At 67.7% G+C, this 57,078-nt stretch carries 51 protein-coding genes (2 of these 51 cut by a window edge); 42 read left to right on the top strand and 9 right to left on the bottom strand.

From position 1 onward, the window contains the following. From IGS68_RS18875 to IGS68_RS18835, 9 genes are all read left to right on the top strand, one after another. Positions 1-9 carry the 3' end of a hypothetical protein gene (locus IGS68_RS18875; protein WP_201072565.1) on the top strand. The gene continues 354 nt to the left of window position 1, outside the view, so only the last 9 of its 363 coding nucleotides appear in the window; the start codon falls outside the window, past its left edge; it ends in the stop codon at positions 7-9. 295 nt (positions 10-304) lie between these two features. Next, positions 305-1,783, top strand: coding sequence for a hypothetical protein (locus tag IGS68_RS18870; RefSeq protein WP_201072564.1), 1,479 nt, complete (start codon positions 305-307; stop codon positions 1,781-1,783). Positions 1,784-1,884: 101 nt separating this feature from the next. Then, the gene (locus IGS68_RS18865) at positions 1,885-3,267 is read left to right on the top strand and encodes a methyl-accepting chemotaxis protein (RefSeq protein WP_247880971.1); all 1,383 of its coding nucleotides are present in this window, start codon (positions 1,885-1,887) and stop codon (positions 3,265-3,267) included. Between the two features lie 218 nt (positions 3,268-3,485). Beyond that, entirely contained in the window at positions 3,486-4,136 is a 651-nt protein-coding gene (locus IGS68_RS18860; protein WP_201072560.1) for a helix-turn-helix domain-containing protein, read from the top strand. 167 nt (positions 4,137-4,303) lie between these two features. Next, positions 4,304-5,227 (top strand): YqaJ viral recombinase family protein, encoded by a 924-nt coding sequence (locus IGS68_RS18855; RefSeq protein ID WP_201072559.1) that lies wholly within the window; start codon positions 4,304-4,306, stop codon positions 5,225-5,227. 19 nt (positions 5,228-5,246) lie between these two features. Next, complete coding sequence (locus IGS68_RS18850; RefSeq protein ID WP_247880970.1) at positions 5,247-6,017, top strand: hypothetical protein; 771 nt, start codon at positions 5,247-5,249, stop codon at positions 6,015-6,017. Positions 6,018-6,049: 32 nt separating this feature from the next. Then, the gene (gene ssb / locus IGS68_RS18845; protein WP_201072556.1) at positions 6,050-6,451 is read left to right on the top strand and encodes a single-stranded DNA-binding protein; all 402 of its coding nucleotides are present in this window, start codon (positions 6,050-6,052) and stop codon (positions 6,449-6,451) included. Positions 6,452-6,550: 99 nt separating this feature from the next. After that, positions 6,551-6,889, top strand: a complete 339-nt coding sequence (locus IGS68_RS35630) for a hypothetical protein (protein ID WP_247880969.1) — start codon at positions 6,551-6,553, stop codon at positions 6,887-6,889. 19 nt (positions 6,890-6,908) lie between these two features. Next, entirely contained in the window at positions 6,909-7,220 is a 312-nt protein-coding gene (locus tag IGS68_RS18835; RefSeq protein ID WP_201072554.1) for a hypothetical protein, read from the top strand. Here IGS68_RS18835 and IGS68_RS18830 read toward each other — a convergent pair. Continuing rightward, positions 7,199-7,519, bottom strand: coding sequence for a hypothetical protein (locus tag IGS68_RS18830; protein WP_201072552.1), 321 nt, complete (start codon positions 7,517-7,519; stop codon positions 7,199-7,201). The two genes, IGS68_RS18835 and IGS68_RS18830, sit on opposite strands and share 22 nt — an antisense overlap. Before the next feature lie 245 nt (positions 7,520-7,764). Between IGS68_RS18830 and IGS68_RS18825 the strand changes: the two genes are divergently transcribed. From IGS68_RS18825 to IGS68_RS18815, 3 genes are read left to right on the top strand one after another with little or no spacing between them, the layout of a single operon-like run. Next, positions 7,765-8,064: a hypothetical protein gene (locus tag IGS68_RS18825; RefSeq protein ID WP_201072550.1), complete on the top strand. Its 300-nt coding sequence runs from the start codon at positions 7,765-7,767 to the stop codon at positions 8,062-8,064. A 36-nt stretch (positions 8,065-8,100) separates the two neighbouring features. Beyond that, the gene (recD2, locus tag IGS68_RS18820) at positions 8,101-10,320 is read left to right on the top strand and encodes an SF1B family DNA helicase RecD2 (RefSeq protein ID WP_201081494.1); all 2,220 of its coding nucleotides are present in this window, start codon (positions 8,101-8,103) and stop codon (positions 10,318-10,320) included. Positions 10,321-10,377: 57 nt separating this feature from the next. Then, the gene (locus tag IGS68_RS18815) at positions 10,378-11,427 is read left to right on the top strand and encodes a HEAT repeat domain-containing protein (protein ID WP_201072548.1); all 1,050 of its coding nucleotides are present in this window, start codon (positions 10,378-10,380) and stop codon (positions 11,425-11,427) included. A 283-nt stretch (positions 11,428-11,710) separates the two neighbouring features. Here the strand turns inward: IGS68_RS18815 and IGS68_RS18810 are convergent, their stop codons facing one another. Next, positions 11,711-12,577, bottom strand: coding sequence for a cell wall hydrolase (locus tag IGS68_RS18810; RefSeq protein ID WP_201072546.1), 867 nt, complete (start codon positions 12,575-12,577; stop codon positions 11,711-11,713). Between the two features lie 724 nt (positions 12,578-13,301). On the opposite strand from IGS68_RS18810, the gene IGS68_RS18805 reads away from it, so the two are divergent. The 3 genes from IGS68_RS18805 to IGS68_RS18795 all read left to right on the top strand — a co-directional run bounded on the left by IGS68_RS18805 (position 13,302) and on the right by IGS68_RS18795 (position 17,092). Next, positions 13,302-13,982 carry a LuxR C-terminal-related transcriptional regulator gene (locus IGS68_RS18805; protein ID WP_201072544.1) on the top strand — a complete coding sequence of 227 codons (681 nt, stop codon included), beginning with the start codon at positions 13,302-13,304 and terminating at the stop codon, positions 13,980-13,982. Positions 13,983-14,166: 184 nt separating this feature from the next. Beyond that, the gene (locus tag IGS68_RS18800; RefSeq protein ID WP_201072542.1) at positions 14,167-16,689 is read left to right on the top strand and encodes a mechanosensitive ion channel domain-containing protein; all 2,523 of its coding nucleotides are present in this window, start codon (positions 14,167-14,169) and stop codon (positions 16,687-16,689) included. 106 nt (positions 16,690-16,795) lie between these two features. Continuing rightward, positions 16,796-17,092, top strand: a complete 297-nt coding sequence (locus IGS68_RS18795; RefSeq protein WP_201072540.1) for a hypothetical protein — start codon at positions 16,796-16,798, stop codon at positions 17,090-17,092. An 18-nt stretch (positions 17,093-17,110) separates the two neighbouring features. On the opposite strand, the gene IGS68_RS18790 is transcribed toward IGS68_RS18795, so the two are convergent. After that, complete coding sequence (locus tag IGS68_RS18790; protein ID WP_201072538.1) at positions 17,111-18,163, bottom strand: tartrate dehydrogenase; 1,053 nt, start codon at positions 18,161-18,163, stop codon at positions 17,111-17,113. Between the two features lie 149 nt (positions 18,164-18,312). Between IGS68_RS18790 and IGS68_RS18785 the strand changes: the two genes are divergently transcribed. From IGS68_RS18785 to nadC, 5 genes are all read left to right on the top strand, one after another. After that, on the top strand, positions 18,313-19,335 hold the full coding sequence (locus IGS68_RS18785; RefSeq protein ID WP_201072536.1) for an NUDIX hydrolase: 1,023 nt from the start codon (positions 18,313-18,315) through the stop codon (positions 19,333-19,335). A gap of 136 nt (positions 19,336-19,471) precedes the next feature. Then, positions 19,472-20,236, top strand: a complete 765-nt coding sequence (locus IGS68_RS18780) for a hypothetical protein (RefSeq protein WP_201072534.1) — start codon at positions 19,472-19,474, stop codon at positions 20,234-20,236. A gap of 159 nt (positions 20,237-20,395) precedes the next feature. After that, positions 20,396-21,403: a quinolinate synthase NadA gene (gene nadA, locus IGS68_RS18775; RefSeq protein WP_201072532.1), complete on the top strand. Its 1,008-nt coding sequence runs from the start codon at positions 20,396-20,398 to the stop codon at positions 21,401-21,403. A 16-nt stretch (positions 21,404-21,419) separates the two neighbouring features. Continuing rightward, complete coding sequence (locus IGS68_RS18770) at positions 21,420-23,072, top strand: L-aspartate oxidase (protein WP_201072530.1); 1,653 nt, start codon at positions 21,420-21,422, stop codon at positions 23,070-23,072. Further along, complete coding sequence (nadC, locus tag IGS68_RS18765) at positions 23,050-23,886, top strand: carboxylating nicotinate-nucleotide diphosphorylase (RefSeq protein ID WP_201072528.1); 837 nt, start codon at positions 23,050-23,052, stop codon at positions 23,884-23,886. The genes IGS68_RS18770 and nadC overlap by 23 nt, the downstream gene beginning before the upstream one ends. Before the next feature lie 64 nt (positions 23,887-23,950). On the opposite strand, the gene IGS68_RS18760 is transcribed toward nadC, so the two are convergent. Continuing rightward, positions 23,951-26,386 (bottom strand): Tex family protein, encoded by a 2,436-nt coding sequence (locus IGS68_RS18760; protein ID WP_201072526.1) that lies wholly within the window; start codon positions 26,384-26,386, stop codon positions 23,951-23,953. A 508-nt stretch (positions 26,387-26,894) separates the two neighbouring features. Between IGS68_RS18760 and hyfB the strand changes: the two genes are divergently transcribed. From hyfB to IGS68_RS18730, 6 genes are read left to right on the top strand one after another with little or no spacing between them, the layout of a single operon-like run. Then, positions 26,895-28,904 (top strand): hydrogenase 4 subunit B, encoded by a 2,010-nt coding sequence (gene hyfB / locus IGS68_RS18755; protein WP_247880968.1) that lies wholly within the window; start codon positions 26,895-26,897, stop codon positions 28,902-28,904. Next, entirely contained in the window at positions 28,901-29,866 is a 966-nt protein-coding gene (locus IGS68_RS18750; protein ID WP_201072524.1) for a respiratory chain complex I subunit 1 family protein, read from the top strand. The genes hyfB and IGS68_RS18750 overlap by 4 nt, the downstream gene beginning before the upstream one ends. A gap of 9 nt (positions 29,867-29,875) precedes the next feature. Continuing rightward, positions 29,876-30,538: a hydrogenase-4 component E gene (locus tag IGS68_RS18745; RefSeq protein WP_201072522.1), complete on the top strand. Its 663-nt coding sequence runs from the start codon at positions 29,876-29,878 to the stop codon at positions 30,536-30,538. Then, positions 30,535-31,983 (top strand): hydrogenase 4 subunit F, encoded by a 1,449-nt coding sequence (locus tag IGS68_RS18740; RefSeq protein WP_247880967.1) that lies wholly within the window; start codon positions 30,535-30,537, stop codon positions 31,981-31,983. The genes IGS68_RS18745 and IGS68_RS18740 overlap by 4 nt, the downstream gene beginning before the upstream one ends. Positions 31,984-31,999: 16 nt before the next feature. Next, complete coding sequence (locus IGS68_RS18735; protein WP_201072521.1) at positions 32,000-33,508, top strand: hydrogenase large subunit; 1,509 nt, start codon at positions 32,000-32,002, stop codon at positions 33,506-33,508. 9 nt (positions 33,509-33,517) lie between these two features. Beyond that, positions 33,518-34,033: an NADH-quinone oxidoreductase subunit B family protein gene (locus IGS68_RS18730; RefSeq protein WP_201072519.1), complete on the top strand. Its 516-nt coding sequence runs from the start codon at positions 33,518-33,520 to the stop codon at positions 34,031-34,033. Between the two features lie 2 nt (positions 34,034-34,035). On the opposite strand, the gene IGS68_RS18725 is transcribed toward IGS68_RS18730, so the two are convergent. Then, entirely contained in the window at positions 34,036-34,569 is a 534-nt protein-coding gene (locus IGS68_RS18725) for a hypothetical protein (protein WP_201072517.1), read from the bottom strand. Between the two features lie 5 nt (positions 34,570-34,574). Continuing rightward, complete coding sequence (locus IGS68_RS18720; protein WP_201072516.1) at positions 34,575-36,995, bottom strand: ankyrin repeat domain-containing protein; 2,421 nt, start codon at positions 36,993-36,995, stop codon at positions 34,575-34,577. Between the two features lie 402 nt (positions 36,996-37,397). Between IGS68_RS18720 and IGS68_RS18715 the strand changes: the two genes are divergently transcribed. The 7 genes from IGS68_RS18715 to IGS68_RS18685 all read left to right on the top strand — a co-directional run bounded on the left by IGS68_RS18715 (position 37,398) and on the right by IGS68_RS18685 (position 45,566). Next, on the top strand, positions 37,398-38,543 hold the full coding sequence (locus IGS68_RS18715; RefSeq protein WP_201072514.1) for an ABC transporter ATP-binding protein: 1,146 nt from the start codon (positions 37,398-37,400) through the stop codon (positions 38,541-38,543). Between the two features lie 39 nt (positions 38,544-38,582). Beyond that, the gene (murJ, locus tag IGS68_RS18710) at positions 38,583-40,133 is read left to right on the top strand and encodes a murein biosynthesis integral membrane protein MurJ (protein ID WP_201072512.1); all 1,551 of its coding nucleotides are present in this window, start codon (positions 38,583-38,585) and stop codon (positions 40,131-40,133) included. A 99-nt stretch (positions 40,134-40,232) separates the two neighbouring features. Further along, a complete protein-coding gene (locus tag IGS68_RS18705) occupies positions 40,233-41,276 on the top strand; it encodes an ABC transporter substrate-binding protein (protein WP_371821793.1) in 1,044 nt (347 codons plus the stop codon). Then, positions 41,273-42,523 carry an ABC transporter permease gene (locus IGS68_RS18700; RefSeq protein ID WP_247880966.1) on the top strand — a complete coding sequence of 417 codons (1,251 nt, stop codon included), beginning with the start codon at positions 41,273-41,275 and terminating at the stop codon, positions 42,521-42,523. The genes IGS68_RS18705 and IGS68_RS18700 overlap by 4 nt, the downstream gene beginning before the upstream one ends. A gap of 7 nt (positions 42,524-42,530) precedes the next feature. Next, positions 42,531-43,367, top strand: a complete 837-nt coding sequence (locus IGS68_RS18695) for an ABC transporter permease (protein WP_201072510.1) — start codon at positions 42,531-42,533, stop codon at positions 43,365-43,367. 94 nt (positions 43,368-43,461) lie between these two features. Then, positions 43,462-44,940, top strand: coding sequence for an ethanolamine permease (eat, locus tag IGS68_RS18690; RefSeq protein WP_201072508.1), 1,479 nt, complete (start codon positions 43,462-43,464; stop codon positions 44,938-44,940). A 53-nt stretch (positions 44,941-44,993) separates the two neighbouring features. Next, on the top strand, positions 44,994-45,566 hold the full coding sequence (locus tag IGS68_RS18685; protein WP_201072506.1) for a histidine phosphatase family protein: 573 nt from the start codon (positions 44,994-44,996) through the stop codon (positions 45,564-45,566). A 309-nt stretch (positions 45,567-45,875) separates the two neighbouring features. Here the strand turns inward: IGS68_RS18685 and IGS68_RS18680 are convergent, their stop codons facing one another. Both IGS68_RS18680 and IGS68_RS18675 read right to left on the bottom strand, forming a co-directional pair. Further along, positions 45,876-46,067, bottom strand: coding sequence for a hypothetical protein (locus IGS68_RS18680; RefSeq protein WP_201072504.1), 192 nt, complete (start codon positions 46,065-46,067; stop codon positions 45,876-45,878). A 68-nt stretch (positions 46,068-46,135) separates the two neighbouring features. Then, positions 46,136-46,471, bottom strand: a complete 336-nt coding sequence (locus IGS68_RS18675) for a hypothetical protein (protein ID WP_201072501.1) — start codon at positions 46,469-46,471, stop codon at positions 46,136-46,138. Positions 46,472-46,647: 176 nt separating this feature from the next. On the opposite strand from IGS68_RS18675, the gene IGS68_RS18670 reads away from it, so the two are divergent. From IGS68_RS18670 to IGS68_RS18635, 8 genes are all read left to right on the top strand, one after another. Continuing rightward, positions 46,648-47,475 (top strand): NAD-dependent epimerase/dehydratase family protein, encoded by an 828-nt coding sequence (locus IGS68_RS18670; RefSeq protein WP_201072499.1) that lies wholly within the window; start codon positions 46,648-46,650, stop codon positions 47,473-47,475. A 232-nt stretch (positions 47,476-47,707) separates the two neighbouring features. Next, positions 47,708-48,949: an outer membrane beta-barrel protein gene (locus IGS68_RS18665; protein ID WP_201072497.1), complete on the top strand. Its 1,242-nt coding sequence runs from the start codon at positions 47,708-47,710 to the stop codon at positions 48,947-48,949. 361 nt (positions 48,950-49,310) lie between these two features. Next, positions 49,311-49,883, top strand: coding sequence for a polysaccharide biosynthesis/export family protein (locus tag IGS68_RS18660; protein WP_201072495.1), 573 nt, complete (start codon positions 49,311-49,313; stop codon positions 49,881-49,883). Positions 49,884-49,894: 11 nt separating this feature from the next. Next, positions 49,895-50,446, top strand: a complete 552-nt coding sequence (gene rfbC / locus IGS68_RS18655) for a dTDP-4-dehydrorhamnose 3,5-epimerase (RefSeq protein WP_201072493.1) — start codon at positions 49,895-49,897, stop codon at positions 50,444-50,446. Positions 50,447-50,764: 318 nt separating this feature from the next. Continuing rightward, on the top strand, positions 50,765-51,832 hold the full coding sequence (locus tag IGS68_RS18650) for an NAD-dependent epimerase/dehydratase family protein (RefSeq protein ID WP_201072491.1): 1,068 nt from the start codon (positions 50,765-50,767) through the stop codon (positions 51,830-51,832). Continuing rightward, positions 51,829-52,743 carry a glucose-1-phosphate thymidylyltransferase RfbA gene (gene rfbA, locus IGS68_RS18645; RefSeq protein ID WP_201072489.1) on the top strand — a complete coding sequence of 305 codons (915 nt, stop codon included), beginning with the start codon at positions 51,829-51,831 and terminating at the stop codon, positions 52,741-52,743. Before IGS68_RS18650 ends, rfbA begins: the two co-directional genes overlap by 4 nt. A gap of 46 nt (positions 52,744-52,789) precedes the next feature. Further along, a complete protein-coding gene (locus IGS68_RS18640; protein ID WP_201072487.1) occupies positions 52,790-53,986 on the top strand; it encodes a hypothetical protein in 1,197 nt (398 codons plus the stop codon). Between the two features lie 222 nt (positions 53,987-54,208). Next, positions 54,209-55,699 (top strand): AAA family ATPase, encoded by a 1,491-nt coding sequence (locus tag IGS68_RS18635; protein WP_247880965.1) that lies wholly within the window; start codon positions 54,209-54,211, stop codon positions 55,697-55,699. 304 nt (positions 55,700-56,003) lie between these two features. On the opposite strand, the gene IGS68_RS18630 is transcribed toward IGS68_RS18635, so the two are convergent. Continuing rightward, positions 56,004-56,180: a hypothetical protein gene (locus tag IGS68_RS18630; RefSeq protein ID WP_201072485.1), complete on the bottom strand. Its 177-nt coding sequence runs from the start codon at positions 56,178-56,180 to the stop codon at positions 56,004-56,006. Between the two features lie 751 nt (positions 56,181-56,931). On the opposite strand from IGS68_RS18630, the gene IGS68_RS18625 reads away from it, so the two are divergent. Then, positions 56,932-57,078: the beginning of a LuxR C-terminal-related transcriptional regulator gene (locus IGS68_RS18625; protein WP_158044510.1), read on the top strand. The gene runs 534 nt beyond the window's last position; only the first 147 of its 681 coding nucleotides appear in the window; its start codon is at positions 56,932-56,934; its stop codon lies beyond the right edge, outside the window.

Raw genomic sequence — 57,078 nt, 5'->3', positions numbered from 1 at the left:
AAGCAGTAGCGGGGATCGCCGGCTGCGGCCCACTGTCACGTCCCATGCCCGCGAAGTCGTTTCACCCGATCCCTTCGCTCGATCGACCTATACGGAAGATTCGCATCGAAAGCCGAGGCCATGCAGGAGTATTCATCCTTGAATACTCCTGCATCCATTCCAAGAATGACATCCATAACCCTCCCGGGTTACAAGAATTTTACGCAGTTTGATCATCGGGACCGACTGGGTATATGTGACTCCCGTCGGCTTTGACCGATTTGACCCTATGGATACTTTGATCGGATCGTCATTCGGGGTTTGGATGTCGATTTTCTCTTCCCTATCCCATATCCGGCTGCCGCGTCCTCCCGGACCTTTCCGGTTCCGGCGGCTGGGAACGGCTCGGCCCGACGGCGGCGACGAAGTCCCGGAAACCGGTTCCGTCGATCCGCTCCAGGTCGGCCGGGGCGAGATCTTCCACGAAGCGGGCGAGTTCGGCGGCGATGTGCTGGAGGCGCTGATCGCCGAGGCCGGCGGCGGCGGCGGTGGTGGTGGGGATCTGGAGTTCGACAGGGACATCCGCGGGCAGGGTGCCGGTGCCGAGACCGGCCCGCGCGACTGGGGTCCGGACTACGGCGCCGCCGGTTCGGCCGTCTCCGGGCTGGATGCCAGGACGCTCGCCATCCGGATGACGATGGCGTTCGGCGTGGCCGACGGCGATTTCGGCGGCGGCGACGCGTTCTTCGATGCGGACGGCGCCGACGGCTGGTCCGATCTCCTCCAGGGGGACGGCGCCCCGGCCGGCGGAGCGCGGTTCGGCGGCGGCGGCACGGGCATCGAGGCTGCGGAGCAGTCCGGCCTGCCGCACTCCGCCGGCCGGGGTGCGTTGCCGACGTTGCCCGGGCGCGGATGCCTTCCGGACCTGGGCGACGCGCTGGCGGCGAACCCGGGGCTGCGCGACCGTGCCGCCGCCTTCTCGGCCTCCGGGACGGCCGGCGCCGACGCCCGCCTGCTCACCGCGCTGGAGCACGAGGTCACCGGGGTGCTGTACGGCTGGGCCGGGCTGGACGCCGTTCCCGGCGACGGTCGGGAGGCTGCCTTCCTGGAGAAGTATTTCGGTGCCCACGCCGCCGGCGGGATCGCCGAGGCGCTGTCGCCCGACGCGATCTCGGAAGTCTTCGGGCAGGTCCGCGATGCCGCGATCCTCAAGCTGACCGGGCAGGGCTGCCTGTCCGGCCTGTTCCGCGACCTCGCCTACGACCCGAAGGCCGACCGGCTGACCGGCAGCGCCGTCATCGACCATGACGGGCTGGCGGCCTTCGGCGGCAGCGCGGCGGCCCTGGGTCCCGAAGGGGAGGCCGGCGCCTGGCAGGCCCTTGCGGCCCTGGCCCGCGGTTTCGAGGACGCCCTGGGAGAGGCGGACTCGCTGACGTCCCTGATGGCCGCGGTCCTCGACCGCGGGGCCGACCTGGCCGGCCGCGTCGGGCAGGGGCTCCGGACGCTCGGCATCGACGTCGACAGCGTCAGGCTGAAGCTTCCCGGCGGCGGCGAGGAGGAGACCGCCGAGACTTCGTCCGAGGAGTCGGGGGGCGGACCCTTGGAGGCCGCCGAAATTACCGGCACCGCCGAATCCCTGGACTGGAGCCGCCACGATGCGTGCCGGGACTGGTCCGAACTCGGCGCCGCGCATTCCGGCGAGCGGCACGACGCCGCCTTCGGGTTCCAGCCCGCCTTGCCCGACATGTTCGCCTTCGCCGGCATGCCGATCTTCGACTGCCTCTTCCAGCCCCAGGTCGCCTGAGCGATTAAGCCTCGTTTAATAAAATGCGCCGAAGATTTCGAAATGGATATATTGCTGCCTGGAACAATCAAGAAATACGGGCTCGCCGGCTGATGGACACCATGATGAGCGAAAAGTCGTTCCTGATCGGCGCGGTCGCGCAGGAGGCGGGAACGCTTGGCATCGAGATCGCCGATGTGGCCGGCAGCGTGGAGGACGTCAGCTCGCGCATGACCAAGAAGGCGGCGGTCTTCGTGGATCTGCGCGACGCCGCGGCCGGCATGTCCGAAAGCAGCGCCCGCATCCAGTCCGCGGCAAAGGCCACCCGCTCCGTCGCCCGGGACGCCCTTTCCGAGGTCGAGGGATCGCGCGGCCGGCTGCGGGAATCCCTGGACGACATCGGCGCGCTGGTGGAGGGCGTCACCGGCATGGAGCGCCAGCTCGGCGGGCTGCGCGAGGCCCTGATCCGGATCGGCAAGGTGGCGCAGGAGATCAGCGCCATCGCCAAGCAGACCAACCTGCTGGCGCTGAACGCGACGATCGAGGCGGCGCGCGCGGGAGAGGCCGGCCGGGGCTTCGCCGTGGTCGCCGGGGAGGTCAAGGCGCTCGCGTCCAAGACGGGCGAGGCCACCGCCGACATCGACGCCACCCTGCGGTTCCTCAACGAACAGGCCCGCCTGCTGCTCGCCGAGAGTTCCGAGAGCATGGAGAAGGCGAAAGCCGTGGGTGCGGGCACCAAGGCGCTCGGCTCCATGATCGAAACCGTCGGTTCCGCGATGGTCCAGGTCGACCGCGAGACAACCCGGATCGACGACGCCGCCACCGGAATCCGCGAAAGCTCCCGCCGGGTCGAGGAGCAGATCGCAGACATGGCGGGCGACGTGGAGCTGTCGAGCGGTGACCTGAACGCGACCCGCGACCGGGTGATCCGGCTGCTGGGTGTCAGCGAGCGGCTGATCGGCATCACCGCCGAACTGGACGTGGAGACGGTCGACACCCCCTTCATCCGCCACGCGCGGAACGCCGCGGCGCGCATTTCGACGCTGTTCGAGGACGCCGTCCGCTCCGGGCGCCTGACCACCGACGACCTGTTCGACGAGAATTACCAGCCGATCCCGGGCACCAATCCCCAGCAGGTCCGAACCCGCTTCACGGACTTCACCGACCTCGTCCTGCCCGGGATCCAGGAGGCGATGCTGACCGCCGATCCCCGCATCGTGTTCTGCGTGACGGTCGACCGCAACGGCTACCTGCCGACCCACAATGCCAAGTTCTCCAAGCCGCACGGCTCCGATATCGCCTGGAACACCGCCAACGGCCGCAACCGGCGCATGTTCAACGACCGCGTCGGCCTCGCCGCCGGCCGCAACACGCGGCCTTTCCTGCTCCAGACCTACCGCCGGGACATGGGCGGCGGGCAGTATTGCCTGATGAAGGATGTCTCCGCTCCGGTCACCGTCCTGGGCCGGCACTGGGGCGGCTTGCGGCTGGCCTACACGGTCTGAGGCGGCCGGCACGGTGATTCGTCCGCGCCGGGCTCGCAAAGCACTGGAATCTAGGCTAGATTTCCTTTAGCTCTGGTCCTTGGTCCTATAACTGCCGCTGTATCATGCGAAAACGCAGGAATATACGCTGATTTCTTCCTCTTTCCAGGCGTCTCCTTGCGAATTTGCATGATTGTCATCATGGTGCCGCGGTTTTTCGCAGTCGGGGAAGTCGGCCAATGCAGCAGATCAGGGAGTCGCTCCACCGCTGGCTTCGGTCCGTGATGGATGAGCGGGGCTGGACGGCTGCCACCTGGGCCAAGCGCGCAGACGTGACCGCGACCAACCTGACCCGCTTCCTCAAGGATCCCGAGGGCGCCAGCCTGCCCAGCGCCGAGACCATCGGTCGGCTCGCCTTCGCCGCCGGGTCGGAGCCGCGCTTCCTGTCCAGCAACCAGCCCTCGACCTCCTCCTGCCGGGTACCCGTGCTCAGCCACGAGCAGATCCGGACCGTCATGGACCTGTCGCGCGCCGGGGCGGCGGAGTACTTGGCCGACGCCCTGCACCGGGGTGCTCCCTGCGTCCTGATGGACCGGCCGACCTCCCCCCGTGCCTTCGGGCTCCAGATCACCTCGCTGCACATGAACGCGGGCGGACTGCTTCCCCAGGACCAGATCGTGATCGAACCGGTCGACCATGTCCCGCCGCGCAAGGGCGACATGGTGATCACGATCGACGGCACGTCGCTGTGCGCCTACCGCTATTACCACCCCCAGCTCGTCCCGATCAGCACCGATCCCCATTGCTGCCCGATGGTCATCGACGGCGCCGAGATGGTCGGCGTCGCGATCCTGGTGGTACGCCCCCTGAGGGTCGAACTGATGAGTTGACCGGGCGCCGCCGGCCCCCCTGAGACCCTCCCTCGGGCCTGCGAGATTCCTCCCCGTAGTTCTCATTTTGTTCTTTGTTAAATGCGAAATCGCAGTTAACATTGGCGGAGCTATGCCCATATAGGGATGACCTAAATGCGAAGCTGCAGCGGGTCAGGGATCGATAGATGGCTTTGTCCAAGGATCAGGTAGAATTCCGGGCCCGCCGCCTGGGCTCCAGCGACGCGGTCCGCGTGATGGCGGGCCACTGGGTGGAGCTGTGGCGCGAGAAGACCGGCCGGGCAGCTCCGCCCCGGCTGGACTTCGTGCCCGCCGTCCAGATCGGGATCGCGACCGAGCCGCTGCACGCCCGCTTCTACACCTACCGCACCGGGATCGGGGCCTATCCGGCCGGCCACCGCACCCACGTGCATCCCGACCACGACCATATCGTCGCCAACCTGGACTTCCTGACCTGGAGCGTTCCGCCGGCCGATCCGACCATCGCTCCGGATACGATCCTGGAGGCCAAGTTCCATTCCGGCTTCAAGACCGACGAGGACCTGGCGGAACAGTATTACTGGCAGATGCAGCACCAGATGATGGTATCGGGCCTGGCCCGGTGCGTCCTCTCCGTCCTCCGTCCGTCCGGCTATTCCTTCCTGACGGTCGACCGGAACGAAGCGGACGCAGCCCTGCTGATGGAGACCATCCAGGCTTTCTGGTGGCACGTCGAGCACGACCTGGAGCCGGCCGACCCGATGCCGGTGGAAGCACCCGATTTCGACGACATGGGCGTGCTCGACATGTCCATGCACAACCGGTTCGTCGCGGTCGGCGACGTCCTGGTCAGCAACCACGACGGCGTCCAGGCCTACCGCGCGGCCGAGGCCGAGCTGAAGGCCCTGATGCCCGAGCAGGCCAAGGTCGCCTATGTCCCGGCCGCCGCCGAAGCCCGGGGCATCGTGATCAGCCGCTCGCGGGACGGCAGGCTGTCGATCCGTATCGGCGAGCTGCCGAGGAAGTACCGGGCCCGGGCGCGGACATGGCTGCCGGACCATGCGCCCGATTTCCTGCCCGATCTCATGAACGCCCGACTTGATGAACGATGAGCGTTGGAGAAACCGACCCATGCCACGAGCAAGGAGGCCGGCCGACGGGCCGGAGACGGAGACCATGACCGCCGAGACGCCGCGCGACGACATCATGCGCGACAACCTTGAATTCTGGAACGCGCTGAAGCGCACGGACCCCAAGGCGACCAAGCCTTTCCAGCGCGCCGGCGGCTTCCGCGGCACCCAGATCGACCCGGCCTGGCGGCTCCAGATGATGACCGAGGTGTTCGGCCCGGTCGGCAAGGGCTGGGGCTACGAGCAGCTGGAATGGACCATCGCCGAGCGTATGGTCTTCATCTGCTGCCGCGTCTGGTATGTCGACCCGGAGACGGGCGAGAAGCACTTCACCGGCCCGCAATGGGGCGGCACCGAGATGGTCCGGCGCAACCGCGACGGGACGGAGCGCCCGGACGACGAGTGCTTCAAGATGTCGATGACCGACGCCATCGGCAAATGCATGCTCCAGATCGGCTTGGCCGCGGACATCTATCTCGGCCAGTTCGACGACAGCAAGTACCGCGAGGAGTCCGAGACCATCTATGCCGTCAAGGCCAACCCGGACCTACAGCCCGCCGGCATCGCCAAGCTCGAGGCGGAGATCCGGGACAAGCTGGCGGAGGTCGAGGACCTCGAGTCCCTGGACGACCTGTGGCGCAGCGGGATCAATGCCCGCATCCGCGAGATCGGCGCGGTCGACAAGGCGGCGCAGAACCGCATGATCACCTGCTTCTCGCAGAAGAAGAACGAAATCCTGAAACGAGAGGAGAGCGACCGCGAGGCGGCGTGACGCCGCGCTCCCGGTCCCCGGAGAGGCAAGCCATGTATCAACGTTTCATCGCCGTCGGCCGCCTGGGCCGCGATCCCGAGATCACCACGACGGCCGGCGGCGCCCGCATGGCGAGCTTCAGCCTGGCCACCAGCGAGGTCGCCAAGGGCGAGGAGCGGGCGGAGTGGCACCGCTGCGTCGTCTGGGACGAGAAGCTGGTCGACGTGATCGCCCGGCGCGCCCGCAAGGGCACCCTGGTGGCCCTGGAAGGCCAAGTCCGGACCCGCCGCTGGAACAGCAAGGACGGACGCGAGAACCATACGACCGAGGTCGTGCTGGACCGCTTCACCAGCCGGTTCCAGATCCTGTCCGGCGCCAAGCCGCAGGACGACGTGGTCGAGGCGAACCAGCCGGTGTTCGACAAGAGATTCGCCTTCGATGAGTTGCCATTTTGATGACTGCGATATCGCAATTTTCGGCGGCGACACCATCTATAATCGGCTGCGCAAGCGCAGTTCCCCGCTAGGGGAAGCCGCACCGGAGTATCCTCCGCCATGACGATGATAGCTTCTTCCAACAAGATCGACTCCACCCCCGGCGAGCTGTTCCGCTCCCCCAGCGGGCTGCTGACCCGCACCGCCTGGGAAGACGAGCTGGAAAGCACGTTCGACCAGATGCCGCGCTGGTACCGTTCCGCTGCGGAGCGGGACCGCCGGTTCGCGCGCTGGGTCCATGCCGAGGCAAAGGGCCTCGCCTGCCATCTCGACCGCCTGCTGCGCCCGGACACCAAGCCCGCGCTGGCGCGCCATCTCAGGGCGGTCTCCGATGCCCTGTGGGCCGATGCCGAATGGGCGCGCCACAGGATCGACGGCAGCATGGACGAGGCGGCGTAAGATGCGAAGGAAGTCTGAAATGACCATCGAGCAATTGCAGAAGCGCCTGCGCGAGGCCCATGCCCGCATCGGCTTCGAGGGCCGCTTCGCCTTCACCATCGGCCAGCAGGACGGTCCGCAGGCCGGCTGCTACGTCACGCACTGGTTCCGACCCACGCCCTACGCCTTCGAGGACTGCAAGTCGGTCGGGGCCGGCACGGTCGCGGACTGCATCGCGGCGCTGGACCGCTATGTCGCGGACTATCCCAGGCCCATGACCAACGAGGAAGTCGGCATGACTCTGGGCATCATCCCGCCCCACGAGGAGCGTTACAAGGTCGCGGCGGAATGACCGCCGCCCTCGTGACGGTACCGGCCGGGCCGGGCCGGCCTCAGCCCCTCGTAGCGTGACGCGTACTTGCCCACGTAACCCTTCATGCAGGCGCGGTGGAACCGCTGCGACTGGGTCTTCCAGTCGTCGCCGGACCGGACCCAGCTGACATAGGTCGTGCCGGTCCTCCGGTCGGTCCGCAGGTAGCGGCCCATTCCCTTGTCGCCCGCCACCCACTGGCCCGGCTGCAGATGCAGGGCTCCGGCGGACAGCATCAGGGAAACCTGCGGCGTCAGGTCGATGGTCGGTAGGTATCTCATCTCTCGTGCCTCTCCTGGAAACGTCCACGGAACAGGCATGCCCAAGGCCGACGGCACCGGCTTTCAGCCAGGCGGTCGGAACGGAAACGGCAGCTTTCGGGGACCGCTTATATGTGGTGTTTCTTGAACATCTTTCAAGAACCGTTGCTAGAACAAAACATGAACTTGCAAAGTGGCCGAAGAGCCTCTTCGAGATCTTGGAACAGGAAAAAATGGCAGTTTCAAAGAACCGTATATCGGACACAGTGACCGCCCGAGTGGAGCACGCCCTCAACCTGACGCGAGGCCGCCTGAAGCTTTGGCTGGTCTTCGAGGATGACGCCGCCGTGGCGGAGGCCCGCTCCCTGATACAGCTCAAGAAGGCCCGCAACCTGCTGGCGCTCTCCCGCTCGGACCTGGAGTACCGCCACGAGAAGGCGGTCCGCCAGATCCTGGAACGCTACGCCGGCCACACGCCCCCTCCGGTCGAAACGGTGGAGGAGCCGAAGCCGGCCTCCCGCCGCCGTGCCGCCTCCCGGCAGCCCGCCGAAGCGGTTTCCGGATAAGGCCCGTCGGGTTAGACTGAGGAACCAGCGGTGGCAATGACAGCGGTCCAGCACAGGGTGGAACAGCCCAACAGGCCGGCATCGCCCGCGCCGGACCGGGAAGTCCTTGCCGGTCTGGTCGAGCGGGTTACCTTCCACAATGCGGAGAACGGCTTCTGCGTTCTCCGCATCAAGGCGCGCGGCCATCGCGACCTGATCACCGTCGTCGGCCATGCCGCCTCGATCTCGGCAGGCGAATTCGTCCAGGCCAGCGGAGCCTGGCACAACGACCGCACCCACGGCCTCCAGTTCAAGGCCGGGTTCCTGCGCACGACCATGCCGACCACCGTGGAAGGGATCGAGAAGTATCTCGGCTCCGGCATGATCCGCGGCATCGGCCCGGTCTATGCCAAGAAGCTGGTGCGGGCCTTCGGCGCGGACGTGTTCGACGTGATCGAGCAGCAGGCGGACCGGCTGCGCGAGGTGGCCGGGATCGGGCCGGTGCGGGCCAAGCGGATCATCGCCGGCTGGGCCGACCAGAAGGTGATCCGCGAGATCATGCTGTTCCTGCATTCCCACGGCGTCGGCACCTCGCGGTCGGTCCGCATCTTCAAGACCTACGGGCCGGACGCGATCCAGCTCATCTCGGAGAATCCCTACCGCCTCGCCCGCGACATCCGCGGCATCGGCTTCGTCACGGCGGACGCCATCGCGGCCCGCCTCGGCATCGAGAAGACCGCCATGGTCAGGGCGCGGGCCGGCATCGCCTATGCCCTGGCCGAGGCCATGGACGAGGGGCATTGCGGCCTGCCGCGCGGCGACCTGCTGGCGCTCGCGGAAAAGCTGCTCGACATACCGTCGCCGCTGATCGAAGAGGCCATCGACCTCGAACTGGCCGACGGCACCGTCGTGGCGGACCGGCTCGACGGGTTCGAAGCCGTGTTCCTGGCGGGCCTCTACCGCTCCGAACGCAACATCGCCACCCGCCTGCTGGGCCTCGCCGCCGGACGCCCGCCCTGGGGCGCGATCGACGCCGCCACCGCGATTCCCTGGGTCGAGCAGCGCACCGGTCTCACCTTGGCGGAGAGCCAGCGCGCCGCGGTCCGGCTCGCGGTCTCGTCCAAGCTGCTGGTGGTCACCGGCGGTCCCGGGGTCGGCAAGACCACGCTGGTCAACTCGATCCTGAAGATCCTCGCGGTCAAGGGCCTCGCCATAGCGCTCGCCGCCCCCACGGGCCGGGCGGCCAAGCGCCTGTCCGAGAGCACGGGGATGGAGGCCAAGACCATCCACCGCCTGCTGGAGACCGATCCCGCCGCCGGCGGCTTCAAGCGGACCGAAACGAATCCGCTGGAGTGCGAGCTGCTGGTGGTGGACGAGACCTCCATGGTCGACGTGCCCCTGATGAACGCCCTGCTACGCGCCGTGCCCGACGGCGCCGCCGTGCTGCTGGTCGGAGACGTCGACCAGCTTCCCTCCGTAGGGCCGGGGCAGGTGCTGGCCGACGTGATCAATTCCGGCGCGGTAGCGGTGGTCCGGCTGACCGAGGTGTTCCGCCAGGCCGCCGAGAGCCGGATCATCGTCAACGCCCATCGGGTGAACCAGGGCCTGATGCCGGAGCCCCACGCCGGCGAGGGCCTGACCGACTTCTATTTCGTGGACGCCGCCGACCCGGAGGACGGGGTGCGCAAGGTGCTCCACATGGTCAAGCACCGCATCCCCGAACGCTTCGGCCTCGACCCCGTGCGCGACATCCAGGTGCTGTGCCCGATGAATCGGGGCGGGCTAGGCGCCCGGTCGCTCAACATCGAGCTTCAGAAGGTGCTGAACCCCCCGCGCGATCCCCGCGTCGAACGGTTCGGCTGGACCTTCTGCGAGGGCGACAAGGTGATGCAGATCGAGAACGACTACGACAAGGAGGTCTATAACGGCGACCTGGGCGTGGTCGCCCGCATCGATCCCGACGACAACTCCCTGCTGATCGAGTTCGACGGGCGCGAGGTCGCCTACGACGCCGGCGAGCTGGACCAAGTGGTGCTGGCCTATGCCACCACGATCCACAAATCCCAGGGATCGGAATACCCGGCGGTGATCCTGCCGGTGACCACCCAGCACTACGCGATGCTCCAGCGCAACCTTGTCTATACCGGCATCACGCGCGGCAAGCGCCTGGTCGTCATCGTCGGCCAGCGGAAGGCCATGGCGATCGCCGTCAAGGGCCAGCAAAGCCGCCGCCGCTGGTCGAAGCTGCGGGACTGGCTGAGCGGCGGCGCGGGTTAACGCGCCGTAGGGCATCATTGACAATGCCGCCCCGGGCTGCTTCCTATCGCGGAGGCTGTGAAACGAATCTCCAAACCCAGGGCCGGCCGGTTGAAGAAGCGCGTCGATACCGGCCAGGGCGATCTTTTCGCGCAAGGGCAGGGGACTCCGGTTTCCGCCGATCCGCCGCCCGTCCCGGCGGCGGAAACGCCGCCCCCGCGCCCCATCGGGGATTGGCCGACGGGTCATCTGCTGGACGCCCTGAACCTTCATCTCCACGCCGAGCCGCCCGCGCATCCGTCCCTCATCGCCACCATCGACGAACTGGCGAAGCGCCGCGAACCCGAAGCCGCCCGGCACCTGATCACGACCTGCCGCCGCTTCGCCGCCTTCGACCAGCAGCAGCCGGCCCCGGAGGTCGTGGCCGCCCTCGACGCCCTTGCCCGGATCGGCCCGCCCTCGGCCGCCGTCCCGCTGATCGACCTGATCCGGCGCGGTCTGTTCGGTCCGGCCTCGACCGCCGCGGCGCTGGACTGCTTCGGCGCCTTGCGCTGCCGTCCCGCCGCCGACCTGATCCGGCCGAACCTTGAGCACCCGCATCCCCGGGTGCGCCAGTCCGCCTGCGGCCTCGCCGCCGCCCTGGACCGCCGCGACGATGCATCGCTCCTGGCACCCCTGCTGAACGACCCGGACCGGGGCGTCGCCAAGGCCGCCCGGCTGGCGCTGGGCGAACTGGGTCACGCCCCGGCGCGGGAACCGCTCGAGGAGCTTCTCGACCGCGCCACGCCGATCGATATCCCGCGGGTCGCCCGCGCCCTGGTCGCCGTCGCCGACGACGACACGCCGGTCAAGCTGGCCCGCGCCGCCGACCGCTGCGACGAGGAGGGGCGGTGCGCCATCGTCGCGGCCTTGGGCGCCATGGAGCAGCCCGGCGCCGTCACGCAGCTGATCCGCCTGTCCCGCGACACCCGCCCGGCGGTCCGCCTCGCCGTGATCGAGGCGCTGTCGAACCATGAGGACAAGCGCATCCCGGCGGCGCTGGGAACCCTGTCGCACGACGCCGATCCGGCCGTCCGCGACGCCGCCGAAGCGGCGCTGCGCTCGTTCGACGCTTCGCCCGACTGGTAAAAAAGAGGGCGACGAATGATTTCTCAGGTAAAGGCGTAGGAAAAAACCGCCGGGTCACCAGGACCCGGCGAGTCGAACAGGGAGGCTTCACGTCATGAGGACGTTGCGTCAAGACTGATCCCGGCCACCGGCTGGGGCTGCAGTGAATGCCGAGAAGCGGCAGTCACATTTACAGCATAAACCCTGTTCTCCAATGGGCAAGAATACTTTGGATCAGTGCCCGAACGCACATGATCTTTACCCGCTTATGCTCTGGGTTCCACGGTCCGGCGACGCGGCGGCGTCACGGCTTTCGAGGACGTTCGCGATCCCCTGGCACGCGGCGGGCCCCCGAACGGACGCGGCGGTCGGCGGCGGTGCCGGCGAGATGGCTCCAACTCCAGGGCTGGGGTTTAGGATGGCGGTTGCCTTGCCGGTGCGGACCGTGGGCTTCCGTCCGCTCCGAGTCGAGCGCCAGCGCCGCCTCCACGGTGACCGCAGGCAGAACGGGGAGCGCGCCGGGGCGATCGACGCGAATGGTTTCCTCCGCCGTTGCGGCCGTCGCGGCGGGGCTCGAGTCGCCGGCTTTTCCATCCTCTTCGGCCGACGCCACGACGGGAACCGGGAGGGCGACCGGACGCGGGGCGTTCCGGCGCGGGCCGGCGGCTCCGCTTGCCGGGGCGCTCCTGCCGCGCCGTTCCGAGAAGAAAACGTGGCCGTCGATGCGATGGCTGACCGTCATGGAGGCGGTCCAGACCGGCATGCGGCGCAGCCGTTTGGGTGCGACATAGTGTGTCGCCCCGCGGCTATAGTCGGGGGCCAGGCCGACCAGCGACAGCACGGCGACCTCCGCCGCGCGCTGCCATGCGGTGCGGTCGTCGATCACGGTCGGCCGCGACATCGGGCGGGAGATGGTCCAGGAGAACTGCTTGCTCTGATAGACCACGCCGCAGATGCCGTCCGGCCAGCGCTTCTCCCGCACCCGGTTGAGGGTCACGGAGGCGACCGCGTACTGGCCGCGCGAGCTTTCGCCGCGCGCTTCGAAATAGATGTTCCGGGCCAGGCACAGCGCATCGTTCCGGTCGACCGCCGCGGCCTGGGGGTGCCATGAGGCGATTGCCGAGATCATCTGGATCACGGTGAGCAGGGGTGTCCACTCGGGTATCGGCATCGCCTCGCCTCCGGCTGGGTTGACCGTCGGGACGGCGCGAGATCCATCGCGCGTTCCTGGGCAACCGGGTCGTCAACCGTGTCCAGAACAGCGATGCGGGCGGCCTTGTTCCTCTATCACAAGGGGTGCGACGATTCGCGGGCCGGGCGGCGGAACCGCCGGGGGCCGTGGATTCCTTTGATATGCACGGCGGTTCAAGCTATCATAAATTTTCCATAAGTCACAGCGTGTCACAACTTCCACACCCTGGAGGTCACGATGAAAACCGACAAAAATCGCACCCGGGATGGGCTTTCGCCAGTCTATTTGATGGCTGGTACGGTTACCGCGATTTTGGTGTTCATGCTGCTGTCGGTTGGCATGGGCTGAATCGGAGCCTTCCGAAGCCCCGCCGTACCCATCTGGAAGGCACCCGTTCGAGACGACCGCATGCTGCGGCCGCCAGGCCGTTCGGCCTGCCCAGCGCTGCCTTGGTGTTAGTTCGGAGCCAAGTCATAGGCCCGGCGGATTAGGTACTGCGGACCGGTTCTATCCGATAAATCGGTTAAAAAGCCGTTAAACAAATGTTGACCGCAACAGGGACTGCAAGCATTATGCGCTCAAGAGAGGTAGTGACCCCTCGGAGTGAGCGGATCCGAATGCCTCCAAAGGCCGCCTTAGGAACTTTCTTGTGGCAGCCGGCAAGCTGACGCCAAACCAATGCGCTGAATTGAGGGAATTCGAGATGACCGAACACGACACCATTCTGATCGAGCCGAACCGTTTGTTCCGCGAGGGTATCAAGCATCTCCTGGCAGGTAGCCCCTTTCGTCTCGTGAGCGAGTACGCCTCGATCGAGCAGGCCGTGGCCGGCGAGGCCCCCGCGGCCAAGCTGGTGATCGTGGACTACCCCGTCGATGCCGACGAGACCCTGTCCGACCTGCGTGCCGGCTTCCCGGACACGCGCATCGTCGTCCTTGCGTCCGAACTGTCCGCCGACCGCCTCAAGGCCGCCATGGGCGCCGGGGCCGACGGCTACCTGCTGAAGGACGTGTCGCCGGAAGCGCTGATCCAGTCGCTCCAGCTCGTCCTGATCGGGGAGAAGGTGTTCCCGACCAACCTCGCCAGCCTGCTGCTGAGCCAGATCGCCCCGCAGGCACCGCAGGGCTCCTGGCGCGGGCTTTCCGGCCGCGAGCGGGAGATCCTCCAGCACCTGGTGATGGGCGCCAGCAACAAGCTGATCGCCAACAAGCTCGGCATCACGGAAGCGACGGTCAAGGTCCACCTGAAGACGCTGCTGCGCAAGATCGACGTCAACAACCGCACCCAAGCCGCGATCTGGGCGATGAACAACGGCATCACGCCGGACCAGTCCATGTCTGGCGACGTCCCGGCCACGCGCCGTCTTCAGGCCGTTCCGGCCTGACCGGACCCACCCTCGGTTCGGCCTCGGCCGTCTCGTTCCCCATCGGCTCGCCCCGGCCGGCTCGGCCCCGACCCCGTCGGGTCCGGCCGGTCCGGGGCCGTCTTCTTCTCGTCACCATAAAATCCCCGCCGTTCCTCGGGAGGCATGCTAAACCTGCGCATCCGGCCTAGCCGGATTTTCCGCCATGGGTTTATCGGTCCAGATGCGCCAATCGCTTTCCGTGTGGTTCCGCCGCCCGCAGCATCTTCTGCGGACGGCCTTCGTCCTGTTGCTTCTGTGTCTCTCGCCGGTTCCGGCCGGCGCGCAGGCCACGGCCCCCGAATTCAAGGCGGCCTTGGCCGGCTGGCAGGCATCTCTCGACAAGGCCGCGGCGCGGCTGGCGCGCGGCGATCTCAATGAGACCGAATACCAAGCCTTGCGCACGGAGCTGTCGTCGCTGTTCGACGCGGCGCGGGGGGCTGCGTCGGCCGCCGTCGCCGAGCAGGGGGTCAACCGGCAGCTCGCCGACGCCCTGGGGACTCCGCCGGCCGAAGGGGCGCCGCCCGAGGCGCCGGCGGTCGCCGCCGACCGCCAGCGGCTTTCGAAGATCATCGGCGAACTGGACGGGCGGGCCCGGCAGGCCGAGCTGATCGCCACGCGCGCCGACATCCTGATGCGGACCGCCACCGACAAGCGGATGCAGCAATTCACCGACGCGCTGTTCCAGCGCGGTCCCTTGCCCCTGGAGCGGGAGACCTGGAACAGCCTGCCGGTCCAGGCCGACTACCTGCGCGACCGCGTGGTCCAGGCGGTCGCCGCGACCGCCGCCGATCCGGCCTGGCGCGACCGGGGCATCGAACTGGCCGCCGCCTTCCTGGTGGCGCTGGGGGTCGCGTGGCCGCTTCGGCGCTGGCTGCTGCGGCGGTTCGGGCACCGGCCCGTGGCGACCCATCCCAGCTACCGGCAGAGGGTCGTCGCGATGGCGGTGGAAGCCGTCGGGCGCTGCCTGATGACGGTACTGCCGACCGTGGCGGTGGCGGTGGCGCTCCATCACCTCATCGGCGGCGACGTCCGGACCCTGCCGTTGCAGGCGCTGATCAGTGCCGCGGCCGGCGGGCTGGCGTTCTTCCTGTTCTTTTCCGGGCTGGCGCGGGCGATCCTGGCGCCGGACCATTCCGTGTGGCAGCTGACCGGGCTGGAACCCGCCTCGGCGCGGGCTCTGGTCCACCGCATCACCCTGTTCGCCGGCGGGCTCGCCGTGGCCGGCGGCGCGGTCGTGCTCCAGAGCCGCATGCTGTCCCCGCCGGAACTCCAGGCGGTCACCGGCTTCGCCGCCATGCTGCTGGCGACGGCGGCGCTGATGTTCCTGCTGCCCGGCCGGCTGTGGCGGACCGTGCCGCCGGTGCAGGAGCCGGTCCAGCCGCCGCCGGCCGACGCGGCGGCGGAAGCGCCGGCAGCCGCCGGGGGCTCCTGGGTGCATCTGCGCTTCCTCGGCGGCGCCGTGGCCCTGGCGGCGCTCGGCGCCTCGGCGGCGGGCTACCATAACCTGTCGGTCTATGTCGGCATGCTGTCGCTCGCCGCCGTGGCGGTCGGCGGGCTGCTCCTGCTGGCGCGCGGCGTGGCGCGCGAAATGCTGACGATGGTGATGGAACGCGAGCAGGGGCCGGTCGCCGAGTTGCGCCGGCTGCTGGTCCGGTCCGAGCGGGGTGTCCAGGCGGCGGACTGGTGCGGCAGGGTCGCGATCGATTTCGCGCTGATCACCCTGGCGGCGGCGATCCTGCTGCCGCTCAGCGGCATCGACTGGTCCGAACTGCGCAGCCTGTTCGACACCTTCATGAGGGGCGTCACGATCGGCGGCGTCCGGCTGGCGCCGGCCGACATCATCGCCGCCATCCTGCTGTTCAGCGCCGCGGTCATGGTCACCCGCTACATCCAGCGGACGCTGGACGTCCGGGTGCTCCAGCGGCTCCAGATCGACCGGGGCGTCCAGAACTCGATCAAGACCGGCATCGGCTATTTCGGCTTCATGGTGGCCATGCTGGTGGCGATCGGGGCGCTCGGGCTCGACCTGTCCAACCTGGCGCTGATCGCCGGCGCACTGTCTGTCGGCATCGGCTTCGGCCTGCAGAACGTCGTCAGCAACTTCGTCTCCGGCCTGATCCTGCTGGTCGAGCGGCCGATCAAGGTCGGCGACTGGGTCGTGGTCGGCGACAAGGAAGGCGTGGTCAAGCGCATCAGCGTGCGCGCGACCGAGATCCAGACGTTCCAGCGCGCCTCGGTGATCATCCCGAATTCCGAGCTGGTGTCGTCGGCGGTGGTCAACTGGACCTTCAAGGACAAGTTCGGCCGGATCGACATCAAGGTCGGCGTCGAGTACGGCTCTGACCTGAAGCTGGTCCGGGAGACCCTGCTGGCCTGCGCGAACGCCCATCCCCGCGTGGCCCGGATGCCCGGCCCCATGGTGGTGTTCCGCGACTTCGGCCAGAGCTCCCTGGATTTCGAACTGCGCTGCTTCATCCCGGACGTGGATTTCTTCCTGTCCACCGCCAGCGACCTGCGGTTCGCCATCGCCGAGGCTTTCGAGCGCAACGGCATCGCGATCCCGTTCAACCAGCAGGTCATGCATATCCCCCAGCTCGACGGGCTGCGCGACCTGATCGAGCGCCGGGGCGCCCCGGCGGCACCCTCCGCGGCACCTCCCGCGCCGCGGCTGGAGACCATTACGTAGAATTCATCTGCAGGAAATGACGGCGCAAGGGCGATTGCCCCAGTTTGGCCATATGGGAGTCACCATATACCCGGTGATGATCGCCAAGAATGAGGATCCGCCCGCCATGTACGCTTCCGAGCACTTCTTCCGCCAAGCCCCTGGACGACCGGCCGTGCCCGGCTGGTTCAAGGGCCTGATGGTGCCGTTGCTCATCCTCGTGGCGTTGCCGCTGACCCTCCTGGTCATGGCCTTCGTCCTGGCGCTGGCGGCGGTGCGCGTGCTGCTGCGGCTGGTCCTGCCGCGGCAGGCCCGCCCCCGGGCGCAACGCGCCGGGCATTCCGGCCCCGGACCAGCAAGCCGGCCGGAGATCCTGACCGACGTGGACTACGTCGTCCTCGACGACACCGGGCCACGCCGCTGATCTCCGGCGGCATTCACTTCAGAGCGCGTCCGCGACCGCTTGGCCCAACCCGGCGGTCGTGGCTTTGCCGCCCATGTCGGGCGTCAGCAGGTCGGGCCGGACCAGGACCTTCTCGATCGCCCCGACGATAGCCTTCCCCGCATCGGGATGGCCCAAATGGTCCAGCATCATGGCCCCGGACCAGATCTGCCCGATCGGGTTGGCGATGCCCTTGCCCGCGATGTCGGGGGCGGAGCCGTGGACCGGCTCGAACATCGACGGGAAGTCCCGTTCCGGGTTGATGTTGGCCGACGGCGCGATGCCGATGGTGCCGGTGACCGCCGGCCCCAGGTCGGACAGGATGTCGCCGAACAGGTTGCTGCCGACCACCACGTCGAATCGCGACGGGTTGCGGACGAAATGGGCGGTCAGGATGTCGATGTGGTACTGGTCGGTGCGGACGTCGGGATAGGCCTCGCCCATCGCCTTGAAGCGTTCGTCCCAGAACGGCATCGTATGGATGATGCCGTTGGACTTGGTCGCGGAGGTCAGGTGCTTCTCCGGCCGGGAGCGGGCCAGCTCGAAGGCGTAGCGCAGCACGCGGTCGGTTCCGCGCCGGGTGAAGACGTTCTCCTGGACCGCCATCTCGGCGTCGGTCCCGGGATAGAGACGCCCGCCGATCTCGGAATATTCGCCCTCGTTGTTCTCCCGCACGATCCAGAAATCGATCTCCGGCCGGCCGGCGAGCGGGCAGGGGACCCCGTCGAACAGGCGCACCGGGCGGAGGTTCACATATTGCTGGAAGTTGCGCCGGATCGGGATCAGCAGTTCCCACAGCGAGACATGGTCCGGCACCGTCGGCCAGCCGACGGCGCCCAGATAGATCGCGTCATGGTTCCTGATCCGGTCCAGCCCATCGGCGGGCATCATGCCGCCGGCGCTGTGGTATCGGTCGCAGCTCCAGTCCAGGTGGTCCCACTCGAACTCGATCCCGAACCGGGCGGCCACGGTGTCGAGCACCCGGATGCCTTCCGGCATCACCTCCTTGCCGATGCCGTCCCCGGGGATCACGGCAATCCTGTACTTCGCCATATCGCTTGTTCCCTTGTTCTTCTTGCGATGCATATGAACCCTTCCCAACCGGTCCGGTAAAGCCGGAATTCCCTTCGGCACTTGTAAATCGTTCGCTGCACTGCCACACACGGGGCCTGTATCGTGACGAATTTCGGGATTGTTCGGGGATGAATGCCACCGTGGTCGGACTGACGGCCGTCGTGGTCGCCGTGACGGGCGAGACGCCGCGCATCCTGGTCGTGCGGACCCCGCCGCCCGCGGCGGCGGAAGGCGTGCCGGCGCCCCACCGCGACGCCCTGCCGTTCGGCCCTTTCGAACCCGGGCGGCACCGCACGCTGGAAAGCGCCCTGCGCAGCCGGGTCGAGCGGCAGACCGGGCTGCCGCTCCGCTATGTCGAGCAGCTCTACACCTTCGGCGACCGCTACCGCGACCACGGCGAACTGGCCGGCGGCCCCCGCGTGGTGTCGGTCGGGTACCTGGCCCTGGTGCGGGAAGCGCCGCTGTCCGGCGCCGGCGAGGCGGAATGGCGCGACTGGTACGAGTTCCTCCCCTGGGAGGATTGGCGCGGCGGCCGCCCGCCGCTGGTCGACCGGGTGATCCGCCCGGCGTTGCGGCGCTGGATCGGCGCGGCGCCCGAGGAGGCCGAGACCGCCCGCCGCGCCGAGCGGGTCGGCCTGAGCTTCGGGCCGGAGGCGGACGACGCCGCCTGGGATTTCGAGCGCGCCCTGGAGCGGTACGAGCTCCTCTACGAGGCGGGGCTGCTGGTCGAGGCGCAGCGCGACCGCGACGCGATCCGGGCCGCCGGGCTGGACGATCCGGTCGCGATGCGCGGCGCCGAGACTCCCAGGGCGCTGGGCAAGCCGATGGCGTCCGACAACCGGCGCATCCTGGCATCCGCCCTCGGCCGCCTGCGCGGCAAGCTGAAATACCGGCCGCTGGTGTTCGAGCTGCTGCCGCCGACCTTCACCCTGTTCCGGCTGCAGCAGGTGGTCGAGGCGCTGTCCGGCGTCGGGCTCCACAAGCAGAACTTCCGCCGGCTGGTGATCGCCGGCGGCCTCGTCGAGCCCACGGGACAGGTGGAAAGCCGGACCGGCGGAAGGCCCGCGGAGCTGTTCCGTTTCCGGCGCGACGTGCTTCGCGAGCGCGCCTCGCCGGGCGTGGGGGTGCCGGCCGTCCGGGTGGCCGACTGAAGGGCGGCGTGCCGCCGCGTCGCGCGCATGCCAGTGTGGCGCCTTGGCGCATGGTGCCGGATATCAATTTCGGGTAGTTTTTGTTGCGATGCAACATAAGCCGCCGTTGGCTTGACCGTAGCACGCAGGGCCGCCCATGCCACCGTCCCCGATTCTTCCCGACGTCGACCGCCCGTTCCCGCTTTATCGCGTCGTCATCGTCGGCGTGTTCCTCCTGGTCCTCCTGATCGTCGCCACGATCGGCTCGATGGCCCCCGCCGGGGAGTCGCCGGACCATGGCCGGCTCGCCGGAGTGCTCGACCCCGACCTCCGCGGAAAGCTGGAGCGCTATGCCGAGACCATGTCGGCCCCGCGGCCCCTGATCGAGGTGGAGACACCGGACGGTCGGTACAGGACGGACAGTTGCGCCGGCTTCGTGGCCTTTTCCACCCGTGACGGGCGGGGCAGGGCCCTGATGGAGCATCCGCTCGCTGCTGCCTACGAGGACTGCTCCGTCATCCGGATCCTGCACAATGCCCGCCGGCCGGAGGAGCATGTGGCTCCGCTCGGCAGCCTGGGCCACGCCGTGTTCAGCCGCCTGGATCCGGCGACCCTCCAGGCGATGGCGCCGGCCTGGGCCGGCAGGACGGCAAGGCTGGCCGGCATCGCCGCCGACCGGGTCCAGGTGGACGGCCGCCGGATCGAGCTGATCCGCGGCAGCGATAGCTGGGCGATGGAGATCGTCGCGTCGGTCGATGTCGCCGGTCCGCCGGTGGAGGATCTGGTGGTCCGGATCAGCCGGAATGGCAGGACCGCCGGCTTCATGATCCTGATGACGCGTAACGACGGAAGCCTTTCCGCCTTGCCGCTGGATGTATTCGTGGTCGGCGGCGGCCTGGCGATGGCCCAGGCCGCCGACTGAACCCGTTCCTCTTCGACGCAGGCGACCGCCTCGGCGGTCGCCTGTCCTTTCGCCGCATATATACTCAATGGGAGCATTACGTGATATACTCATTGAGATTATAAATAGGATGTGCTCATCTGGAGCAGAAAAGCCATCCTGGAGAACTGGAGCCAAGCCATGTCCGCAGCCGCCCAACTCGCCTATACGCCCGACGTCGCCGAGGCCACCGCTCCGATCTTCGAGCGCCTGAGTCGCGTCGTTCCCGCGGTCGAGTGGCCGTTCCATGCGCCGCTGGTCCATGCCATCAACACCCTGAAGCGGGAGCGCAACGCCGTCGTCCTGGCGCACAACTACCAGACGCCGGAGATCTTCCACGGCGTGGCGGACATCGTCGGCGACAGCCTCGCCCTGGCGCGGCAGGCGGCCTCCGTAGACGCCGACGTCATCGTCATGGCCGGCGTGCACTTCATGGCGGAGACGGCGAAGCTGCTGAATCCGGGCAAGCTGGTCCTGATGCCCGACATGTCGGCCGGATGCTCGCTGGCCGACAGCATCACCGGGGCCGACGTCCGCCTGCTGAGGCAGAGATATCCCGGCGTCCCGGTCGTCACCTACGTGAACACCTCGGCCGAGGTGAAGGCCGAGTCCGATATCTGCTGCACCTCCGGCAACGCGGTGCAGGTGGTGGAGAGCCTGGGCGTCGACCGAGTGCTGTTCCTGCCGGACGAGTATCTCGCGAAGTATGTCGCCACCCAGACGAAGGTCGAGATCATCGCCTGGAAGGGCCACTGCGAGGTCCACGAGCGCTTCACCGGCGACCAACTCCGCGAGTACCGGGCGCGGTTCGACGGGCTGACCATCATCGCCCATCCGGAATGCCCGCCCGACGTGCTGGAAGCCGCCGACTTCGTCGGCTCCACCGCCCATATGATCGACTATGTCGGGAAGCGGCGCCCGGCCCGGGTCCTGATGGTCACGGAATGCTCCATGAGCGACAACGTCGCGGCCGGCCTGCCGGACGTGGAGTTCATCCGACCCTGCAACCTGTGCCCGCACATGAAGCGCATCACCCTGTCGAACATCCTGGAGAGCCTCGCCTCGCTGGAGCCGCGGGTCGAGATCGATCCCGCCGTCGCCGACCGCGCGCGCCTCGCGGTCGAGCGCATGATCGCCGTCGGCCGGTGAGGGAGGGCGTTCCGCCATGGCAAGCATCCGCGATGCCGGGACGGTGGTGGTCGGTTCCGGCCTGGCCGGGCTGACCGCCGCCCTGCGCCTCTCCCCCCGGCCGGTCACGCTGCTGACGAAGACCGGCCAGCTGGCCGGCGGGTCGAGCCCCTATGCCCAGGGCGGCATCGCCGCCGCGATCGGCCCGGGTGACGATCCCGACGAGCATGCCGCCGACACCATGATGGCAGGGGCCGGCATCACCGACGCCCTGATGGCCCGGCTGCTCGCCGCCGAAGGGGCAGACCAGGTCCGCCGCCTGCTGGCGTCCGGCATGCCGTTCGACCGGGCGGTGGACGGAACGCCGAAGCTCGGCCGGGAGGCGGCCCACGGCCGCGCCCGGATCGTCCATGCCGGCGGCGACGCGACCGGCCGCGTCGTGGTCGACGAACTGGCGGCCCGGGTCCGGCTGACGCCCTCCGTCACCGTCATGACCCGGGCCTTCGCCCACGAACTGGTCGTCCGCGACGGGCGGGTCCAGGGCGTGCTCGCCCGCCACGCGGAGGAAGGCTGGGTCCTTCATCGCGCGGAAAACGTGGTGCTGGCGACCGGGGGCATCGGAAGCGTCTATCTGCACACCACCAATCCGGCCGAGAATACCGGCGACGGGCTCGCCATGGCCGCGCGGGCCGGGGCGCGGCTCGGCGGCCTGGAATTCGTGCAGTTCCACCCCACGGCGCTCGCCGTCGGCGACGGCTCCGGCCGACCGCTGCCGCTGCTGACCGAAGCCCTGCGCGGGGCGGGGGCCGTGCTGCTCGACGGAGCCGGCCGGCGCTTCATGGCGGCGGAGCACCCCGACGCCGAACTGGCGCCGCGCGACATCGTCGCCCGCGCCGTCTGGCGCCGCGTCGCTGCGGGCGACCGGGTCACCTTGGACATGCGCGCCGTCCTCGCCGGAGAGCCGGACCATTTCCCGACCGTGCTGGGCCTGTGCGCCGAAGCCGGGCTCGATCCCCGGCGCGAGCCGGTCCCGGTCGCGCCGGCCGCCCACTACCACATGGGCGGCGTGGCGACAGACGTGGCGGGCAGGACCAGCATCGCGGGCCTCCATGCCTGCGGCGAAGTCGCCGATACCGGGGTCCACGGGGCAAACCGGCTGGCCAGCAACTCGCTGCTGGAAGCGCTCGTGTTCGGGGATCGGGTCGCGCGGGCCATTTCGGCTGCCGGTCCGGGAGGTCCGCCTCCGCCGGTCGCGGTGCCCTCGCTTCCCCAGGTTCCCGGCGGGTCCGAAGCCGCTCTCGCCCCGCTGCGCCACCGGTTGCGGAGCGCGATGTACGACCGGGCCGGCCTGTCCCGCGATGCCGCGGGTATGGCCGACGGTCTCTCCCGTATCCGCGATCTCCAGGCGGAGTTCGACGGGATTTCCGGCGGTCCGGCCGGTTTCGAGGAGACCGTCGCCTGGGGCGAGCTGCGCAACCTGCTGCTGGTCGCCCGGCTGGTCACCCATGCGGCGAGCCTGCGGCGGGAAAGCCGGGGTGCCCATTTCCGCGCCGACTTCCCCGAGGCTTCCGAGGCGCTGCGGCGCCGGAGCTTCCTCACCCTGGCCGATCTCGGCCGGTCCGATGCTCTCCAGCCTGATTGCCGCCAGCCCCTGAAGGAGGCCCGCCATGCCGTACCCGCTGGTCTATGAACCCCTCGTCCGGGCCGCCTTGCTGGAGGATCTGGGGCGTGCCGGCGACCTGACGACCGACACCGTGGTCCCGGCCGAAGCGACCGCGCGCGCGCGGCTGGTCGCCCGCCGCCCCGGCCGGGTCGCCGGGCTGACGGTTTCCCTCTCCGCCTTCAGCCTGCTCGATCCCGGCCTGTCGGTGGAGATTCTGGCACCCGACGGCAGCGACGTGCTGCCGGGTGACACGCTGGCCGTGGTCGCCGGGGCGGCGCGCCCGATCCTGTCGGCCGAGCGCACGGCGCTGAATCTGCTCGGCCGGCTGTGCGGCATCGCGACGGCCACGCGCTCGCTGGTCCAGGCGGTCGAAGGTTGCAAGGCGCGGATCACCTGCACCCGCAAGACCACGCCCGGATTGCGGGCGCTGGAGAAGGAGGCCGTCCGCCAGGGCGGCGGAAGCAACCATCGCTTCGGGCTGGATGACGCCGTCCTGATCAAGGACAACCACCTGGTCGCCGCCGGCGGCATCCGGGCCGCCGTGGCCCGTGCCCGCGCCGGGCTGGGCCATATGGTCAAGATCGAGGTGGAGGTGGATACGCTGGCGCAGCTCGCGGAACTGCTGCCGCTGGGCGTGGACGCGGTGCTGCTCGACAACATGACCCCGGGACAGCTGCGCGAGGCGGTGCGGATGGTGGAGGGCCGCATGCTGACCGAGGCGTCCGGCAACATCAATGCCGATACGGTGCGTCCCGTGGCGGAAACCGGGGTCGACATGATCTCGGTCGGCTGGCTGACCCACAGCGTCACCAACTTCGACGTCGGCCTCGACTTCGACTGAGACTGAGATCCGTGGCGGGGGCCGGGAGCCGTGGCGGGGTTCCGGAGGGAACCCCGCCTGCGCCTCACTGCTTCTGCTTGGCCGCCTGGGCCCGGGCGAAGGCTTCGGCCAGGGCGCCGCCGAGGGCGGGGCCAGCCGACATCACCGCCGGCTCGCGCTCGCGCTGCGGCCGCTTCTCCGTCCGGTCGGGCCGCTTGCCGCCACCGCCGCCGCCGTTCGGGCCGCCAGGAGCCGGTCGTCGCTCCCGCGGCTGGTCGCTCCGCTTCTGGGCCTGGGCGGGTCGGGACTCAGGCGGACGCTCCGTCCGTTCCGGCCGGCCCGCAGGCCTCGCCGCTGGTTCCTCCAGGCGCATGGTCAGCGCGATGCGCTTGCGCTTGAGGTCGACCTCCAGGACCTTGACCTTCACCACGTCGCCCGCCTTGACCACCGTATGGGGGTCCTTGACGAACTTGTTGGCGAGCTGGGAGATATGGACCAGGCCGTCCTGGTGGACGCCGATATCGACGAAGGCGCCGAACGCTGTCACGTTGGTCACGGCGCCTTCCAGCACCATGCCCGGCTCCAGGTCCTTGAGTTCGTTGACGCCTTCCTTGAAGACGGCGGCGCGGAACTCCGGACGGGGGTCGCGGCCGGGCTTCTCCAGCTCGGCGATGATGTCCTTGACCGTCGGCAGGCCGAACTTGTCGTCGGTGAACTCCTCCGGGCTGAGCGACCGCAGGAACGGCGCGTCGCCGATCAGCTGGTTCAGCGGCTTGCCGGCCTGGGCGAGGATGCGCTCGACGACCGGGTAGGCCTCGGGGTGGACGGCGGAGGCGTCCAGCGGATCGTCGCCGTTGGCGATGCGCAGGAAGCCGGCAGCCTGCTCGAACGCCTTCGGCCCCAGGCGGGCCACGTCGTTCAGCTGCTTGCGCGTGCGGAAGGCGCCGTTGCGGTCCCGAAACTCGACGATGTTGCGGGCCACGCTCTCCGACAGGCCGGAGACCCGGGCCAGCAGCGGCACCGAGGCGGTGTTGAGGTCGACGCCGACCGCGTTCACGCAGTCCTCGACCACGGCGTCCAGGCTGCGGGCCAGCTTGGAGGCGCCGACATCGTGCTGGTACTGCCCGACGCCGATCGACTTCGGCTCGATCTTGACCAGTTCGGCCAGCGGGTCCTGGAGCCGGCGGGCGATCGACACGGCGCCGCGCAGCGACACGTCGAGGTTGGGGAATTCCAGCGCCGCCACTTCGGAGGCCGAGTAGACCGAGGCGCCGGCTTCGGAGACGACCAGCTTGGAGAGATTCAGCTCCGGATGGCGCTTCATCAGGTCGGTGACCAGCTTGTCGGTCTCGCGGCTGGCGGTGCCGTTGCCGATGCTGACCAACTCGATCCTGTGCCGGATCGCCAGGGCGGCGAGCACGGCGATGGAGCCGTCCCAATCGTTCTTCGGCTGGTGCGGATAGACCGTCGTCGTCTCCACCACCTTGCCGGTGGCGTCCACGACGGCGACCTTGACGCCCGTCCGGATGCCCGGGTCGAGCCCGATGGTCGCGCGCGGGCCGGCGGGTGCCGCCAGCAGCAGGTCGTGCAGGTTGCGGGCGAAGACGCGGATCGCGTCGTCCTCCGCCCGGTCGCGCAGGTCGCCCAGCAGGTCCAGCTCGACATGCAGGCCGATCTTGGTCTTCCAGGCCCAGCGCACCGTCTCCAGCAGCCATTTGTCGGCCGCCCGGCCGGCGTCCTGGATGCCGAGGTGGCGGGCGATCATGGCCTCGCACGGGTGCTGAAGGTCGGTCGCGGGGTCGCCGACCTCGATCTTGAGGTCCAGCACGCCCTGGGTCCGGCCGCGGAACATCGCGAGCGCCCGGTGGGACGGGACCTGCTTCAACGGTTCCGAGAATTCGAAATAATCGGAGAACTTCGCCCCTTCGTCGCGCTTCGCCTCGACCACGCCGGAGACGACGCGGCCCTGCTCCGCGACATAGGCCCGCAGGCGGCCGACCAGCTCGGCATCCTCGCCGAACCGCTCGACCAGGATGTGCCGGGCGCCTTCGAGGGCCGACTTGACGTCGGGCACGCCCTTCTCGAGATCGACGAAGGCCGTCGCCGCGGCTTCCGGCGCCACGACGGGGTTCTCCAGCAGGCCCAGCGCCAGCGGCTCCAGGCCGGCCTCGCGGGCGATCATGGCCTTGGTGCGGCGCTTCGGCCGGTAGGGCAGGTAGAGGTCTTCCAGCCGGGTCTTGGTGTCGGCTTCCTCAAGCTGGCCCTTCAGCTCGTTGGTGAGCTTGCCCTGCTCGGCGACGCTGGACAGGATCGCCGCCCGGCGTTCCTCCAGCTCGCGCAGATAGCGCAGGCGCTCTTCCAGGGTTCGGAGCTGGGTGTCGTCGAGACCGCCCGTGGCTTCCTTGCGGTACCGCGCGATGAACGGGACGGTGGAGCCTTCGTCCAGCAGCGCGATGGCTGCGTCGACCTGGGCTTCCCGGGCTGAGAGTTCGTCTGCGATACGTTTGCTGATGCTGATCATGTGGCGAAGGCACGGCTGCAGTGAAAACCGAAGGTCGGGTGCGAACCCCTATACCCTGTAGAGGCGGCCCAAGGCTAGGGACCTTATCCAGCCCCAGGCATATCCGGGTCATGGTTAACGGCACATTAACCTTGCGTGGGATGAATTCATGTACGGGCTGATCCAGTGGCGATCGGCTGCGGCCCCTCCCGGATCGCGCCCTGCGGCAAACTCGACGGCCCGCGTCTTCGGGGTCGGGATTTAACCGATTCTTGACCGGAACGGGGCGATCCTGCCGTCACGAACGCACGGTGGTGCGTTTCCTCCCTGACTGAAAACCTCCGGCCCGCGCGTCAGCGGGGGCCGGCCTTTTCGTGCTTCCGGTCCCGGCACGCTTTGTCGCACCCCCGATATCCGGACCGGCCGAAGGGATGTTTGCCTCCGGGGCGCGACCGCATGTTATAAGCTTGGCGCTCATCCGAATACCCCCGGTGGTTTCGATCCATGGTTTCTCAGGCGGTTCCCGGTCTTGGCGTCCATTAGTCTGTGCATCGCGGCCATGCTGCTCCTGGGCATCGTGGGGATGGCGCGGTCCTGGCTGGGCCGTGCCCACGAGGTGGTCCATGGCGGCATGGCGCTGGTCTGCGGCGCCGCGGCGCTGACGGTGCTGGTCCGGCTCGCCGGCGATGGGACCGATGCGGAAACCCTGGCCCTGCCGGTAGGGCTGCCCTGGCTGCGCGCGAACCTGCGTCTCGACGCGCTGTCCGCCGTGTTCCTGCTGGCGGTGAACCTGGTCGGCTGCCTGGCCGCCCTGTTCGGCTGGAGCTATGCCCGGCACGAGGCGGAGCCGGGCCGCGTACTGCCTTTCTTCCCCCTGTTCATCGCCGGGATGAACCTCGTGCTGGTCGCGGACGACGCCTTCGTCTTCCTGATGGCCTGGGAGTTCATGTCACTCTCGTCCTGGCTGCTCGTCCTGGCGAGCCACCGGGAGGAGGAGACGCGCCGCGCCGCCTATGTCTATCTGGTGATGGCCAGCTTCGGCACGGCCTGCCTGCTGCTCGCGTTCGGCATCCTGGCCGGGCAGGCGGGCGGCTACGGGTTCGAGGCGATCCGCGCCCATCCGCTTGGGGCCGTGCCGGCCAGCTTCGCGGCCCTGCTGGTGCTCCTGGGCGCCGGGTCGAAGGCCGGCCTCGTTCCCCTGCATGTCTGGTTGCCGCTGGCCCACCCGGCGGCGCCGAGCCACGTCTCCGCGCTGATGAGCGGCGTCATGACCAAGGTCGCGATCTACGGCCTGATCCGCGTGCTGTTCGACCTAGTCGGGGAACCGCTGTGGTGGTGGGGAGCCGTGCTGGCGGTGTTGGGCGCCATCACCGCGGTGGTCGGCGTGCTCTATGCGCTGATGCAGGACGACGTGAAGAAGCTGCTGGCCTATTCGACGGTCGAGAACATCGGCGTCATCGTGATCGGGCTGGGCCTCGCCCTGGTGTTCAAGGCGTCCGGGGTCCCCGCGCTGGCGGCGCTGGCGATGACGGCCGCGATGCTGCACGTGCTCAACCACGGCCTGTTCAAATCCATCCTGTTCTTCGGCGCCGGGGCGGTTCTGACCGCCACGGGGGAACGCGACCTGGACCGGCTCGGCGGGCTGATCCACCGGATGCCGGCGACGGCGCTGTTCTGCCTCGTCGGGGCGGCCGCGATCTCCGCCCTGCCGCCGCTCAACGGTTTCGTGGCGGAGTGGATGCTGTTCCAGGCGGTGCTGAACGGCCCGCTGCTCGAACAGTGGGAACTGAAGATCGGCTTCGCGGTGATCGGCGCTCTGCTGGCCCTGTCCGCGGCGCTGGCCGCCGCCTGCTTCGTGCGCTTCTACGGCATCGCCTTCCTGGGCCGGCCCCGGTCGCCGGGGGCCGGGCAGGCCCGCGAAGTGGATGCCGTCATGCTGTCGGCGATCGCGGTGCCGGCCGTGCTGTGCGTCGTGGTCGGGGTCCTGCCGAAACTGGCCATCGCGATGATCGAGCCGGCGAACCGGCTGACCACCGGCGAGGGCATGTTCGATGCCGGCGGGCACGGAGGCTGGGTCTGGCTGGCGCCGGCCAGCGCCTTCGGCAACAGTTACAGCGGCTTCATGATGTTCATGACGATCCTGATCCTGACCATCCTGGCCGTCTTCATGATCCACCGCTACGCCTCCAACCGGGTGCGCCGGTCGATCCCGTGGGCCTGCGGCTTCACCGATCCGGCGCCGCTCGGCCAGTATTCGGCCAGCAGCTTCGCCCAGCCGCTGCGGCGGGTCTTCGGCGGCCAGATCTTCGGGGCTCGCGAGGTCGTGGACATGCCGGCACCGGGCGAGACGCGGCCCGCGCGCTTCACGCTGGAAATGCGTGATCCCGCTTGGGACCGGCTTTTCACGCCCGTGGTCCGGCTGGTCGGCTGGCTGGCAGACCGTATCGAGGGCCTGCAGTTCCTGACCATCCGGCAATATCTGTCGCTGATGTTCTTCGCCCTGGTGGTGCTGCTGGTCATGGTGGCGGTGTCGCAATGATCTTCGTCCAGGCCCTGCTTGCAGGCATTTTCCAGGTCGTCCAGATGCTCCTGGTGCTGGCGCTCGCCCCCGGGCTGACGGGCCTGGTGCGGGTCGTCAAGGCCCGCCTGCTCGGCCGCCGCGGGCCGCCGCTGGTCCAGCCCTACCGCGACCTCTCAAGGCTGCTGCGGAAGGACGTCGTGCTGGCGGAGAACGCGTCCTGGCTGTTCCGGGTGACGCCTTACCTGGTGTTCACCGCGATCTGGCTGGCGGCGGCCCTTGTGCCGACCTTCACCACGGCCCTGGCCCTGACCGCGACCGCCGACCTGATAGCCCTCGTCGCCCTGCTGGCGAGCGCGCGGTTCTTCCTGGCGCTGGCCGGGATGGACGTGGGGACGAGCTTCGGCGGGCTGGGATCTTCGCGCGAGATGATGATCGCGACGCTGGCCGAGCCGGCCATGCTGATGGTGATCTTCTCCATCGCGATCCTGGTAAGGACCACGTCGCTGTCGCTGATCGTGGATTTCATGCTGGCGGGGGGCGTCGGGCTGCGGATCTCCCTGGGGCTGGCCCTGATCTCCCTTCTGATGGTCGCGATCGCCGAGAACGCCCGGATCCCAGTGGACAATCCCGCGACCCACCTGGAGCTGACCATGGTCCACGAGGCCATGGTGCTGGAATATTCTGGCCGGCACCTGGCCCTGATCGAGGCCGCCAGCATGCTGAAGCTGGTGCTCTACATGGCGCTGATCGCCTGCATCTTCCTCCCCTGGGGGATAGCCGAACCGGGGCAAGGGCCGCTCGACCTCGCGATCGGGCTGGTGACGTTCGTGCTGAAGCTGGCTTGCGGCGCGGTCCTGCTGGCGCTGTTCGAGACCGGCATCGCCAAGATGCGCGTCTTCCGCTATGGCGAGTTCCTCGGCGGTGCGCTGCTGCTCAGCCTGCTGGGCGCCATCTTCCTCTATGTTTCGACCGGATTGTGAGGCGCCGGCATGCCCGGGATCCATTATGACATAGCCCATATGCTCGGTGCGGTCGTGCTGCTGATGAGCTTCGCGCTGCTCTACCAGCGCCGGCTGTTCGCGATCATCCAGGCATTCGCCCTGCAATCGGTGGTCCTGGCGGCGGCGGCCGCGTGGCAGGGCTACATCCAGGACGCCCCGCACCTCTACATCACGGCGCTCCTGGCGCTCAGCATGAAGGCGATCGCGATCCCGGTGGCGCTGCACCGCGTGATCGACCGGCTGAACATCCGCCGGACGGTCGACACGTCGCTGGGCGTCGGGCCGACCATGATCGGGGGCGTCAGCCTCGTGACGCTGTCGATCCTGCTGGTCCTGCCTGTCACCGCCGACGTGACGGCGCTGACCCGCGAGGACCTGGCCCTGGCGCTGTCGGTGGTCCTGCTGGGGCTGCTTACCATGATCACCCGGCGCAACGCGATCGGGCAGGTCGTGGGCTTCATGTCGCTGGAGAACGGGCTGATCCTGGCCGCCATCGGCGTGGAGGGGATGCCCCTGATCGTCGAGATGCTGGTCGCCTTCGCGGTGATGGTCGCCTTCATCATCTTCGGCATCTTCTTCTTCCACATCCGGGAGCGGTTCGACACCCTCGACCTGCACACCTTGGAGAATTTCCGCGGTGAGCGCCGGTGATCGAGCTTCCGGTCAATCCAGTCCACGTCATCCTGGCGCTGCCGTTCCTCGCGGGACTCGTCCTGGCCGCCGTGGCGGACCACAAGCTGGCGTCGCGGCTGAACTCGCTCGCCTCGGGGCTCACCCTGGTGGCCTCGCTCAGCCTGTTCGCCGACCGGCCGGAGAGCACGGCGCTGTTCCTGGTCGACGACTTCAACATCTACCTGGTGGCTTTGACGGCGTTCGTCGGGTTCACCACGGCCCTGTTCAGCGCCACCTATATCGAGCACGAGATCGGGACGGGACGGCTGAGCCCGCTGTTCGTCCGCTTCTACCATGCCATGTACCAGGCCTTCGTCTTCACGATGCTGCTGGCCCTGCTCGCCAACAATCTGGGCGTGCTTTGGGTGGCGGTCGAGGGGGCGACGCTGACCACCGTGCTGATGGTCAGCCTGTACCGGACGCCGGAAGCGATCGAGGCGGCGTGGAAATACTTCATCCTGTGCGGCGTCGGCATCGCGCTGGCCCTGTTCGGCACGATCCTGATCTTCCTGGCCGCCCGGCCGGTGATGGGCGGCGGCATGCCCGCGATGACCTGGTCGGCGCTGATGCTGGAGATCCATCGGGTCAGCCCGGACCTGCTCAACCTCGCCTTCGTCTTCATCCTGATCGGCTACGGCACCAAGGTGGGTCTGGCGCCCCTGCATGCCTGGCTGCCCGACGCCCACGCGGAGGGTCCGACGCCGATCTCCGCCGTGCTGTCCGGGCTGCTGCTGAACGTCGCGCTCTACGCGGTGCTGCGGTTCAAGATGCTGATGACGGCCAACGGGCAGTCGCTGGCTCCCGGGCCGCTGATGATGGTCATGGGTTTGGCCTCGCTGCTGCTGGCCGCCTTGATGCTGTACCGGCGGCGGGACATCAAACGCCTGTTCGCCTACAGCTCGATCGAGCATATGGGCATCATCACCTTCGCCTTCGGGTTCGGCGGCCCGATCGCTAACTTCGCCGGGCTGCTGCACATGACCATGCACAGCCTGACCAAGTCCGCGATCTTCATCGCCGTGGGACTGGCGACCCAGGTGAAGGGAACCCAGCGGATCTCCGAGATCTGGGGGCTGACCGCGAGCCATCCGGCGATCGGCTGGGGGCTGGTCGCCGGCGTCCTGGCGATCGCCGGGCTGCCGCCGTTCGGCATCTTCCTCAGCGAGTTCCTGCTGGTGACCACGGTTTTCGCCCAGGAACCGCTGCTGGCCTTGCCGCTGGTCGCCGGCATCGTCGTCGCCTTCGGTGCGCTGATCCTGCGGCTGCAGTCGCTGGCCTTCGGCGAGCCGACGGGATCGACGGCGCCGGCGGCGTCCAGCGCGTTCCCGATGGCGCTTCATCTGGTCCTGGTGCTGGTCGCGGGCATCTGGCTGCCCGAACCGCTGGTCGAGTGGTTCCAGGCCGTCGCCCGGTTGCTCGGCTGAGGGGAGGGAAGACCGCATGCTCGACCATCTCGATTCGATCGGGACCCGCGCCGAGAACCACCGGCCGTTCCCGCGCTTCGACCTGGACCGCGAGGCCTGGAGCGCGCTGGTCGCGACCCTGGCGGACAAGCCGGACTGGTCCCTGGTGGGGCTGTGGGCCGATACCGGCATCGTCCACATGGCCCTGCGCGACGAGGGGCCGGGGACCGTCGCCGTGGTTTCGCTGGCCTGTCCGGAGGGACGCTTTCCCTCGGTCGGCGGGGCCCGGCCCGGAGCGATCCGGCTGGAGCGCGCGGCGCAGGACCTGTTCGGAGTCACGGCCGAGTCGCTGGTGGATCCGCGCCCCTGGCTCGACCACGACTCCTGGCCGATCCGGCTGCCGCTCTCGGCGGACCCGCCCGATCCGCTGGGCCATCCCGAACCCTATCCCTTCCTGCCGGTCGAGGGGCCGGGCCTGCACCAGATCCCGGTCGGACCCGTCCATGCCGGCATCATCGAGCCGGGCCATTTCCGCTTCACCTGCAACGGCGAGACGGTGGTCCGGCTGGAGCAGCGGCTGGGCTACGTCCACAAGGGAACCGAATGGCTGATGGGCGGCCGCTCGGTCGCCGAGGTCGCCAAGCTCTCGGCCCGGGTTTCGGGCGACAGCACGGTCGCGCACTCCTATGCCTTCGCGCGGGCCGTCGAGTCGGCCACGGGCGCCACGGTCCCGGCGCGGGCGGTCTGGCTGCGGGCGCTGATGGCCGAGCTGGAGCGGCTGGCCAACCATCTCGGCGACATCGGGGCGATCTGCAACGACGCCGCCTTCGCCTACATGCTGGCGGAATGCGGGCTGCTGCGGGAGAAGGTGCTGCGGGCGGCCGACGCCTGCTTCGGCCACCGCCTCATGATGGACCGGGTGATCCCCGGCGGGGTGGCGGTCGACCTGGCGGAAGACGGAAAGCAGGTGCTGACGCGGCTGGTGGCCGACCTGCGGGAGGTTTTCCCGCCGCTGATCCATACCTACGACGAGAAGGCCTCGCTCCAGGACCGGACGGTCTCGACCGGGCGCGTGGTGACCGAACTGGTCCGCCGCTTCGGCGCCGGGGGCCATGTCGGGCGTGCGTCGGGCCGGGCGCACGACGCCCGGCGCAGCCCGGGATATGCGCCGTACGGCGACCTGGAGTTCGACGTGCCCGTGTTCATCGACGGCGACGTCAATGCCCGGGTCTGGGTCCGCATCCGGGAGGTGGAGGCGAGCCTGGGCCTGATCGCCCAGATCCTCGACCGCCTTCCGGAGGGGCCGGTCCACGCGGCGGTTCCCGCCGCCGCGGGGCAGGGGATGGCGCTGGTGGAAAGCTTCCGGGGCGAGATCATGACCTGGGTCGCCCTGCGCGAGGACGGCATCGTGACCCGGTGCCACCCGCGCGACCCGTCCTGGTTCCAGTGGCCGCTGCTGGAGGCCGCGATCGAGGGCAACATCGTCGCCGACTTCCCGCTGTGCAACAAGAGCTTCAACTGTTCCTATTCGGGGCACGACCTGTAGGACGACGCCATGCTGAAGACAATCGCCCGGAACCTGCTCCGAGGGCCCGTCACGATGAAGGGGCCGGCGCCCGCCGAAACCGGCATCGAGGAGCTGGCGGGCCGCCTCGACCGGGCGTCCCGCACGCGCCTGGGGCGGAGCCTGTCGATCCGCCAGGTGGATGCCGGGTCGTGCAACGGCTGCGAGCTGGAGATCCACGCGCTCAACAACGTGATCTACGACCTGGAGCGCTTCGGGATGCGGTTCGTCGCCTCGCCCCGGCACGCCGACGTGCTGATGGTGACCGGACCGGTGACCGCCAACATGCGGGACGCCCTGTTCCGCACCTGGGATGCCACGCCCGATCCGAAATGGGTCGTCGCGGTCGGCGGCTGCGCCCTGGACGGCGGCCTGTTCAAGGGCAGCTACGGCATCGTCGGAGGGGTGGGCGCGGTGGTTCCGGTCGACCTGCACATCCCCGGCTGCCCGCCGCGCCCGATCGACCTGCTCGCCGGGCTGGTGGCCCTGGTGGAGGCCGCGAAGTAACGTCAGGATCCCTTGTTCGGCGGGAACAGGGTGAAGGTCAGATCCCGGATGAACCGGTCCATGCGGTCCGGCTTGGCGGCATCCTCCGCCTCGATCGTGCCGATGGCACCGGTCAGCGCCCGTCCACCGCGGCAATAGGCTGCCCTAACGGTCACATCCTCGTCGAAGGGCTGCGACGGCGGGATCTGGGCGGCGCAGAGTTCCGCGTCGATCACCTGATTGACCGGATTGAAAACCATCACGACCTTGTACAGGTCCTGGCCGCCCGGCCCGGCATCCTGGGCGAACTTCAGGCTGGCGCCGACATGGACGCGGTTCATCGAGGCCAGGACCTGACTCGCGAACTGCGCGGCGCCGACATCGCTCGGGTTGCCATAGATCAGCGTGGTCAGCGTGGCGTTCCGGCCGCCGGCATAGCCCAGTTCGTCCGGGTTGTACGCGGGATCGACCTGGGTCTGGGTGACCCGGCCGTAATCCTCGCAGGCGGCCAGCGCGAAAAGCGCCGCCAGGGCGGCGCCGATGCGATGCAGTTTCATGATGATCAGTTCAGTTGTCCGACTTGGTTATCGAGGGCGGAACGCCGCGAACTCGCCTGGGGATCGAAGGTGTTCAGCAGGTCGACGACCGCGCGATGGCCGCCTTCCTGCGCATAGCTCAGCGCGTTGCGGCCGTGGATGCTGGTGGTGCCGACGTTGGCGCCGTTCTCCAGCAGGATGCGGACGGTTTCGACCTGCCCGCGCGACGCGGCGGCCATCAGGGCGGTCTTGCCCTCCACGTTCATGGAATTCACCGAACCGCCGGCCTGGATCAGGGCGCGCACGATGGCGTTGTTGCCGATCGAAGAGGCATACATCAGGGCGGTGCCCCCGTTGCGGCTGCGCGCGTTGGGAGCGGCGCCGGCGCCGAGCAGCCGGCGGACGGCCTGGGCGTTGCCTTGCTCCGACGCGAGCATCAGGGCGGTCTTGCCGTCGGGCAGTTCGTAATCGATGTCTCGGCCGGCCTGGATGACCGCTTCCAGAACCGCAGGCTGCTGAAAGGCCTGGAGCATGTCCTCGCGGGTCACGAAACGGTTGGGCGCGGCGGGCGGCAGGTCGGACGCGGCGCCGGCGCGATCGGCACCCTCGTCGTAGTCCGGCGGAAGGCGCAGGATCTGGTCCGCCGCCGGCGGGGCGACGGCGGTCCCGGCGGTCGGCGCCGCGGGCGGGGAGGCGGCTTCCGCGGCGACGGCGGCCTGGCGCTTGGCGTCCAAATCCCGGAGATGCGCCTGCAGGGCCTGGTCGGCCGGATCGACCGTCAGGCCGCGGCGATAGAAGCTGGCCGCGTTGTCGAACTGCCCCCGCTCTTCCGCCGTGACGCCCCAGCGCCGGTAGGTGTCCTTGATGGTCGCCAGGATCGTCGCCGCGCGGGGATCCTGCGGGGCGATCTGGACGATCTGCCGGTAGACCTCGAAGGCATTGCCGCCCGGGGGCGTGGTCAGCAGTCGCTGCTCCACATACCTGTTCGCCCGGTTCACCAGCTCGGTGACGCGCTGCTCGTTGGCCGCTTCGGCGGAGAGGGCCGGCGCGGGCGGTGCCGGGGGCGCTGCGGCCGGTGCCGGTTGCGGGGCCGGCGCCGGGAGCGGGGGCGCCGCCGCGGCTGGCGGCTGGGCCGGCTGGGGAACCGGGGGAGGTGCCACCGGGACGGGTGGCTGCGACTCCCAGTCCGTCTCCGGTGGCAAGGCGGCGGTTTCGGAGGGCGGCGGTTCGGAACCCCAGGTGACCTGGTCGCCGGTCGCCCGGGCATAGAGCTGCTGGACGGCCTGGGGCTCCAGCAGTGCCGCCGCGATGCCCGCGCCGGCCAGCAGCGCCAGCACGCTGGCCGCGACCTGCGGCCAGCGTCGGCGCCGGGCTTCCGGTTCGGGACGGTCGTGCGCATACGCCGATGCGGTCAGGGGGGCGCCCGCACTGCGGCGCAACGGCGGAGGCGTCCGTTGTTCGCCATCGTCCCAGGACGGATAGGAGTCGTGAACCGGCTCCGCCCCGCGGGCGGGGTGCCGGTGGACAGGGGCCGGCCTGTCTTCCTCATCGTGCGGCAGGGGCGCCTGGACGGGATGACGGGGCGCGTGGCCGAACGGGTCCGGCGGCGGAGCGGCGCGCGGCGGCGTCGGCGGCGCGGGCGTAAACTGGGTCGGCGCGGATTGGGGAGGGGCGGCCGGCGGCGGAGGGGACGGCCGGATGCGAGCGACCGGTTCCTGCACCTCGGTCCGGATCGGACCCGCGGGTTGGACGGGTTGCAGCTCATGGACGGGCTGCAGGCCGAGGTCGTGGGCCACCTGCTCGACCCGGGCGCGCGTGATCGTCCGTTCGCCGGCACGGGAGGCGCCGCTCACGGCGACGTCCGCCAGCGTGTTGACCAATTGCAGCAGGCCGCCGGAATAATGGGCGATGGCCTCGATCGCCGCCGGCTCGAAGATGTCGTCCCTGATCGCGCCGGCGGCGCCGAGGCGCTCCTGGATGTAGGACTCGACCTGATCCCGCTCCAGCGGCGGAAGGTGGTACGTCACGCCGAGGCGGCGCATGGTGTCTTCCAGGCCGGGTTCCGCCAGCATGCGCTCCAGGTCGGGCGTACCCGCCAGCAGCACCTGCAGGAAACGGCCGGTCTCGGTGTCCGATGCCGCCATCTCGACCAGGTCGTACAGAACGCCGACATCGAGCTCCTGCGCCTCGTCCACGATCAGGACGCCGGTGCCGGCCTCCTCCAGACGCTGTTCGAGGCGCTCGACCAGGGCGTCCATGTCGGACAGGGGCTGGCCGCCGTTCTCGTCCAGGAACAGTTCGCCGCCGGCCTGCTGGATCAGGTCCTCCACCGTCATGCCGGGGCTGGCGGCGATCGCCAGCACCATCGTGCCTTCCGACTCGAGCTGGTCGAGCAGTGCCTGCAGCAGGGTCGTCTTGCCCGACCCGGTCTCTCCATAGAGAGCCATGACCCGGCGCCGAGCCACCACGGCAAGGGTAAAGCCGTTGAAAGCTTCCTCATGCTCCTGCGACGCGTAGGTGAAACGGGTGGCAGGCGTAATCGTGAATGGCTCTTCGCGGAGACCGAAGCGGTTATTGATCATGGCATGTTCTATCAAAAGGATTACCCAACGCCGCCCGGTACCGGAATTTCGCAGGCGGAGTACCTTCGGTTCTCATGTGTTGAGCCTCGGCACTCTATCAACCCTGGTACCATTCACGAACGCAAAAAACGGATGAATGATCCGCGTCCATCGGAGTTGCCCGCTATCGTCCCGCGTATCCCCTAATCGCATCAATATCATGGCGGACAGAGCCGCCCGGCCCACTCGGGGGCTGGCCGGGGCCTTGATTTGCGATATCCTGCAGCCATGACCCAGACAGACCTCTCCGCCGCCGCCGTCGCTTCCCCTGCCGACTTCCAGCCCCATGTCGAATTCAGGGACGTCAGGAAGACCTATGACGGCGAGACGCTGGTCGTCAAAAACCTGAACCTGGACATAAGCCGCGGCGAGTTCCTGACCCTTCTCGGGCCGTCGGGCTCCGGCAAGACCACGTCGCTGATGATGCTGGCGGGCTTCGAGGTGCCCACGTCGGGAGACATCAGGCTGGCCGGCCGGTCGATCGCGGGCCTTCCGCCGCATAAGCGGGACATCGGCATGGTGTTCCAGAACTATGCGCTGTTCCCGCACATGACGGTGGCCGAGAACCTGGCCTTCCCGCTGTCGGTCCGGAAGAGGCCCCGCGCGGAGACGGAGGAGCGGGTCGCCCGGGCGCTCCGCATGGTCCACCTGGAGAAGTTCGGCGCCCGCCGGCCGGCGGAGCTGTCCGGCGGCCAGCAGCAGCGGGTGGCGCTGGCCCGCGCCCTCGTCTTCGACCCTCAGCTGGTCCTGATGGATGAGCCGCTGGGAGCGCTGGACAAGCAGCTGCGCGAGCATATGCAGCTGGAGATCAAGCACATCCACCAGTCGCTGGGCGTCACCGTGGTCTATGTCACCCACGACCAGACCGAAGCCTTGACCATGTCGGACAGGATCGCGGTGTTCAATCACGGCATGATCCAGCAGATCGACCTGCCGGACCGGCTGTACCAGCAGCCCTGCAACAGCTTCGTCGCCAACTTCATCGGGGAGAACAACCGGCTGACGGGCGTCGTCCGGGATATCTCGGGAGGCATGTGCCGCGTCGAGCTGCCGACCGGCGAAAGCGTCCTGGCGACCGCCGTGTCGGTAGACCGTGCCGGGCAGCCGACCACCCTGTCCATCCGGCCCGAACGGATTCTCCTGGACCGGGGAGCTTCGGACGACAGCGGCAACGGCCGGGAGAACCGGCTGGGCGCCCGCGTCCTGGAGCGCATCTACCTCGGCGACCACCTGAGGCTTCGCCTGGCGGTTGCGGACAATGACGATTTCATGGTCAAAGTCCCCTTCGCCGACGACGCCCAGACGTTCCAGGCTGGCCACGACGTTTCGGTCCGCTGGGCCGTCGAGGACTGCAGGGCGCTCGACCCGGTCTGATCCTTTCCGATTCCGTTCCAGGCGCAAGGCCACTCCACCGTGTTCCGCAAGATCCTTTCCGTCGGCGGCCTGACGCTCGCCAGCCGCGTCCTCGGCTTCGTCCGGGATATCCTGACCGCGGCCCTGCTGGGGGCGGGGCCGGTCGCCGACGCCTTCTTCGTGGCGTTCCGGCTGCCCAACCATTTCCGAGCCCTGTTCGCCGAAGGCGCGTTCAACGCCGCCTTCGTGCCGATGTTCTCCTCCTTCCTGGTCGGCCAGGGCCGGTCGCAGGCCCGCATCTTCGCCGAACAGGTGCTGGCCTTCCTGCTTGTCGTGCAGCTTGTCCTGCTCCTGGCGTTCGAACTGATCATGCCCTGGTTCATGATCGTCTTCGCGCCGGGCTTCGCCGGCGAGCCGACGAAGTACGACCTGGCGGTGCTGTTCACCCGCATCACCTTTCCCTACCTGCTGTTCATCTCCCTGGTGTCGCTGATGGGCGCCGTGCTGAACAGCATCGAGCGTTTCGCGGCGGCCGCGGCGGCTCCGATCCTGCTCAATCTCTGCCTGATCGGGGCGCTGGTCGGACTGACGCCGCTGCTGCCGACCCCGGGCCACGCGCTGGCCTGGGGGGTGCTGGCCGCCGGCGTGGCCCAGTTCCTGTACCTGGCATGGGACTGCCGGCGCGCCGGCATGTCGCTGAGGCTGCCCTGGCCGCGGCTGACACCGGGGGTCAGGCGATTCCTGACGGTCCTGGGACCGGCGGCGCTGGGCGCGGGCGTCACCCAGATCAACCTGTTCATCGACACGCTGATCGCCTCGCTGCTGCCGACCGGGGCCGTGTCCTACCTTTACTATGCCGACAGGATAAACCAGCTGCCGCTGGGCGTGATCGGAATCGCGATCGGGACCGTACTGCTGCCGGAACTGTCGCGAGCGCTGAAGGGCGGCAACATGGCGGCCGCCAGCGACAGCCAGAACCGCGCGATCGAGCTGTCGCTGCTGTTCACCCTGCCGGCCACGGCCGCCTTCCTCGCTGCGGGCTTCCCGATCATCTCGGTGCTGTTCGAACGGGGCGCGTTCCAGGCCGCCGATGCTCAGGCGACGTCGGCCACTCTGATGGCCTACGCCCTGGGGCTGCCGGCCTTCGTGCTGATCCGCAGCCTGCTGCCGGGTTTCTACGCGCGCGAGGATACGAAGACGCCGGTCAAGATCGCCCTCGTCGTCGTCACCGTCAACGTCGCCTTGAAGCTGGCGCTGATGCAGCCGCTCTCCCAGGTGGGCCTGGCGCTCGCGACCTCGGCCGCGTCATGGGTCAACTGCGCCCTGCTGGCGGTGCTGCTGTTCCGGCGCGGGTTCCTGGTGTTCGATTCGCGGCTCAGGCGGCGGGTGCCGCGGCAGCTTCTGGCGGCCCTGGCCATGGCCGGGGTGTTGCTCGCGGCCCAGTGGGGACTCGCCGGGATGCTGGGTGCCCCCGCCCTGGGGACGCGCTCGCTGGCTCTGGGATTGCTGGTCGGGGCCGGGGTGGCCGCCTACGCGGTGGCGGGGGTCGCCCTCGGCGTGGTGTCGGTGGCCGAACTGAAACTCTATACCCGGCGGCGCCGGAAGGCCTGACTCTGCATGTCGGCCCCTCCTTCGACGACGGATACTCTGGACACGCCGGACAAGGTGATGAAAACTCGGCATAAATCATAAAACAGGAACAGGGTGACGATGATGGGATGCAAGACCAGCCTGCTTTTCGGTGCTCTTCTGATGGCCTCGGCGATGGGCGGTGCCCAGGCCCGCGATCTCACCGTCACCTCCTGGGGTGGCTCCTACCAGGACGCGCAACGCGAGGTCTATTTCCAGCCCTTCATGAAGCAGACCGGGACCAAGTTGGTCGAGGACAGCTGGAACGGGGGAGTGGGCGCGCTCCGCGCCAAGGTCGAGGGCGGCAACGCCGACTGGGACGTCGTCCAGGTCGAGGCCGAGGAACTGGTGCTGGGCTGCGAGGAAGGGCTGTTCGAGGAGCTGGACTGGGCGGCCTTGGGCGGGCGCGACAAGTTCATTCCCGCCGCGGTCCATGACTGCGGGGTAGGGGCCATCGTCTGGACCACGCTGATCACCTATGACGGCGCCAAGATGAAGGAGGGGCCGAAGAGCTGGGCCGACTTCTGGGACGTCCAGAAATTTCCCGGCAAGCGGGGGCTCCGCCGCGGCCCGAAATACACGCTGGAATTCGCGCTGATGGCCGACGGGGTCGAACCGTCGCAGGTCTACCAGGTGCTCGACACCGACGCCGGAGTCGATCGCGCCTTCAGGAAGCTCGACCAGATCAAGCCGCACATGGTCTGGTGGGAGGCCGGCGCCCAGCCGCTCCAGCTGCTGGCGTCGGGCGAGGTCGCGATGACCAGCGCCTACAATGCCCGCGTGACGGCGGCGAACAAGAGCGACAACCGCGATTTCAGGATCGTCTGGCCGGGCGGCGTCTATGCCGTGGACAGCTGGGTGATCCTGCGCGACAGCCCGAATCGGGAAGCGGGCATGGACCTGATCGCCTTCATGAGCGACCCGGCGCGCCAGAAGGACCTGCCGCCCAAGGTGCCCTACGGCGTGACCGCCAAGGAGGCCGCGGCGCTGGTCGATCCCGCCGTGCTGCCGATCATGCCGACCGAGCCCGGCAACCTGGAGGTCGGCCTGGAACTCGACACCGAATTCTGGGTCGCCAACGTCGAGCGGCTGACCGAACGCTTCAACGCCTGGAGCGGCCGGTGACGGCAACCATCCCGTCGGCGCGGCCGCAGGAGCGGCCGCGACACCTGAAGGCGCAACTCCGCCGCACCGAGCGCCGCCGCAAGCTGGAGGCGGTGGCGCTGGTCGCGCCCCTCTTCGTCTTCCTGGCGGTGTTCTTCCTGGCCCCGATCGGGCTGATGCTGGTGCGCAGCGTCGACAATTCGGAGCTGCCGTCGGTGATGCCGGACACCGCGGCGGCGCTCCGCCAATGGGACGGCGGCGGCCTGCCGCCGGAAGCGGTGTTCGCGAGCTTCGCGCGGGAGCTGGCGGCCGGCCAGCGCGACCGGTCCCTGTCCGGGGTGGCGAAGCGGCTGACTTACGAGATCCCGAACATGCGGTCGGTGCTGTTCGCCACGGCCCGCGGCCTGCCCGACGCGCCGGAAGGGACATGGCGGCAGACGCTGGCGGCGCGCAACCCGGCGTGGGGCGAGCCGGCCACCTGGGCGGTGATGCGCCGCGCCGCGGCCCCGGTCACCCCGTATTATCTGCTCGCCGCGGTCGACCGGGAGATCGACGCCTCCGGATCGGTCGCGCGGGTTCCTGCGGACCGGGCCATCTATCTCGACATCTTCGCGCGGACCTTCTGGATCGCGGCGGTGGTCACCCTCTGGTGCCTGGCGCTGGGATACCCCCTGGCCTACAAGCTGGCGTCGCTGCCGCCCCGCATCTCGAACCTGCTGATGATCCTGGTGCTGCTGCCGTTCTGGACCTCCATCCTGGTCCGGACCGGGGCCTGGGTCGTGCTGCTCCAGCGGGAGGGGCCGATCAACGAGACGATGCAATGGATCGGCCTGATCGGCGAGCCGATCCAGCTCGTCTACAACAGGGTCGGCGTCTATGTCGCCATGGTCCACATCCTGCTGCCCTTCATGGTGCTGCCGCTCTACAGCGTGATGCGCGGCATCTCGCCGGCCTATGTGCGGGCGGCGACTTCGTTGGGCGCCACGCCCTTCACGGCCTTCCGGCGGGTATACCTGCCGCAGACGGTTCCCGGGGTGGGCGCCGGCTGCCTGCTCGTCTTCATCCTGGGAGTCGGCTACTACATCACGCCGGCCCTGGTCGGCGGGGCCGGGGACCAGATGGTCAGTTATTTCGTCGCCTTCTTCACCAACCAGACGATCAACTGGGGAATGGCGGCGGCGCTCGGCTCGGTGCTGCTGGTGGCGACGCTGATGCTCTACTGGGTCTATGCCCGGCTGGTCGGAGTCGACCGCATGCGGATGGGATGAGGCGGGCATGAGACCGATCCTGAACCTGCCGCCCCACGCGACGGCGGCCCAGCGCGCCTGGCATGTCGGCCTTTGGGCGATCACGGTCCTCGTGCTGGGCTTCCTCATCCTGCCGATCCTGGTGATCGTCCCGCTGTCGTTCAGCAGCGGGTCCTTCCTGAATTTCCCGCTGCCGGGGCTCTCGCTGCGCTGGTACCAGGAGCTGCTGGGATCGGAGCGCTGGCTCTCGTCGCTCCGCAACAGCGTGGTGGTGGCCTGCGCCGCCACCCTGCTCGCCACGGTGCTGGGGACCCTGGCGGCGCTGGGGTTGCAGCGGGCGCGGTTTCCCGGCCGTTCGCTGCTGCTGGCCCTGGTGATCTCGCCCATGGTGGTGCCGCTGGTGATCGTCGCGGTGGGCGTCTACTTCTTCTATGCCCCGCTGGGGCTGACCGGCAGCCTGATCGGCCTGACGCTCGCCCACACCGCGCTGGCGGTGCCCTTCGTGGTCATCACCGTGTCGGCGACCCTCCAGGGGTTCGACGCCAACCTGTCGCGCGCGGCGGCCAGCCTGGGAGCCGACCCGGCGACGGCGTTCTTCCGGGTCACGCTGCCGATCATCCTGCCCGGCGTGGTGTCGGGCGCCCTGTTCGCCTTCGTCACCTCGTTCGACGAGGTGGTGGTGGCGCTCTTCCTGACCGGCCCGCAGGAGCGCACCCTGCCGCGCCAGATGTTCGACGGCATCCGGGAGAATATCAGCCCGGTCATCGCCGCCGCCGCCACCCTGCTGATCGTCCTGTCGGTCCTGCTGATGACGGTCATGGAGGCCCTGCGGCGGAGGGGCGAGCGCCTGCGCGGCATCCGCTGACGAAAACGGAACGAAGAACAAAACAAACAACAAGAAGTATAGAGGATCGTCCACCGGCCGCCACTGTGCCTGAAACCAACGGTTGGAGGTCATCATGTCAGAGCCTGAGAGCATAGACGGTGTCCGGTACCATGCGGTAGATGCCGCTTATTTCGAGAAACGGGGGCTTCGGAAATATGCCGGGGTATGGTCGCTGTGGGCGCTGGGCGTCGGCGCGGTCATCTCCGGCGACTTCTTCGGCTGGAACTTCGGCCTGGGCGCCGGCGGCTTCGGCGGCCTGTTCATCGCGACACTGATCGTCGTCGTCATGTATCTCGGCCTGTGCTTCAGCCTGGCCGAGATGTCGCCGGCGCTGCCGCACACCGGCGGCGCCTACAGCTTCGGGCGGTCGGCGCTGGGGCCGTGGGGCGGGTTCCTGACCGGCCTGGGCGAGAACATGGAGTATGTGCTGACCCCGGCGGTGATCGTGGTGGGCATCGGCGGCTATCTCGGCGCCATCTTCGGGACCCCGGCGGAGCTGGCGCCAATGTGGTGGCTGTTCTGCTACGTGATCTTCGTGGGGCTGAACTACTGGGGCGTCGAGCTGAGCTTCAAGTTCACCCTGGTGATCACCTTCATCGCGCTGGCGATCCTGATCGTCTTCTTCGTCGGCGCCATAAGCCATTTCGACTTCGCTGCGAACGCCCTGAACATCGAGCCGGGGCCCGGCGGCAGCGCCTTCCTGCCGTTCGGCTGGGCCGGCGTCCTGGCGGCGCTGCCGTTCGCCATCTGGTTCTTCCTGGCGATCGAACAGCTTCCCCTGGCCGCCGAGGAGTCGCACGATCCCAAACGCGACATGCCGCGGGGCCTGTTGCTGGGCATCCTGACGCTGATCGCGCTGGCGTTCCTGACGCTGTTCCTGTCGGCCGGCATAGCGCCGGGCGCGAAGGAGGTCGGGACCTCGACCGAGCCTCTGTTCCTGGGTTTCCAGACCATCTTCGGCGACGGCATCGGGGTGAAGCTTCTGGCGATGATCGCCGCCGCCGGTCTGATCGCCAGCTTCCACGCGATCATCTACGCCTATGGCCGGAACATCTACAGCCTGGCCCGTGCCGGCTATTTCCCCAAGTGGCTGTCGGTCACCCATGGCGAGCGCAAGACGCCCCATGTCGCCCTGTTCGCCGGTGCAGCCCTGGGCTTCCTGGTCGCCTTCGTGATGCAGTATTCGGGAAGCGCGCTGGTCGGCGCGGCGTTGCTCAACATGGCGGTGTTTGGGGCGATGATCAGCTACATCATGCAACTCGTGTCCTTCATCCTGCTGCGCTCCAAGCTGCCGCACATCGAGCGGCCCTTCGTCAGCCCGCTTGGGGTTCCCGGCGCCGTCGTGGCGCTGGTCATCGCGGTGGTGACCCTGGTGTCGCTGTTCTTCAATCCGGATTACCGGCCGGGGGTTTGGGGATGCGCGATCTGGTTCCTGACCGGCATCGCCTATTTCGGACTCTATGGGCGCCATCATCTGGTGAAGTCGCCGGAGGAGGCGTTCGCGATCAGCCACCGGTCCAAGTCGGAGACGGTGCCCGGCTTGGCGGATTAGCCGGGCGGCCTACCTGATGCGGGAGGGATGACAGACCGGGAACGACCATCCGCATGCTTCGCCAGACCATTCTCCGAGCGGCCCGCCGACTCGCGCTTTGCCTGATCCTGCTGCCGGCCGCCGCACCGGCCCGGGCCGACGAGCGTGCGGCCTGGACGGCCCTGGAGCAGGGCGGTCACGTGGCACTGATGCGGCATGCCGTGACCGTTCCCGGAGTGGGGGATCCTCCCGGATTCCGCCTGGACGACTGCGCGACCCAACGGCTGCTGTCCGAGGCCGGGCGGGATTGGGCCCGGCGGTTCGGCGCCGAACTGCGGGAGCGCGGCGTGACGGGCGCACGGGTGCTGACCAGCGCCTGGTGCCGTTGCGTCGACACGGCCGAACTGATGGATCTGGGGCCGGTGGAGGTCTTCGAGCCGCTGAATTCGTTCTTCGGCACCCGTGGCGACGGCGCCGAGCAGACGGCTGCCGTGCGGGACCTGATGGCCGCATGGCAAGGTCCGGGCACGCTGGTGCTGGTGACCCATCAGGTCAATGTCACCGCACTGACGGGAATCTATCCGGCATCGGGGGAGGTCGTGGTTCTGCGCCCGGGCGGGGAGGTCGTGGGCAGGATCCGGCCCTGATGCCCGTCGCCGCCTATACCTAAAGGCAGTGCCTTACTTCGTCTGTACAGGCTTGCCCAATCTTTGGCGATCTGGCAGAAAAAAGGCCGCCTTGGGAGCGGCCTGAGTCTAGGGAGGAAACGCCCAACAAGGGCGAAGCAGCAATCGCTTGCTGCAATGCAAAAATTAATGAATGCGCTCGCAGATGCAATATGGAAGCGAGCATCAGGCCGATTTTCAATCACATTATCGAGCGACTGTTGCATCAACGCAACACAGCGACGGGGCGGCGGCGCCGGTAGTTCCGCTGCCCGCGCCGCCCCGGATCGTTCAGGGAGCACGCTTGGGCGGAAAGCCCGAAGGCGGAACTTCCCGTTCCTCGGTCGTGCTGGCGGTTTCCTCGCCCTGGGTCGGTTCGGGGACGCCGCCGGGCGCATAGGGCGGCATCGCGGAGTCGCTGCCTGGGCGACGCGGCGGAACGGGTCTTTCCCCCGGCTTCCTGAGATCGCGTTCGTCGGTCATGTCTTGCCTCTCCCTGACTCTCTTCCACGTTTGCGGTACGGGAATAAGGGACGGGAAGGCGAAAAGGTTCAGGAGCCCGGACCCTGAAGCAGAAAGCCGGTGATCAGGAACGCGGCGATCCCCAGCAGCACGGAAATGCCCAGGAGCATCCAGGCGTTGACCTCGAACCTGGGCGGGGCCGCGCCCGCCTCTTCGAAGACGGTGGTCATGACGGCGCGCTTGGCTCCGGGATCGGTGAAGCACTGCTCGACCCTGACCCGTTCGACCTTGCCGGTGCCCAGCGTCTCGCGCGCCCTGGCGAGGGCGGAGTCCAGGCTGTCGATCGTGCCGCTGGTCTGCCAGACGCCCCGCCTGAGAGTTGCCAGGGTATAGGTTACTCGGCGGTTCGACGCTGGCACGGACATGGACGGCTCCCGGATCGCTGTTGCCTTATCATACGATAATATTTCTAAACATTTTACCGGAGGTTAATCCGATCGAATGCATCCGATTGCCCCGTCGCGCGCCGGCGGAGCGGGCCTATGATGCCGATCCCGTGAAGGGCCAGCCTGAACCGAAATCGACCTGCCCGAGAGGACTGATGGGCGACGCGACCCTGATCGTCGGCCGCAACAGCCTGCTTGCCAGGGCATTGCGCGACTGCGGAGGCGTTCCGAACTGCCGTTATGTCGGCCATGACGAATTGGACCGGCCGGACCTGCTCGACGGTATCGGGCGGATCGTCAATTTCGCCTATCATCCCGAACTCCGGAGCGGGCCTTACAGGGCCGAACTGGATATCGACCTGCGCCTGGGACGGGCGGCGGCGGAACTGGGCCTGGATTACGTCATGCTCAGCACCCGCAAGGTCTATGCGCCGGAATACGCCTTCGGAGCGGCGGAGGACGGTCCGGTCGGCCCGATCGATCCCTACGGACGCAACAAGCTGACGATCGAGCGGGTCCTGGCCAACCTTCTCGGCGAGCGGCTGACGATTCTCCGGGTGGGGAACGTGGTCGGGTATGATCGTCTCGAAGCCCGGCCCAGCTTCATGAGCCTGATGCTCGGGCGGCTCGCCGGCGAGAACCGGATAATGCTCGACGTCAGCCCCTTCGTGCGGCGCGACTTCCTGCCGGTGGAGCAGGTGGCGGCGGCGATAAGGGCCGTGCTCAACCATCGGTTGGTCGGAACCTACAATGTCGGTTCCGGCGCCTGCGTCGAGGTCGGGCGCATGGCGCTCTGGGTGATCGAGGGATTCGGCCGCGGCGAGCTGGTCGTCACCTCGCCGCGAATCCATGACGAATTCGTCCTGGACGTGACCAAGATCGTGACGGCAACCGACTGGTCTTGGCCAAGCGGTGCGCTTCCCGAATATTGCCGCAGTCTGGGCCGACGCCTTGCCAAGGCGGAGAGCCGGGTCGACGGGTAGCGCGGTCGAGGCAGGCAAATTCACCGAAGACCCCGCCGTCTTCGGCGGAATTGCCTATCCTATTGGATATATGTTGTCTATTGGGCACACATGATGCACAAACGCGCATCAGTGCGCCCGCATGGTTGCTTGCCTTGAGGTTTCTGGCTTCATTAGGGTCGGCCGGCTCGTCAAGGGCCGTCCCTAGGGGCTTTTTAGTATGTTCAACAGATTGCCATTTTCGGTGGGGGCGATGAAGATCAAGACTTTGCCACTGCTCTTCGGTGCGGCCGCTCTGCTGGCGGGGACCAGCACCGCGGTGATTGCCCAGGAGCTTCAGCGCGGGGCCAGCGTCCTGGACCGTCCGCGGCCGGAACTGGATCCGTTGGGCATCCGCCAGGGCGGTTTCCTGATCTTCCCGAAGATCGAGCTTGGCACGACCTACGACGACAACGTCTTCGCCTCCGACACCAACGAGGAAGGCGACTTCCTGTTCCAGGTGCTCCCGTCGGTCACCGTGCAGTCGGATTTCAACCGGCACCAGCTGCGCTTCGGGGCCGGGGCCGACATCGGCCGTTATGCCGACAATACCAGCGAGAACTACGTCGACTATTTCGTCACCGGCGGCGGGCGTTTCGACATCACGGGCGACGCGGCGGTTTCGCTCGATCTGGCGCACCGCAAGCTGCACGACGATCGCGGCGACCCGGACACTCCGGACGCGGCGTCCGAGCCGGTGGAGTTCACGCGCAGCGGGGCGGAACTGGGCTATACCCATCGGTTCAACCGTTTCCTGACCAGCTTCAGCGTCGGTGCGGAGAACGAGGACTACGACGACGTGGCCTCGATCGGCGGCACGATCCTCGACCAGGACGACCGCGACAACTGGGCCTATACCGCCACGGGCCAGATCGGTTACGACCTGTCGCCCGGATACCGGCCGTTCGTGCGCCTGACCTATGTTCGCACCGAGTACGACGAGGGCCTGCTGCCGCCCGACAGCGACAGCTATGAAGCGGTGGTCGGCACCACGATCGACCTGACCTCGCTGCTGACCGGCGAAGTGTTCGCCGGCTATCTCTCGCGCGATTACGACGAAGACGTCTACAGCGATTTCACCGGCGTCGCCTACGGCCTGTCGCTGGATTACGCCGTCACCCAGCTCACGACCATTTCCGGCGACATCTCGCGCGGGGTCGAGGAAGGTTTCGGAACCACGCCGAACCCCCGCGATCGTTCGACCTTCCAGATCGGAGTCGATCACGAACTGCTGCGCAACGTGATCCTGTCGGCGAGGGCCGAATACCGGAACGACGACTACCAGGAGACCGACCGGGAAGAGGACTTCTACCTGTTGCAGGCCGGCGCCACCTACACGCTGAACCGGAACTTCTATCTCCGGGGCACCTACACCTTCTCGCGCCGCGACTCCAACCAGGCGGGTGACGATTACGACCGCAACCTGTTCGCGCTGCGTCTCGGCGCCCAGCTCTGAAGACCCTTCGGACCTATCCGGTCCGCCGGCGGCGCTTGCCCAGCAGGCGCCGCCTTTTTATTTGACCTATCCGAAATTTCCGGTAGCGGCGTGAATGGGACGTCGCAAGCTCCAGTGTCGAAAACCGCCCGAAAGATCGGTACTGCAGAGGTGTATCGGGTAATGAAAAAAATTTCAGAAGCAATGCATTCCATTACTGCCATAGGCTTAATTCCTCTCCTCTTTTTCAGTTTAGGCGCATTGTCGATAGTATTCGCGTGGTCGTAAGGGGGCAGGGATGCGGAGTGCCCGCATTCCGGAGGGCCGGTCAGGCGTGATATAGCCCCGCGACGATCCGGCAAGGCCCAGAGAAGAGGAACCGATGCTTTTTGCTACCTGGAAGAAAGTTGCGACCGGTTGCGTCGTGGCCGTGAGCCTGGCGGCCTGCCAGAACACCGGCTCGAACGCGCCGCTGGAGACGCAGACCGCGACCGTGGGCGAGTACCAGCTGGGGGCAGGCGACGAAGTCCGCATCACCGTTTTCGGCCAGGAGCAGCTCTCCGGCACTTTCCGCGTCGATGGCGCCGGATATGTCGCGATGCCGCTCGTCGGCGAGGTCGAGGCCAAGGGAAAGACGTCCCGCCAGCTGGAAACGGCCATCGCCCAGAAGCTCAATGAAGGCTACGTCCGCGACGCCCGCGTCAGCGCCGAAGTGATCACTTTCCGACCCTTCTACATCATCGGCGAAGTGAACAATCCCGGCCAGTACCCCTATGCCAACGGCATGACGGCGACCACCGCCGTCGCGATGGCGGGCGGCTACACCTATCGCGGTCGCCAGGACTATATCCTGGTCACCCGCGGCAACGATCCGGAAAAGATCGAGCGGCGCGCCCCGATCAACACCCGGGTCCTGCCGGACGACGTCGTCCGCATCCCGGAACGCCTCTTCTGAGCCGCGACACCATGGAAATCGTTGAGACCGAAATACCCGACGTCAAGCTGCTGACTCCCCGCAAGTTCGGTGATCACCGTGGCTTCTTCGTCGAGACCTACAACCGCAAAGCCCTGGAGGGTATCGGTTTCACGAAGGAATTCGTGCAGGACAACCACTCCCTGTCGGTTCCCGTGGGCACCGTTCGCGGCCTCCACTTCCAGCTCCAGCCCTATGCGCAGGACAAGCTGGTCCGCGTCGTCAAGGGAGCGATCCTGGACGTGGCGGTCGACCTGCGGCGCGGTTCCCCGACCTTCGGCCGGCACGTCAAGGCCCGCCTCGATGCGGAGTCCGGCCGGCAGATCCTGGTTCCCGTGGGTTTCGCCCATGGTTTCGTGACGCTGGAGCCCGATACGGAGGTCATCTACAAGGTGACCAACTATTACGCTCCCAGCCACGACCGCGGCCTCCTGTGGAACGACCCGGATCTGGGGATCGAGTGGCCGGTGGCCGGCGATCAGGCCGTCCTGTCCGACAAGGACAAGGTGCAGCCGCGCCTGCGCGACCTGAAGGATGCCTTCTGAGGAGAGTATCGCGACGGTCTGGAGAGTGTGAAAGGGGGATCCTGATAAGAGCACTCCGATTTCCTCTCCAGACATCGCGGAACGAATGCTAGGCATCTCCGTTCGATTAATCGAGTAACTACCGAAGCGATAGCTGTGTACAGACCGGCAGTCGCTTAAAATGGTCACAGACAAGGGGCGAAGAAGCCAAGCCCTTGTTTCAAGACCTGAAACGTCTCTAGACCCGAAACAATTACGGTCAACGCACCGGGGCAAGATTTTCGCGAGGTTCGCGGACCCTGTGCTTTGCACCATTATGCACCAGCCGAGGAATATACAATGCAGCGTGTGATGGTCACCGGCGCCGGCGGTTATATCGGCACAACACTCGTCCCGATGCTGCTCGACCAGGGCTATGCCGTGCGCGCGGTCGACCGGTTCTTCTTCGGTCACGAGCTGCTGAAGTCCCACCCGGACCTGGAAATGGTCCGCGAGGACGTCCGCCGTCTCTCCGTGTCGGATTTCGCCGGGGTCGATGCGGTCATCGACCTGGCGGCCATCTCCAACGATCCCAGCGGCGAGCTGTTCCAGGACGTGACCTGGGCGGTCAACCATCGCGCCCGGGTTCGGTGTGCCGAGCTGGCCAAGCAGGCCGGCGTCAAGCGTTATGTCCTGCCGTCGTCGTGCAGCATTTACGGTTTCCAGCCCGACGGGGTTGTTGCTAACGAGGAAACGGCAACCAACCCGCTTACCACCTATGCCAAGGCCAACGAGCAGGCCGAGCACGGCGTGCTGCCGCTGGCCGACGACAATTTCACCGTCATCGTCCTGCGCCAGGCGACCGTCTACGGCTACAGCCCGCGCATGCGGCTGGACCTAGCCGTGAACGGCATGACCTTCGGCGCCTGGAAGACCAGCAAGCTGCCGCTGATGCGCGACGGCTCCCAGTGGCGCCCGATGGTCCATGTCCGCGACACCGCGTCGGCCCAGATGTTCATGCTGACCGCCCCCGCCGAGAAGGTGAACGGCCGGATCTTCAACGTCGGCTCCGAGGCCAACAACTATCAAATCGGCCAGCTCGCGCAGATCGTCGTGGACACCCTGCCGAACAAGGTCGAGATCGAGTGGTACGGCGACGCCGACACCCGCTCCTACCGCGTGTCGTTCGACCGGATCGAGTCGCTCGGCTGGAAGGCCCAGCGCGTCGCCGAGGACGGCATCCGCGAGATCGCCGCGAAGCTGGAGTCGGGAGAGCTGGACCGCACCACCGAGACGATCACGCTGGACTGGTACAAGAACCTGGTCAAGTGGCACGAGATCATCCGGAAGGTCGAGCTGTACGGCGGCATCTTCGATATCCCGGAAGCCGAGGCCGAGAGCCTGCGCCGTTCGGAGGCGGCTGAATGAAAGGGATCATCCTGGCCGGCGGGTCAGGGACGCGGCTTGCTCCCATCACCAGCGTGGTGAGCAAGCAGCTTCTCCCCGTCTACGACAAGCCGATGATCTATTACCCGCTCAGCACCCTGATGCTGGCGGGCATCCGCGACGTGCTGATCATCACCACGCCGCAGGACCGCGACCTGTTCGCCCGGCTGCTGGGCGACGGCTCCCGCTGGGGGATGAACCTCAGCTACGCCGTCCAGCCCAGCCCGGACGGGTTGGCCCAGGCGTTCCTGATCGGCAAGGACTTCATCGGCAACGACCCGGTGTCCCTGATCCTGGGCGACAACATCTTCTTCGGCTACGGCATCACCGACCGCCTCCAGCGGGCGGCCAAGCTGACCGACGGCAGCGTGGTGTTCGCCTACCAGGTGAGCGATCCGGAACGGTACGGCGTGGTCGCGTTCGACCACGACGGCCGGGTCACCGACATCGAGGAGAAGCCGGCCAAGCCGAAGTCCAACTTCGCCGTCACCGGCCTGTACTTCTACGACAGCGATGTCGTCGGCATCGCCAAGGACCTGAAGCCCAGCGCCCGCGGCGAGTTGGAGATCACCGACCTCAACCGCGTCTATCTGGATCGCGGCAAGCTTTCGGTCGAACTGCTCGGCCGGGGAACCGCCTGGATCGACACGGGGACCCACGACAGCCTCCTGAATGCAGGCAACTTCATCGAAGTGATCGAAGCCCGGCAGGGCCTCAAGGTTGCCTGCCCGGAAGAGATCGCCTGGCGCATGGGGTACATCACCGATAGCCAGCTTGCGGAGCTGTCCGCATCGCTGATGAAATCGGGATATGGAAAATATCTGCTTCGGCTGCTCGAGCAGGATTTCTCCGGCTGGCAGCCGGAGTTCAAGTCGGACAGCGAACACATCTGATTATCCGGGCGCCGTCGGCTGACGGCCGCCCTCCAGGGAGATTATCATGCAGCACAATCCGGAGATCCGGATCGGTGTCGTCGGCACCGGCTTCATTTCCTCGCATTTCATCATGGCGCTGGACCGGCAGAAAGGCTTCACGGCGTCGCGCGTCCTGACCCGCCGCCCGATCGAGGGCTGCGCGGGCTTCCCCCGGCCCGAGCTGCTGACCAACTCGCTCGCCGACCTGATCGAGAATTCCGACGTCGTGCTGGAATGCACCGGCGACGCGATCCACGCGACGGACGTCGTGGCCGCGGCGCTGAGCGCGAACCTGCCCGTGGTCACGATGAACTCGGAATTCCACATCACCGCCGGATCCTACTTCGTCGGCAAGGGACTGGTGACCGAGGCCGAGGGCGACCAGCCGGGCGACCAGGCGGCACTCCGCGAGGACGCGCTGGAGATGGGCTTCGAGCCGCTGGTCTATGGGAACATCAAGGGCTTCCTGAACCATGACCCGACCCTGGAGGACATGACCTACTGGGGCAACCGGAGCGGCATCAGCCTGCCGATGGTGACCTCCTTCACCGACGGCACGAAGGTCCAGATCGAACAGGCCTTCGTCGCCAACGGCCTGGGCGCCGAGATCGCGAAGCCTGGCCTGCTGGGCGTTCCCGAGGACGACTTGAAGGCCGGCGGCACCCAGCTTGCCGAGGCCGCGGACCGCCTCGGCAAGCCGATCAGCGACTATATCCTGTCGCTGAAGCTGCCTCACGGCGTTTTCATCGTCGGCAAGCACGATCCCCGCCAGAAGGGCGCGCTGCGCTACCTGAAGCTGGGCGACGGCCCCTACTACGTCATCCTGAAGCACAACATCTTCGTTCACCTGGAGATCCTGAAGACGATCAAGCGGGTCGTCAACGAGCGGCGGATCCTGCTGGACAACTCGGCCGCGCCGGTCGCCAGCGTCTGCACCGTGGTCAAGCGCGACCTGAAGCCGGGTGACCGGATCGCCTCGGGCATCGGCAGCTTCGACGTGCGCGGCGAGGCGGTTCGCATCGCCGACACCGTTGGCCATGTTCCGATCGGCCTGCTCGCCGATGCCGTGATCACCCGTCCGCTGAAGCGCGGCGACATCATCCGCATGGACGATGTCGAACTTCCGGACAGCCTGGCCCTCCGGGCCTGGAAGGAAATCGAGCGCTCGGTTCTGAACGCAGGCTACGGTCAGCCGGAGAAGCGGACCGCGATCGCATCCTGACCGACGGGAAATCCCTCCGAGGTATATACCAACGCACCCCGGAGGGAACCCGCGACCCGGCCCCAAATTGTTATGGGCATGGTTTCCGACGACTGACCGTGGCATCAACCGTGTGTTCAAAGGTACAACCGACGTATGCGTAACTTTTTCCGGAAGCGGCGTAATCCCCAGTTCGGTGAGGCCGGCGCAGGTGAGAATGTCCGGCCGGATCTGGACCCGCGCGTGACACCGTTCGGGCCGCGTCTTGTGTCCGACCTCGGCGATCCCGACCTGGACGACTTGGACCGGGACGACGGCGACGACGGGGATCCGGCGGCTTCCCGGCAGGGCGGGCTCGGTCACGCCGGTCATGCGGGCGAGGACCGGGGCCTGATGATGCGGTCCGCGTCCGACCTGCTGCATGCCCGGAAGGGAGACGACCACCCGGCGCCGCGGCCTCGGGGCGACGACGAGGAACTGGAACTGCCCCGCTTCTCGTTGCCGGTCGCCGGCACCTTGAGGTCGCGTTCCAGCGGGCATCTTCCCGGCCTCACCCCCGAACTCAACAAGGCGTTGCGCGAGGCCTTCACCCCGACCCGGCCGAAGCAGGAAGTCAATTCCCTGTTCGTCGGCAGGCTGAACACGCTGCGCCGCATCATCGCGGCGATCGAGGAGGAGCGGGCGCACGTCGTCCTGTTCGGCGACCGCGGCCGGGGCAAGACGTCGCTCGCCAACGCCATCCAGCAGATCGCCCAGCAGGCCGGTTACTTCACGCTGAAGCTGACCTGCAGCGCCGAACTGAGCTTCGAGGACATCTTCCGGAATTTCCTGAAGCGGATCCCAGGCACCTTCTACCGTTCCGAGGTGGACAACCCGTTCGCCGCCCGGCGCACCCTGGCGAGCTTCGACGAATTGCTGCCGACCGGCCAGTTCAGCGTGACCGAACTGAACGACGTCCTGGCCGAAATCCAGGGCGCCCACGTCCTGCTGGTGCTTGACGAATATGACCGGGTGACCAGCGAGGATCTGCGCAACAAGCTGGCGGAGCTGATCAAGAACCTGACCGACAGCTCGATCCCGGTGACCCTGTTCGTCGTGGGCGTGGCGGAAAGCCTGGATCAGTTGCTGGGCAAGCATCCCTCCATCCAGCGCTCCCTGGTCGCGGTCCACCTGCCGCTGATGAGCGACAAGGAGATCGACCGGATCATCCTGGCCGGCTCCGATGCGGCCGGGGTGGGGTTCAGCGAGGAGGTGCGCGACCGGATCGTGATGCTGGCCAAGGGGCTGCCGTACTACGCGCAGCTCCTGGCGCTCCACGCCGCGCGCAGCGCGGTCAGCCGGGGGGCCACCCATGTGAACGGCGGGGACCTCGCCTATGCCGTCGCGCGCTGCGTGCAAGAGGCGGAGCGCGGGATCGTGGAGGCGTACAACAAGGCTCTCGGCCCCGACCGCAAGGCGTCCTTCTCGGATGTCCTGTACGTCGCGGCTCAGTGCCGGTCCGACGAGTACGGCAGCTTCCATCCCGGGGACATGGCGCAGGTTCCGATCCGCGAGTCGGGCGAGCCCCTGCCGTTGCTGTCGCTGCAGTATCCCCTCAGCCGGCTGAGCGACGACGAGCGAGGCGGCGTCCTGCAGCGGATCGTCGAGCCCGGTGGCTTCCGCTATCGCTTCCGCAATCAGATGATGCGCCAGTACGTGCTGATGCGCCAGGCCAAGGAGCGCGGCCTGATCTGATGCGGCGCAGTGGTTCCGATTGATTCACCGTCGGCCTCGGCCGAAGGCCGAAGGCCGACGGCGCTCCGCTCCACGGGACTTGTCAGAACCGCTGCGCAGCACCGCTGGAGCTCTACCCGATCAGGTCGATCCGCCTGAGACGGCTGATCCGATGCGTTGCGCCATGGGCGCAACCTACGACCGTCGGCCCGCATCACCTCCGCCCTGCATCGAGCCGTAGGTTGCGCCCATGGCGCAACACAGTGCGTCGAGCAGAACGACAGGATGCAAGGACCGGCGCGGTTCCACCTGATCGGGTACCGCTCTAGTGGGTTTTGAAATAGACGTAGGCCGAGATCACCGCGGCCAGCAAGGCGAACAGGGCCGCCAGGACCAGGCAACTCATCAGGAACTGCCTGATCTCGCCTTGCTTCCAGGCGCTCCGCGCGAGCAGGGCCAGATAGGCCGCCACGAACAATCCGATTCCTTGCAGGAACGTCATCTCGGCCGGATGACCCCCGCCCGGCATTTCCTATGCCTCGTCACGGGCACATTTCCTTCTTATTTCCGCAACGGGCCTCACCCCTTCGGAGGTGTCCATTGGTCGAAAGTGTGCTCGAAAGGCCGCACCTCGCATGAATGCGGCGATGGCCGGGGTAATTCGCCTCAACCGAGTCTGGCGTAAATCGTAAATTTATATTAACCATATTTGCGACGGTTTGGCTGGCAGGGGCTGGGCGATCATATCCGGCACTCCTGGCGCGTGCCAGATCGAAGAACGTCCGTGGGTTCTCGACGACCGATGAAGACCGAAGCAGATGCCTGCGCTGCCAAGTCAACTTTGCTCAATTGGTGAATGTCGGCTCGATCCGATATTGACCGGAGCGATTGTGCAGTGCACTATATGCTTAATAGCACAGTAATCTGAAGTAACGCAGTGGGTTCGGATAAGATCGATCGTCCGCGGAAACGGAACTGGCTAGTCTTTTTTCGCGACGATACCTCGAAATTTCGGATGAGCAGGGCTGAGAGAATTACCCTTAACATTGGCGAGCTTTGGACCTATGTCTAATGCGCGCCCGGTTTATTCCAATGGGGAGATATCCTGTCAGTCGCCTCTGGGGTAAGTTCATCCGAAAGAGAGAAGAAGGTGCGACCTGGAAAGAGGCTGGACGGCCGGGGAATGGCCATCTGATCGATTAACCGGCGCAAGAAACAAGAACTACAAGTGCCTTTCAGCGCGGGAGCGGATTATGCAACGTATCGAAGCTTTTCTGATCGACTCAAACAAACTTTTCCGTGAGGGGCTGAAGCGCCTTCTGGACGACTCTCCGTTCCAGATCGTTGCCGAGGCGGGAAACCTTCGCGAAGGCGTGGCGATCGCCGAGTCCGGCCTGCGG

It is taken from the genome of Skermanella sp. TT6 (assembly GCF_016653635.2).
GTDB classification, from domain to species: domain Bacteria; phylum Pseudomonadota; class Alphaproteobacteria; order Azospirillales; family Azospirillaceae; genus Skermanella; species Skermanella cutis.
The sequence above is the reverse complement of the archived record's forward strand: the minus strand, read 5'-3'. Positions and strand labels throughout refer to the sequence as shown.

Excerpts from the sequence above, each read along its gene's own strand:
- IGS68_RS18870 (WP_201072564.1), top strand. The coding sequence starts at position 305 with ATGTCGATTTTCTCTTCCCTATCCCATATCCGGCTGCCGCGTCCTCCC.
- IGS68_RS18865 (WP_247880971.1), top strand. The coding sequence starts at position 1,885 with ATGATGAGCGAAAAGTCGTTCCTGATCGGCGCGGTCGCGCAGGAGGCG.
- IGS68_RS18860 (WP_201072560.1), top strand. The coding sequence starts at position 3,486 with ATGCAGCAGATCAGGGAGTCGCTCCACCGCTGGCTTCGGTCCGTGATG.
- IGS68_RS18855 (WP_201072559.1), top strand. The coding sequence starts at position 4,304 with ATGGCTTTGTCCAAGGATCAGGTAGAATTCCGGGCCCGCCGCCTGGGC.
- IGS68_RS18850 (WP_247880970.1), top strand. The coding sequence starts at position 5,247 with ATGCCACGAGCAAGGAGGCCGGCCGACGGGCCGGAGACGGAGACCATG.
- ssb (WP_201072556.1), top strand. The coding sequence starts at position 6,050 with ATGTATCAACGTTTCATCGCCGTCGGCCGCCTGGGCCGCGATCCCGAG.
- IGS68_RS35630 (WP_247880969.1), top strand. The coding sequence starts at position 6,551 with ATGACGATGATAGCTTCTTCCAACAAGATCGACTCCACCCCCGGCGAG.
- IGS68_RS18835 (WP_201072554.1), top strand. The coding sequence starts at position 6,909 with ATGACCATCGAGCAATTGCAGAAGCGCCTGCGCGAGGCCCATGCCCGC.
- IGS68_RS18830 (WP_201072552.1), bottom strand. The coding sequence starts at position 7,519 with ATGAGATACCTACCGACCATCGACCTGACGCCGCAGGTTTCCCTGATG.
- recD2 (WP_201081494.1), top strand. The coding sequence starts at position 8,101 with ATGACAGCGGTCCAGCACAGGGTGGAACAGCCCAACAGGCCGGCATCG.
- IGS68_RS18810 (WP_201072546.1), bottom strand. The coding sequence starts at position 12,577 with ATGCCGATACCCGAGTGGACACCCCTGCTCACCGTGATCCAGATGATC.
- IGS68_RS18805 (WP_201072544.1), top strand. The coding sequence starts at position 13,302 with ATGACCGAACACGACACCATTCTGATCGAGCCGAACCGTTTGTTCCGC.
- IGS68_RS18800 (WP_201072542.1), top strand. The coding sequence starts at position 14,167 with ATGGGTTTATCGGTCCAGATGCGCCAATCGCTTTCCGTGTGGTTCCGC.
- IGS68_RS18795 (WP_201072540.1), top strand. The coding sequence starts at position 16,796 with ATGTACGCTTCCGAGCACTTCTTCCGCCAAGCCCCTGGACGACCGGCC.
- IGS68_RS18790 (WP_201072538.1), bottom strand. The coding sequence starts at position 18,163 with ATGGCGAAGTACAGGATTGCCGTGATCCCCGGGGACGGCATCGGCAAG.
- IGS68_RS18785 (WP_201072536.1), top strand. The coding sequence starts at position 18,313 with ATGAATGCCACCGTGGTCGGACTGACGGCCGTCGTGGTCGCCGTGACG.
- IGS68_RS18780 (WP_201072534.1), top strand. The coding sequence starts at position 19,472 with ATGCCACCGTCCCCGATTCTTCCCGACGTCGACCGCCCGTTCCCGCTT.
- nadA (WP_201072532.1), top strand. The coding sequence starts at position 20,396 with ATGTCCGCAGCCGCCCAACTCGCCTATACGCCCGACGTCGCCGAGGCC.
- IGS68_RS18770 (WP_201072530.1), top strand. The coding sequence starts at position 21,420 with ATGGCAAGCATCCGCGATGCCGGGACGGTGGTGGTCGGTTCCGGCCTG.
- nadC (WP_201072528.1), top strand. The coding sequence starts at position 23,050 with ATGCCGTACCCGCTGGTCTATGAACCCCTCGTCCGGGCCGCCTTGCTG.
- IGS68_RS18760 (WP_201072526.1), bottom strand. The coding sequence starts at position 26,386 with ATGATCAGCATCAGCAAACGTATCGCAGACGAACTCTCAGCCCGGGAA.
- IGS68_RS18750 (WP_201072524.1), top strand. The coding sequence starts at position 28,901 with ATGATCTTCGTCCAGGCCCTGCTTGCAGGCATTTTCCAGGTCGTCCAG.
- IGS68_RS18745 (WP_201072522.1), top strand. The coding sequence starts at position 29,876 with ATGCCCGGGATCCATTATGACATAGCCCATATGCTCGGTGCGGTCGTG.
- IGS68_RS18735 (WP_201072521.1), top strand. The coding sequence starts at position 32,000 with ATGCTCGACCATCTCGATTCGATCGGGACCCGCGCCGAGAACCACCGG.
- IGS68_RS18730 (WP_201072519.1), top strand. The coding sequence starts at position 33,518 with ATGCTGAAGACAATCGCCCGGAACCTGCTCCGAGGGCCCGTCACGATG.
- IGS68_RS18725 (WP_201072517.1), bottom strand. The coding sequence starts at position 34,569 with ATGAAACTGCATCGCATCGGCGCCGCCCTGGCGGCGCTTTTCGCGCTG.
- IGS68_RS18720 (WP_201072516.1), bottom strand. The coding sequence starts at position 36,995 with ATGGCTCTCTATGGAGAGACCGGGTCGGGCAAGACGACCCTGCTGCAG.
- IGS68_RS18715 (WP_201072514.1), top strand. The coding sequence starts at position 37,398 with ATGACCCAGACAGACCTCTCCGCCGCCGCCGTCGCTTCCCCTGCCGAC.
- IGS68_RS18705 (WP_371821793.1), top strand. The coding sequence starts at position 40,233 with ATGATGGGATGCAAGACCAGCCTGCTTTTCGGTGCTCTTCTGATGGCC.
- IGS68_RS18695 (WP_201072510.1), top strand. The coding sequence starts at position 42,531 with ATGAGACCGATCCTGAACCTGCCGCCCCACGCGACGGCGGCCCAGCGC.
- eat (WP_201072508.1), top strand. The coding sequence starts at position 43,462 with ATGTCAGAGCCTGAGAGCATAGACGGTGTCCGGTACCATGCGGTAGAT.
- IGS68_RS18685 (WP_201072506.1), top strand. The coding sequence starts at position 44,994 with ATGCTTCGCCAGACCATTCTCCGAGCGGCCCGCCGACTCGCGCTTTGC.
- IGS68_RS18680 (WP_201072504.1), bottom strand. The coding sequence starts at position 46,067 with ATGACCGACGAACGCGATCTCAGGAAGCCGGGGGAAAGACCCGTTCCG.
- IGS68_RS18675 (WP_201072501.1), bottom strand. The coding sequence starts at position 46,471 with ATGTCCGTGCCAGCGTCGAACCGCCGAGTAACCTATACCCTGGCAACT.
- IGS68_RS18670 (WP_201072499.1), top strand. The coding sequence starts at position 46,648 with ATGGGCGACGCGACCCTGATCGTCGGCCGCAACAGCCTGCTTGCCAGG.
- IGS68_RS18665 (WP_201072497.1), top strand. The coding sequence starts at position 47,708 with ATGAAGATCAAGACTTTGCCACTGCTCTTCGGTGCGGCCGCTCTGCTG.
- IGS68_RS18660 (WP_201072495.1), top strand. The coding sequence starts at position 49,311 with ATGCTTTTTGCTACCTGGAAGAAAGTTGCGACCGGTTGCGTCGTGGCC.
- rfbC (WP_201072493.1), top strand. The coding sequence starts at position 49,895 with ATGGAAATCGTTGAGACCGAAATACCCGACGTCAAGCTGCTGACTCCC.
- IGS68_RS18650 (WP_201072491.1), top strand. The coding sequence starts at position 50,765 with ATGCAGCGTGTGATGGTCACCGGCGCCGGCGGTTATATCGGCACAACA.
- rfbA (WP_201072489.1), top strand. The coding sequence starts at position 51,829 with ATGAAAGGGATCATCCTGGCCGGCGGGTCAGGGACGCGGCTTGCTCCC.
- IGS68_RS18640 (WP_201072487.1), top strand. The coding sequence starts at position 52,790 with ATGCAGCACAATCCGGAGATCCGGATCGGTGTCGTCGGCACCGGCTTC.
- IGS68_RS18630 (WP_201072485.1), bottom strand. The coding sequence starts at position 56,180 with ATGACGTTCCTGCAAGGAATCGGATTGTTCGTGGCGGCCTATCTGGCC.